This is a genomic window from Mucilaginibacter sp. NFR10 (assembly GCF_900100445.1).
Classification (GTDB): domain Bacteria; phylum Bacteroidota; class Bacteroidia; order Sphingobacteriales; family Sphingobacteriaceae; genus Mucilaginibacter; species Mucilaginibacter rubeus.
Window position 1 is genome coordinate 230,686 of the sequence record NZ_FMTV01000006.1, and the last position, 56,697, is coordinate 287,382.

Genomic DNA, 56,697 nt, shown 5'->3' on the forward strand with positions numbered 1-56,697 from the left:
TGTACCTGCCCTGTTCATTGTGCGAAAACCTTTTGAAGGAATTTGACGACCATTCATACAGGTATAACCCGTAATTGGTACCAATCCACATCCGCTGTCGACTATCTTCGAACAAAGAGAGGACGACAAACGCGCCCGCGTCCTTTTTATCAGGTTCCGGAATCTTAACAGGCGTAATTCTGCCGGTTTTCGCATCAATTATCCGGAGATCTTCATAGGTGCCTACCCATAATTTGCCTTGGTGGTCCTGGCAAATAGCCCTGACTGATATGTCTGAAATTTCTCGCCAGGAACCATCTCCCCTGAAAGGTTCGAACCGATCAAACTTGCGGTTGTAATAAGAAAGCCCCCCTCCGCTGGTACCAACCCATATCCGCCCACTTTTATCTTCAAACATTGACAAGACTTCGTTGGAAGGAATACTATTACCAGATGCGCCATGCCTGTAAATAACGAAATTACTGCCATCGAATTTATTAAGCCCGTTTCCGGTTCCGAACCACATCAATCCAAACCGGTCTTTTATAATGGTATTTACGGTATTCGAGGACAATCCTTCTTTTATTGTAATAGATGTAAAGTTTATAGCAGCCTGTCCATAAATTTGAGATGGGACGCACAAAAAGAGCAGGCATGTCAATATATAACAGCTTTTAAACTTAAGCATGATTAAAATTTGATGAATAGTCACTCGTAGCAACCAATAAAGAATTCAGTAATTTATTTTAATTGGTGTTGTTTTGACAAATATAACCTGATTGATGCAAATATCCTTGTTAATTTATGACTATAGGGTATTTCCAGGCTTATTCTCAAAGGTTTCGTCTTTTTATCAGGCGGCAGCGGGTCTTATTCGCCATCATTTTTGGGACATCCCAGACTGTTTAAAAACGTATGTAAAAAAAGAAAATCCGCCGATTTCGTGCGAAACTCGGCGGATTTTGCGGAAAAGATGTGGAGATCGGATTATTCAGGGCCTCAAAAACAACTCCCAAACACGGTTTTTGGGCTCTGGGAGTAGTTTTTTATTCCCTCATTGTGAATTTGACTGACTTTTGATTGTCTTTACTATCAACACAAAACGGTGCCCTCAAGCGCATGGAACATAATGGCCAAGACCTCCGAAATATCCATATATTTGATCTAATCGAACGCGAAAAACTTTTATTCGATTGCATTTGCATGGATCTGCTTCAACGCTGATAATCAAACTCCGCCGCCAAATTAAGGCAACATGATTTCTGCAACATTGCGTTGGTTATAAAGATTCCAATGCGCTTCTGCCACCTCTGCTGCTGTTATCGTTGGCATTCCATCCGGAAAATCCCCTTTGTGTTTACCCTCACTTACAACCAAAGCACCAATTGACACAATACCAGCAAAAATGCTGTCCTCTTTCAGGTCCATGTTGAGCAACCGCGCATAATTTAATAAAGCGCCTGCGGCAACGCCGAAGCTGGCGGTTCTGTTTACTGGATGCTGGGCGGAGGACGCAGTAGTAAACAAGACGCTACCGTCTTTCCTTTCCAGCATTTGTGGGAGTACAACCTGCACGGCAGTTATTGCAGCGAGTACCTGGTAGTCGAGATGATATTGTTCATTTGCTATATCTATATTCCGGGCAGTCCGCATACTTTCCCAGGTGGGGGTCGGACTGAATTCCAATATATCAATTGCTCCGTAATGGTGGATAACCTCTTGCAGTGCGCGTGTCAACTGTCCCCGGTCTAATATATCGGCCTGGAAAGTTGCAGCCTCAATGCCTTTTTTAACAGATCGTCTTTCAGCGCATTTAGTTTTTCCACATTTCTCGCAAGCAGCGCAACATTGTAGCCTTCAATTCCGAATTTTTCTGCCACGGCAAATCCTACACCTGGACCCGCACCGACAATGGCTATTGTTTTTTTCATCTTTATTCTTTTTTGTTTTTTCATTGATCAGTTAATTTGTACAGTCATTACCGGGCACACAGGTATAACCCCGTCTAACATGGATCAGGCCGGGGTTGTCCTTCTTCCATTCAGTGTAAGCAGTTTGCAGTACTTTAAGAATTTCAGTACCGGGCTGAGCGCCAGCGATGGCATATTTGCGATCTATTACAAAGAAAGGAACCCCTTTTGCCCCCAGCCTGGATGCTTCTGCACCGTCTGCTTCCACCTGATGTTGAAAAACAGGATTGGTGAGGGCTTCTTTCACCTCTGTAGCCGTCAGGCCTATACTAATTCCAAGTTCTGTTAGAACCGCATCATCAGAAAGATTCTTGCCCTCTGTGAAATAGGCATAAAACAGGCGTTCTTCTGCTTTTTCTCCCAGTCCCTTTGTTTTTGCCATTTGGATAATACGATGCGCTTTCAGCGAGTTAGTGACAAGCATTTTATCGAAATTGTATTGCAGTCCCGCATTCTTAGCCATTATTCCTACCTGTCCGTGCATGGCAACCGAGCGCTCATAGCTGATCCCTTTCCTTGCAGCCACAAACTGGTACATGTTTTCCTGATACTGAGGCACTTCCGACATGACAGGGTCAAGCTGGAAACTCTTCCATTCCACCTCCATATTGTCCCTGTCAGGAAATTTTTCCAGGGCAGCTTCAAAGTTCCTTTTGCCGATATAGCAAAACGGGCATATCACATCGCTCCAGATCTCTATTTTCATTTTTTTGTGCTTTCTTTTTTAAACGGCATTACTATTTACAGTTTTGCGGTCACCGGATAGTTTAGTTTTCTGAAATAGTAGTAGGATACACATAGTATGGCAAACGGGATCAGCGGTGCTATACCTTTTGCGGGGCCATCAGCGAGCCAGTGCCCCAGGCTTGCGGAAAGCAGCAATATTCCGAAAGCGACATAAGCCCATTCTTTGAACATAACGGGCACGGCGGGGATGAGGATAATTATGGCGCCAACGATCTTACAGATGTCTAATTCCAGACCAAAGTAAGCCGGGAAGCCAAGTCTGTGTATGGACTCTATTAAATACGCTTTCGGGGCAAAATAGGACGGCAGCACAATCAGCGCCATGGCGATAATGATAACTATCCAATAAATTCTTTTTTCTTTCTGCATGGTTCAAATATTTACGGCACAAAATTATTTTGAAGTAACTTTATAAATGTTATCTGTTACCCTTTGGAAACCGGTTTCCTCTATGAAACTAAGCCGCTAACCATAAATCGACCATCGTAATTTTGCAGTAATATGAATACAAAAAAGCAAGCCCCGGAAATACCTGATTGTAAAGAGCAATTGATTGCGATAAAGGATACGATGATCTTATTATCGGGGAAATGGAAAATTCAGATTATCGGATGGCTTCTGCTATATGGCAAGGTGCGGTTTATGGATCTGCTGCGTGGAATAGATGGTATTGCTGCCAAAATGCTTTCTAAAGAGTTACAGGAACTGGAGCAAAATCAAATAGTAGCCCGGACCGTGATGCCTACGAAGCCGATAACGGTGGAATATGAGTTAACAGAACATGGTAAGACTTTAAGCGGAGTAATTGAAGCTATTTCGGCCTGGGGAGTTACGCACCGTAAATTCTTGTTTAAAAAATAAGCTAAACAGGAATTCTATTACGCATACTGACGCCAACTAAGTTGAAACTCTTAGGATCCTTTCCGCTTTGTCGAGCATAAGCCCATTTTGCGGCAAATACCTAAAATACGCAAGACCTCTTCATCTCTATTAATGGTTACAAAGATCAACACCGAAAGTGCTTTGTCGGTTTATCATTTAGACGCATTGATTGATTACCTTGAACAATTGACCTTAAGCGTTCCGGAGCAACCTCTTGCATGCTTTTTTCATGAAGAACTTTTTAGAAAGCTTTATCTAAGCGATTTTAGCCTGTTTTGGTGGTGAATATGACGTAATTTTTGAAAAAAAAATTTCTTGAATAAGCCCCTAAACAATCTGATAAAGCACAAAAAAAGCCACTTACTGTTTTCGTAAGTGGCTGATTATCAAAGTGGAGAATATCGGAGTCGAACCGATGACCTCTTGCATGCCATGCAAGCGCTCTAGCCAGCTGAGCTAATCCCCCGTGGTGGGCTGCAAATATAGAATTTTGTGAATTAAAATGAAATTCTATTGTTATTTATTTTATCCGATCCTGTCTCAGCGCCTTTACCGTCGGCTTGTTTAATTTAAACTTAAAATATACCTGCACCTGGTTTGCCCTAAATTGCTTCACGGGCGGGAACAAAAGCCTATAAAAAAGTAAAGCCCCTGATGGGCAGGGGCCTTTACTAACCAATTATAAACCTAAATTATGAGAAGACTACTTTATGTATTGCGTTATTTTTAACACGGTGTAAAAGTAACACTAAGTTTTGATATTCGGAAAATATATTTTGTAATTGTTTTGTAAGTTTTATCAGTTACATTGCCATCCGGTATCTTATTGTCAAAAATAAGAATAAAACATTATTAAATTACTAATTTTTTCAAATTATTTTATAATAATTACCGCTTCGTTCATTTTCATCAAAAAAAGACGCGGTTTTATTTATAAAGTTTACAAAAATTTAATTTTAAATGATTTTTAAAGTAAAATTAGAATCTAAATCCCTATTAAAATTAAATTTCAAAGCATATCGTATGCTTAAAGCAAAACAATCGCCAATTTTTCTTTAAAAAACTCCAAAATACCACATTTTTTTTGCCTTAATACTGCTTTTAGCTCTTTAAAGAACGATTGCCTGCTAAAACAATTTATGTTCTAAACGCAGTTACATAATAAAAATTACTTTACAAAGGCTTTTTTTTAAAGATGCTTTAACACTTTTGCAGCAAAAATATACTGCCTTTTAAAATATGTCATCAACACATACCGCAAAACAACACCCGCATCTTACGCCATTAACTTTATGGATCATGACCATAGCTACCGGTTTGGTGGTAGCCAACATATATTATAACCAACCATTACTGGCCGATATGGCGAATACTTTTGGCGTAAGCGATAAAAAAGCGCAGCAAATATCGCTTTTTACGCAAATTGGCTACGCTACGGGTTTATTATTTATAGTGCCATTGGCGGATATGCTTAAGCGTAAGCGTCTTATTTTAATTGATTTTGTGCTCATGATCATATCGTTAATAGCCAGCGCCATGGCGCCTTCCGTAACTATACTTATGATAGCGGGTTTTTTGGTGGGCGTATCATCGATTATTCCGCAATTGCTGATCCCAATGGCGGCCCACTTAGCCAGGCCACATGAGCGGGGTAAGAAGATTGGCTTTGTAATGAGCGGCTTATTAATCGGCATTTTGCTGTCACGCACATTAAGCGGCTTTATAGGCGAGCATTTCGGCTGGCGAAGCATGTTTTATATAGCCGCCGGGTTAATGTTGCTCATCTGGGTTATGATATTTTTGTTTTTGCCCGAAATTGAACCCGATTATAAAGGCAATTACGGTAAATTGATGAAATCATTGATCCATTTAGTAAAAACCCAACCTAAATTAAGATTGGCAGCATTCAGAGGGGCTTTATGTTTTGCCGGTTTCAGCGCATTTTGGACAACGCTGGTATTCCTGTTAAAACAGCCTCAGTTTAATGAGGGCAGCGCCGCTGCGGGTATGTTTGGCCTTGTTGGCGCTTTCGGTGCGGTAGCCGTTGGCTTTATGGGCCGCCTGAGTGATAAAATGGATGCATACAAATTATCAATTTATACACTTTCGCTCATCCTGATCTCTTTTATTGTATTCTATTTTTCGAGCCATAGTATAATAGGGCTCATCATCGGGGTTATTCTGCTTGATATGGGTGTGCAGGCTACTCATATCTCTAACCAGTCTATTATTTTTGCATTGATCCCGGAAGCCCGCAATCGTATCAATACAGTGTACATGGTGTCTTATTTTATAGGCGGGGCTTTAGGCACGTTCTTCGCCAGCTTAGTTTGGAAAAACTATGAGTGGAACGGAGTGTGTGCTATTGGAACTGCCTTATCAGTAATAGTGATCATAGTGCATTTGTTAAACTACAAAAAATCGTCCGCTACTGCTACTGATGTTCGGTAACGTATGCCTGTTTATCTGCTTTGAATAGTTGCCGGTATTGAATTGATCAAAAAAAGTAAAAATTTCTTCTAAAAAAATATCGCTGTATTACAGTCATTTACATCGTATTGTAAAATAAATCTGAATTTTTAATGACTTTTTTTGCTCTCCGATAAAAGTTTGGCATTGATTTAGATTAGTACTTATCAAACGCAGTTGTTATGAAAACAAAAGACAAAGCGGTTAAACCTGAAGAAGAGAAAGAGTGGGAAAACCCAGTAGAACCGACAAAAACTTCAGACCCACGCGATGAGGAACAAATATTAAGGCAGTATAAAGAAGCAAAACGCCGCCACGATAACCTCACCGAAAACGGGAACGAAAAAAAGAAAGACTAAAACGAAGACATTAAAATATTAAAACATTCAAAACCTACAACATGAAAACGCAAAAACAAACATCAACCACCAAACTAATAGCAAGCTTTGATAATGCACTTAAAAACATCATCATGAGCGATTTGAAAGCTATCAAAACTAAAACGCCCTATTTAACGCCGGCAGCTTAAACTAAATATAAAAAACATCACCTACACTACATCTACCTATGAAAGCATATAAACCAACACCCGCAATAACTAAATTACTTGCACGCTTTGATGCCGAATTATTGGAGCTGTTGAGGGAAGATCTGAAAAACTACAGGGCCAAAACCCAATTCATGAGCAACAACAAGCAGGTAGCAGCACAGCAAACGCTGTCTGCCGCTTGATCAACATATATATATCTACCTATCGAGTACTAACATCACCTATGAAAACGTGGAGCCCTGCAAAAACAGGGCTCTATTTTTTTTAGTAAAGCCGGGCAAGCTTAATGCTATCTTTGTATAATATTAAATAACAATATATTAACACTTTAGTCACCTAAAGGAAATGCCTGAAACGGTTATTTGGATAAAGCGGCGGGCGAATGACCTATGCAGTTAAACACCATATTGCACCATCTATTTACGCGTGGTACCGTTAACCAGGTGATGAACAAATCGGTTACGGTCAATTGATCCTGCACGAGCAGGAGCTAAAGACTGATTGTCTGTATGGTGTATTGCTATCTGTGAAATTACATACTCTACATAAATACAAACATTATGGACCAGGTTAATTATCCCATAGTAACAATTGTAGTTATTGCTGTTATTATTTTGCTGGTTTGGATCATCAGGCGAAACCAGAAAGATGAAAAAAAGCTGGAACAGGATATCATCCAATCCGAACTAAAACCAGAAGAAAATAATGATAAGGAAATAGAATCCTGAGAAGTTGGAGTGTCATTGGTAGTCCATCGAAGCATGGTGAGTTGAGCCTCTGAGCGCGACCCTTCGACATACTCAGCATGATAGCCGTTTTCTACTTGTTGTCGATAGCGTATTTAACAATCAACCTGGCTGTTTTGGCTGATGCCCCCGGTTGTCCCATTCGCAAGTCAAGTTCGTCATAGTTATTAAGCATTTCCCGACGATATTCTGTATTACTGATCAGTTGATGAAGCTCATTGCCTATCCTTTCAGCCGTACACTCTTCCTGGATCAACTCCTTCACTACCGCTTTATCCATGATCAGGTTAACCAGCGATATAAATTTGAGTTTAACCAGCATGCGCGCTATGGCGATAGTTAATTTCCCGCCTTTATACACCACTACCTGCGGCACGTTAAACAGCGCGGTTTCAAGTGTTGCGGTGCCGGAAGCTACAATAGCTGCATGGGCATGGTTCAGCAGATCATAAGTGCCGTTAAATACAACGGGAATCTCTTCGCCGTTTAAGTACGGCGCATAATAATCAGCCTGAAAAGCCGGTGCCCCGGCAATTACACGCTGGTATTCAGGAAAGTTGGCCGAAGCCCGGATCATATCGGGCAGCAGCCTGCTGATTTCCTGTTTGCGGCTGCCGGGTAACAGTGCTATAATTTTTTTTACGCCAAGTTTATTTTTTTGCAGGAAAGCAGGGTCAGGATCAAATGCCGAAACCGCATCAAGCAAAGGGTTGCCTACGTAATCAACATCCATTCCCCACTCTTTGTAAAATGCCACCTCAAAAGGCAATATGCAAAACAGGTGGTCAACAATGCGTTTGATCTTTAACACCCGCTTCTGGTTCCAGGCCCAAACTTTGGGCGAAATATAGTAGTTAACCGGTATGCCGTTAGCTTTGGCGTATTCGGCTATTTTGAGGTTAAAGCCGGGAAAATCTATCAGGATCAATACGTCGGGGTGGTAAGCAGAGATATCCCGCTTGCACGATCGCATGTTTTTAAGAATGGTTTGCAGGTTGGCAACCACTTCAACAAAGCCCATAAAAGCCATATCGGCATAATGCTTTACCAGTGTGCCGCCCTCGGCCTGCATCAGGTCGCCGCCAAAAAAACGGAAATCAGCATCAGGGTCAAGCGATTTGAGTGCTTTCATCAAATTAGCCCCGTGCAAATCGCCCGAAGCTTCGCCGGCTACCAGGTAATATTTCATTATAAGGATTGCAATTTAAAAATGAATATGGCCAGCATAAACAAAAGCGAGATCATAGCGATACCGTTTCCCGTTTTATCGGCCCCTTTTCCATAAAAATAACGGATGATAAACAAATTGATAGCAAAAGCTACAAAGTAGGGAATGCCCGGCTTATGCATGAAAACCAGTTGATTTTTAAGCAGAAATCCAAAAACAAACAGACTAACACCTGGCAGTATGGCGCCAATGAGCAGGCCTAAGGATACGTCGTTTTTGTTTAGCATAATTACAGGTTGAATTTCCAGTTGTTTAAGTAGGGGATAACGTGGTGTGCGGTCATATCAAACTGCACCGGCACAACCGAAGCATAACCCTGTTCCAAAGCCCACACATCGGTATCCTCGCCGCCATCATTTAATTGAAAAACGCCGGTAAGCCAGTAATAAGGCCTTTTATGCGGATCTATGCGTTCATCAAATTCTTCGGCCCATTTGGCAGCCGCCTGCCTGCATATTTTAATGCCTTTAATGTGTTTGGTCCCAGGAAAGTTTACATTTAACAAACTGGCTTGTGGTAAACCATGGGCTAAAACCTGTAAAGCAAGTTCTTTTACAAACTTGATACAAGGCTCAAAATCGGCTTGCAAAGTATAATCATCTAACGAAAAACCTATCGACGGGATACCCTCAATGGCTCCCTCAACCGCTGCCGACATCGTGCCCGAATACAGCACATTGATAGAGTTATTAAGGCCATGGTTAATGCCCGAAACACAAAGATCAGGCTTTTTACCTTTAAAGATCTTGTTAACAGCCAGCTTTACGCAATCAACCGGAGTGCCCGAGCAGCGGTACATTTCAATGCCCTCGTAAATGTCAACCTGGTCAAGCCGTAAAGGTTTGCCGATGGTAATGGCATGCCCCATACCCGATTGCGGGCTATCCGGGGCAACAACTACAACACGGCCAATTTCGGCCATAGCATCCATCAGGGCTTTGATACCCGGAGCGGTAATGCCATCGTCATTTACAACAAGTATGGTGGGTTTGGTAACTTTCATTGGGCAAAGTTAACAATCCTCAACAATGTAACCCGGTCAGGCTTATTCTACTTTTAATTTAACCGAGTTTACCCAAATGGCATCCCTGTCAAAACTGGCTTTGAAATTCCGAAGCATAAAGTTTTTGTCCGCTTGTATTTTGCCTCTGAAAACCTGTTTGCCGTTTATGTTTACAACAACCGGTTGCTCCAGGTTTACCATTAGTGGGCTAATCATTATCTCTGTTTCTTTTACACCCGATGTTTCAAGGTTGAATATATTATTGAAAAATGTCCCTTTAACGGCGGCGCTTTTGTTCAGGCCCTGATACTGTCGGTACCTGGTATCAATTTCTTTTTTGATCTTATCATAATTAGGAAAAGTAAGTGACTGATGCCAGGCAGCACGATTAAGCCCGGTATCGTTACCCGTTAGTTTTATCCATGCGTACGAATTATAAATTTTATCGCTGTAGCATTCCCAATATATTTTGTTTTTGAATAAGTTACGGCTCACACTATTTATAAATACGGGTGTATAAGGAAGGTCGGTGTTTAAATGCTTATCGTAATGTTGGTAGCCGATGTATTCTTTGTAAATCAGATGATCATGCCTATCTTTTAACCAATCCATAATAATGCGGGTTTGTTGGATGGGGCGCAGATCGTCGAGGTCAGAATGTACCACGTATAGCGGACTGTTTATAATGTTTCTGATATAAAAGTCGCGGGCAAAGATATTGTCGAACATTGAATTATACCCCATAAAGCCGGCGAATTGATTTGGCGTGTAAAGACCCAAACCAATTGCGCCGTCCGAACCATCTGAATGACCCAAAGCAAATATTTTACTGTCGTTGATGTTAACTTGCTTTTTTACCGAAATTAATATATTGGCCAGTGTTTGATAGGTAAAATTTGGCACATCGCGATCGCGAAAAGCTTTTTTATTTAATACCCAGTTGAAGAACTTTTTAGGGTCACCAATCGGCCTGATAATGATGTTGTCCTGCTTTTTAAGGATGGCAAAAATGATATCATCGTCAAATTTTTGAATGCTGTCTGCGTCGGCGAAACTACTTTGGCCAACGGCACCATGAAGTAATAGTATACAAGTGGTTTTACGTGTGTTACTATAAGAAACAGGCACAAACACCCTGAACGGCACTTTACCAAACAGCGAATCAGTATAGTAGAAAAGATAGTCTTTGCCACCTTTTATATCCGGGTAATCATGCCAGTTGCTAAGCAGTTTAAAGGTTGAATCGGCGTCGATCTTATTGTTAACCCGGATCTGGCTGATCCTTTTCTCGGCGTTGGATGCGGCTTTTTCTAAAGCGTTTTCCTGTGCAGATAATGTAGATGAGAATGTAAAAAATAAAATAAATAAGATTAGATGGTTGAGGTTTAGTTTCATGTTTTGTAGTTATAAGTACTTATATGACACGCCCGCATCGGAATAGTTGCATATATAATATTTAATAATATTGGGTTTATTTACAGGGCGGCTATATTGGTAACAAAATGAATTTTAGTTATATTTGATTTATGCTGACGGCTGATAAGAAAAAATACACCATTGATGATTATTTGATGCTTGAGGAAGGTGCTCCTTTTCAGTTGATTAACTATGATTTAATTATGTCGCCTTCACCTATTCCTGCCCACCAACAGTTATCTGCTAAAATTATACAGCTATTGTCTAACTTTTTAGATAGCATAAATGATAATGGCTTTCTTGTAAGCGCACCAATGGATGTAAAATTTGATGATGGAAATGTACTTCAGCCCGATATACTTTATATAAAAGAAGGCAGGGTTGCCGACCTTGTAAAAGACAGGATAGAAGGAGCCCCAGATTTAATCATCGAAATCCTTTCTCCTTCTACTGCTTACTATGATTTAAGGCAAAAAAAGGATGTTTATGAAAAATACGGCGTAGCAGAATATATCATTATAGATCCGGTACAGGAAAATGCCGATATGTATAAGCTAACTCATGAAGGTTATAGTTTAGAGCAGAAAGCGCTTAAAACAGAAAACCTAACTTCAATAGTAATTCCAGGTTTTAAACTGGAGCTTTCAAAGCTATTTAAATAGTGAAAGCCCCGTTACTGAGGCTTTCAATTTTATAAACTGTTTATCCACTTCACCAGCTCATCGCGGGTTTTGCCCGTTTTTTGCTGGAGCTTGCCAAGTGTTTCATCGTCTTTACCTTCCTGCCAGGCAAGGTCATCGTCGGTAAGGTCGCCGTAGGCTTGTTTTATTTTGCCTTTCAGCTCGTTCCATCCGCCTTTTATTTCTAATTTATCCATAATGTTTTTTTATTTAGATGTATCAGGATAACGGTTGAAAGACAAGGATGGTTTGAGGAATGTTAGAGTTGTATGAAAGCCAAAGGCAGAATGCCGAAAGCTAAAAGCTCTTTAAAAACGCAACCCCAATCCTGCATCGTCATTCAGTATATATTTCCCATCATTAAATTCAGGCATCAGATACGGGTTATTGCTTACTAAAAAGGGACCGTCAAGGTCAACCCAATCTGCCTGTGGTGCAAGGGCTAAACCTGCAAGGGCAGCACAACTGGTTTCGGTCATACAGCCTATCATTATTTTCAAATCAAGCTCGCGGGCTTTGTCGATCATTCTTTTCGCTTCATATAAACCTGCAGATTTCATGAGTTTAATATTGATACCAGTATAAACACCTTTGGCCTTTTCCACATCCTCAAAACGCTGAACGGATTCATCGCCTATAATGGGAATAGGACTGCGCTCGGTAAGCCAGGCATTACTATCGGGATCAGTTTTGAGCATGGGCTGCTCTATCAATTGTACGTCTTGTCCGTGCAGCCAATAGGTCATATCAAGGCTTTGCTGCAGATCTGTCCAGCCCTGGTTAGCATCTACATAAAGCGGCACATCGGTAACCGAACGGATAGTAGTAATCAATTCTTTATCGGTATCGCGGCCAAGTTTAACCTTAATCACCTTAAATCCCTCGGCCTCTTTTACTTTTTTGATGATCATTTCGGGCGTATCAATACCTATGGTGAAACTGGTAACAGGCATGAGCGCTGGGTTGCTACCTAACAGCTGCCAGCAGGGCTGGTTTTTCAATTTTCCATCCAGGTCATGCAGGGCAATGTCAATAGCCGCTTTAATGGCGGGATTGCTGGGAGCAATGCTATCAAGGTAATTGACGACCGCTCCAAAATCAAACGGGTAGCTAAACTGGCGGATATCTACCTTACTTAAAAAGTCCGTAGCGCTTTGATGGCTTTCGCCCATATAAGGCACCATGGATGCCTCGCCGTAACCGGTTTTGCCTTCATGGCTGATCTGCACCAGCATAACCGGGGTAGAGGTACGCGAAAATTTGGCTATCGTAAAAGCATGCTTCAGCTGAAGCTCGTAGGGTTGATATGTCAGTTCCATGTTAAAAACCAAAGCTAAAATTTTAGTACGAAAATCGTGCTTATCTTTGCGGCCATGCCGGCACAAATTTATTCACCGTTCACCAATTTCAATTTCAGCAACAATAAATGTTTCCTTACGGGGCAAAACCTTAATTCGCCCGAGGAACAGATCCAGGTATTTCCACAATGGCTCATGAGCCGTTACGAACTGGAAGACAAGCCCTTTAAGTTGCTCGACGAAAGCATGGCTACTTATAAAGACCTGAAACTGCCCTGCACAGCCGAAGTTAACGAACGCTATCTTGAACCGCTCGAAAACGAAATTGCTGCTGCTTTTGATAGCGGTTATGAAGCTGTAAAGGCACTTGATGAGGATAAACTGTTTCTGTGGGCGGGCAAATTGCTGTACGGAATTATTTTTAACGAGATTCAGGCCGGCATCAAACTCCAGCACTCGCAGGGCGAGGAGTTTAACATATCGCAATCCATTATCCACAAGTTCAATAACCTGCACATGATGCTGCAAAGCCTCAATCTGCCGGTTGAGTTTGATGGTTTTAAGCCGTACAGCCTGGTATTGTTTAAGGTTGATAATGCAGAGAACGTTTTTGGCTATCGCGATGAGATCAATACGCTTACCTTTTCATTGAGGATAAAAGATTTTGGCCTGATCCTTTGCCTGCAGGATAACGGCGCCAACGCCCGCTATCATAAAGAAGCTTTGGATAAAATTGCAGATCACACTCTGCATCCTATCCAGTTTGAAGAGTTGAACGCCCGCTTCTTTTATTCGGCTTATTTATTTAACCGGCTGCCCGAGTACGATATTTTCCATATTGGTGACACCATATCCTTAGAAGCCCTGCCCCTGCGCGGTACCAGCAGCAAACCCCTGTTTGATGACTGGATGAACAAAACCTACGGACAGGTACTGGAAAACTTTTGGAAAAATTGGGGGTTCCTGCTGTTAGAGATCATCAAGAACCCCGAAAAACCTATGAGCTTTTTATTTAATGCTGATGGGGAGTTTATCAATGGCCAAGATTTGAAACTGCCGTTGTGATCTGCTGCCAAAAATCGGGCAAAATTTCATGGTGAAATATAATGGTGATCATCAAGCCGCTCAGTGCGCCATAAAAGTGGGCATCGTGGTTGATCTGATCGCGCGAATACTTTGAGGCATAATGGCAATATACCAAATATAACACACCAAATATTACTGCCGGGATAGGAATTGGTATGGGCAATATCACCATCCGGGCCAGCGGATTATATAGTATAGCACTAAAAATAACCGCGCTTACCGCACCCGACGCACCCAAACTATAATAACTGTAATGGTCTTTATGCTTAAGCACCGTTGGCATATCGCTTAAAATTAAGCTTACAGTATACAATATGGCAAATTGAACGTGGCCCAATAATGGCTCCAACCCGAACGCGAAAAAATAAAACGACAGCATATTGAAAAGCAAATGCATCCAGTCGCGATGAATAAGCCCGCTGGTGATGATGGTGTGAATATCCTTACCGCGCGAAACGGTATAGGGGTGCAGCATCATGCGGCCATAAAGGTTATTATTTGAAAAAGCTAAAAGCGAAGTAATAATTGTTATTGCGAAAATAGCACAGGCCACCGGGGCCGTTTGTAAGTATTCCATTTATTTAAGGTCGAGTTTAGTATTTGTTAAAAGCCTGCCTACCGGGTAGCGCATAAAAGTTTTTTCAAAGTAAGGCGAATTGCGGTAAACAAAGAACAATTGCGCACCGGCATTATTGGCCAGCTGTGGGTCTTTCGCTTTGGCATCGTCCAGTTTTTGTCTAATCGATGGATCCTTTTTCAGCAGATCGGCGGCTATATCTTCAAAAACATAGTCCGAAAAATACTCTTTTTCGCCCAGCACCGAATCAAAAAAGTTCCATGCAAAAAATGAGTCGACACCCTGTGGTTCCAGCGTTTCCACGATATAACGGTTTATTGGTTGATTAGTATACACCACGTAATCGCCGGTATAGAATTTAACCGGCATATCCACCGGGTTTAGTTTTACGCCGGTATGCAGGTAATGGCCCTCAAATGGCCGGGCCGGTGTTTTCAGATCGGCTATGTAATACATCTGCAGGTTAAGCGTGGTATCATGCGCCAGTTGCTTCATCTGTACCCCGTTCAGCTTAAACAGGTCAATCACCTTACCCCATGCCTGCGGAATTACGTAAGCTACCGGTTTATCGGCAGTGGCGGTAACTTTATAGGTATTGTAATATTTTATGGTTTTGGTATAGGGCTTATTGCGGTCATAATACAGCCTTTGCAGTCCGCTCACTTCACTGTTTTTGTAGCCGGCCTCATATCCTTTAAAGGTGATGGTATCAACCTTGCTGTTATCAACCGCCCAGCTTAAAGCAAAGTTTTTTTGCTGTGTTACTTCTTCATCGGCCTTGCGTTTCAACTCGCCTATCAGTTTAGCATCGCGCTGGTTGATTTCAATCAGGTGCTGCATAAAATCATAAGTGGCGTACACACGCTTGTCAAAAGGCTTCAGCATGTGTGTTTCGGTAATATAGCTGATGATATTATGCTGAGCAGTAAAGCCGGTGGCAAAGCGTGGGGTTTCTAAAAAACTAACGATACCCGAATCAGGAAGCCCTTCTTCGCCTGCACCGTAAGGGATCATCTCGTACCCGCTCTTTTTCATTTTGCTGTACAGGTACGGCGTAAGTGTTTTGGTAGTATAGTCGGCCAGGATGGGGTTTTGTTTTTCTTTTTGTGTTTCAATGAGCGTCATCACATACTGATAATCGGCGCCATCGCTGGTATGGTTATCTAAAAAGATTTCGGGTTTCCAGGTAGTGAGGATCTGTGTAAAGGCTAAAGCATTGCGGCTATCGACCTTAATAAAATCGCGGTTTAAATCAAGATTGCGATAGTTACCCCTGAAACCATAAGCCGATGGGCCGTTCTGGCTTACACGGCTCAGGCCGCGGTTAAGATTACCGTCGATATTATACAGCGCTATAAGGCAGATCACCACATCTTTTGGCAACGTGTTGTTTTTAAGCAGATCACGCACCAGCATCATACTGGCATCGATACCTTCCGGTTCGCCAGGGTGAATGCCGTTGTTAATGAGCAATACCCTTTTGTTTTGTTTTTTGATAACAGCCGGGTCAAATAACTTATCTTTTGAAAGAACAACGAGTGTCAGGGGTTTGCCCACATCGGTTGTGCCGTAATTGATAAGTTTCATTTGCTGCGGGTATAGCTTGTTAAGCTTTTGATAGTAATCAATTACCTGGGCGTAGGTGGCGGTATAATTTTTATCCTTACTTAGCTCAAAGGGAGTAAGCTGGGCTTTAGCAGATAAGGCAACGAAACAGGCAATCAGGGCGGCAAAAACTATCTTCATGAGTAAATACGTTGCTCAAATATAGTTTAAGAATGCCAATTAGATGTGCGGCACACAATAATATTACTGATCGGGCATGGTACCCCAGCCGTCGAACTCACAATCAAATTTATAACCAAGGCTACACATCTGCCTAATCCATGAAGCTACAACTGCATCTTGCATTTTTACTTTAGCAGACCAGCCGGTAATAATGAATAGATTTTTAGCCCCTTCAGAAACGCCATATTTTACCTGGTAATTTAAATTGGATAGCTCCTGCGCAAATGCCCCGGCCTTTTGATAGGTATTGGTGTAAAAGAAAAACTCAAGCATCAGTTCCCTTTCCTCGTCAACATTTAACTCCCTGAGCTTTTCCATAAGTACCGGCAGCATGTTGAGCTGTATTGCCGATTTTTCCTCAAACGCCTTTGCCGATACAAATTGTCCGCTGTCCTTTTTACCGAAAAAACTGAATAGCCCCATGAGTATAATATGAATTTGCTTATAATACAGCTATCTCCGCCTGCACTTTCTTAGGCAGGCTTTTAACCACTTCATTGTATGAGTGGTCAATCATTTCGCAGAGTTGTTTACGGCTGAGGGAACCGTTCATTTGCACGGTGTTCCACATTTTTTTATTCATGTGGTAACCGGGCTGCACTTCGGGGTGGCGTTCACGGAGTTCAACAGCCCATTCAGGATCGCATTTAACATTGAACCTGTCGCCGGTTTGTAAACCGGTTAACAGAAATATCTTTTCGGCAATTTTAAAAACCAGGGTATCCTCACCAAAAGGAAAGCCTTCCGTTGCACCCGGCTTTTGCAAACAATAATCACGTAGTTCCTCTATATTCATCGTCTGAAGTTTCTGACCAGCTTGGTATAGGATACCGTATTGCCAAAATTATATTTAAAACCGATGCTATATTGAACAAACTGGTCGGCCGCGTTGTTTTTGAAAATCTGAGGGTTGTCATTGTATCCGTCAAGCCCTTCGCCAAAAGTATAGCTATGTTGTATTCCTAATGTTATGGTGTAACCTACCTGATCATAGTCATCGTAAATCTTAAATTCATAACCAAACCTTATCGGTATCATCAGGTTAGTACTTTTATCTTTCCCCTCGAAACCTCTTGTTTCGCCAACCGGCCCATGATTTTCATATCCTGGCGGGTTTGAACGCTGCACAAAAGCCATTTTGTTTTTTATCGCACCGATGCCCGATCCTATATAAAAGTTTTTAAGTACGTTTAAAACACCGCTGTTATCGTAATCAATAATTTCTCCCATCTGCAAATCAGCACGAAGGGCAAGCGCCAGGAAATTATTCTTTGATTTACGGCCAAATTGATCCGTTGCTGGAGTAAGTCCCCCGCCTTCAATGGTCCCAAAATGAAAATCGAGGGCTATCGGTACATACGGGCTGTAGTTATAGGTTAAGTTAAGCGTGCCGCCCGGGTGCCAAACCTGCTTTTTAAGGTCATCGAACCCACGAGCGTAATTGACACCTCCGCCAAAACCCCATTCATAATAGTTGTAACCACTTTGGGCTTCAGCCATAAACGTGACGAAAGCCAAAACAAAAAGTAGAAAATATTTTTTCAATGTATAATTTTAATCAATATTTACAACTGGAGATGGCATTAACCACCGCCTAAATTTCTCCTAATATAAAAGCTTTATATGAATTTTAGCTCATTCATTAAGTTCACAGTAGCCGAACGCTTCTTGCGCTACGTTACCATTGATACGCAATCAGACCCTTCTTCGGTTTCATTTCCATCAACAGAAAAGCAAAAAGATCTTGGCCGGCTGCTGGTTAATGAACTGTTGGCTATGGGTATAGCCGACGCTCACTTGGATAAGTACGGTTATGTTTATGCTACTATTCCGTCAAATACTGATAAAAAGGTACCCGTAATTTGCTTTTGCTCGCATATGGATACCGCGCCCGATTGCAGCGGAAAAGATGTAAAACCAATTGTACATAAAAATTACCAGGGCCAGGATTTAATATTGCCTGATGATAATACCCAGGTGATCCGAATGGCCGAGCATACCGATCTGAAGAACCAGTTGGGTAACGATGTTATTACAGCCAGCGGTACCACGCTGCTCGGCGCCGATAATAAAGCCGGTGTGGCCGAAATAATGGATGCCTGCTACCAGCTCATCAGCCATCCCGAAATAAAACATGGTGATATCAGGATCCTGTTTACGCCCGACGAAGAAGTTGGCCATGGTGTAGATCATGTGGATATTGCCAAATTGGGTGCCTTTGCTGCTTATACTATGGATGGAGAAAGCGCGGGTAATATGGAGAATGAAACCTTTTCGGCAGATGGGGCCAGGCTTACCATTAATGGCGTAAGCTCCCATCCGGGATTTGCAAAAGGCAAAATGGAGAGCGCCATTAAAATTGCCGGGCAAATTATTGCCGCCCTGCCTGATGAACTTTCGCCGGAGTATACCGAAGACATGCAGGGGTTTGTGCATCCGGTAGGTATAGAAGGCCATGTGGAAACCGCCGCTATCGATTTTATAATCCGGGATTTTGATGAAGCCAAACTTGCAGATCATGTTGATGTTATCCGCCAAACTGCTGATAATGTATTAAAGAAATTTCCGGGCTCAACGTTTGATATTGCCGTGAGCCAGCAATACCGCAATATGAAAGGTGTGCTCGACCAGCATCCGCAAATTGTTGATTATGCCATGGAGGCCATTAACCGTACCGGCTTAACCGCCAAATTGCGCAGTATCCGGGGTGGTACTGATGGTTCACGACTTTCATTCATGGGCTTGCCTTGTCCTAACATTTTTGCAGGCGAACATGCTTTTCACAGCAGGCACGAATGGGTATCAATTCAGGATATGCAAAAAGCGGTTGAAACCATTTTGCACCTGTGCATGATCTGGGAAGAAAGAAGTTAGTACCGGGCATTTCTTTATTAACATAAAATTAAATTTGAAGATGTATACAATACGTAAAGCCACTATAAATGATGTGGAAACTATCCGTGATATTGCCGATAAAACATGGTGGGTAACCTACAGCCCCATTCTTGAGCGCGAACAGATATCCTTTATGCTTGGCGAGATTTACTCGACAGAGAAAATAACCAAACAGGTTAAAGAAAATCAGCAAACTTACCTGTTACTGGAGGAAGAAGGCAATCCGGTGGCATTTGCAGCCTACTCGCCCCGCGAAGAGGATCCGGAGATCTACAAATTGCATAAACTTTACTGCCTGCCCGAAACGCAGGGCAAAGGCTACGGAAAAGTATTGATTAACGAGGTGGCCCAAAAAACTAAAGATGCTGGTAAGAAAACGCTGGAACTTAACGTCAACAGGTACAATAACGCCAAATCATTCTATGAAAAAATGGGGTTTACCATAGCCTATGAAGAGGATATAGCCATTGGTAAATACTGGATGAACGATTATGTAATGCGAAAGGAACTATAGCTGATTGCTATTTGGCGGGAAGGGTTTTTAAAAGCTCTTTTGCGGGTACAGCTTTGAAACTGCCGTCTTTATCACCGATAATGAGGCTTTCATCATTGGCTGCGGCAGTTTCAACCAGTTTGCGGTTTGCCCGCTTCATGCCTTCAAGCACTTTCGCCTCTAACTCATCCATGCCCATTTTTTGTGCTTTAGTTGTCATTTGCCTGATCTAAAATTACTTTCCAAACGTCGGATTTTATTATTGTTTCTTCTAACGATCCGAAACCTCTTGCCACCACCAGGGAGCCTGTATTTATATTATTTATTACAAACCATTTATCACAAAGAGGTATATACAAAGATACCAAATTTCTTATTCCTCGATAATATCTCCGCTCTATTACATCAGCCGGGATATTATGGCCACCTTTGCTTACGCGTTTAGCTACTCGTTCCTTTGCCATTTCAGGAGAGCTCAACCAAAAAAACAATAAAGTAACTTCGTATCCTGTTTGCTGGGCTCTTTTAACCAAGGATACATAACTCCGGGTTGAAAGCGTTGTTTCAAAGGCAAAGTCAACTTCCCGGTTCAGCAACTCATCAATCCGCTGCAGCATGATCCGGCCGGCTTCGAATGCAACACTTTCCGGATCGAAGGGAGATAGTCCCGCCGCGATGTTATCTGCATTTACAAACTCATTACAGTTAAGCAATTCGGGTAAAACTGTATAACTTGCCGTGGTTTTACCGGCACCATTACAACCTGCTATAATATACAAATTAGGCATCCTGTGAATTTAGTTGTTAATCCTTAAAAATAGCATACATATATTTATCCATCACCTCGCCATTTTTAATAATTGACCTTCGTAGTACGGCCTCTTGAATATAGCCTGCTTTTTCGAGCACCCGTATGGATGCCGTGTTTCTATTATACACACCGGCTTCTAAGCGCAATAGCGAAAAATGTTCAAAAGCATAAGTGGTTACCAGTTTTACAGCCTCGGTTGCTAAGCCCTTTCCCCAATGTTCTTCACCAAGCCAATAGCCTATTTCGGCGGTTATGCGGCTTTCGTCGGTAAAAAGTTCAACACCAATGCCGCCGCAGGCTTCACCGTTAACTACTATGGCAAAGTTGGTTAAAGGTTGCTGATTTTGGGCCAGGTTTACCCAAAATAGCGCATCCTCCATAGTATAAGGATACGGGAACCTGTCGCGCAAAAAAGCCGATACTTTAGGGTTATCCGCATGCTTTTGAAGTGATGCTTCATCGCCCTGTTGCCACGCCCTCAATAAAAATCCGTTGCCCTGTAATTCCATTTTGTAACAATAAAATGCTTAAAAATAACAATCATTAGCCAAACTGTTAAATTGCATGCTTTATTGAGATATGAAAAAACTGTTAGGCTTATTGTTCCTGATCCCGGCAACGGGCGCCTTTGCCCAAAAGCTGGATACCCTTAGCATCGAAAAAATTATGCGCGACCCTAAATGGATCGGGGTTTCACCCTCCAATATCCGTTGGGCTAACGATAATAAAAAGATCTATTTTAAATGGGATGATGATGCTTCGGGCAATACCCGGTTATATTCAGTTAGCCCCGGCGACAACAAGGTACAAAAAGTTAGCATTGCCGAGCAGCGCGATCTGGCAGCCGGTTACGGCGAATGGAACAAAAAGCATAGCCAAAAGGTATTCAGTAAAAACGGCGATTTATTTTTATACGATGTAAAAGCCAACAAAACCACCCGGCTAACAAATACCGTAGCGCAGGAAGACAGCCCTGTTTTCAGCGGTGATGAAACAAAGATCATTTACAAAGAAGATAATAATCTCTTTGCCCTGAACCTGAATGGCGGCACCCTGGTACAGCTCACCAATTTTGTACGGACAGCAAGCGATAAAAAAAGTAAGGATAAACCCGGCGAGCAGGAACAATGGCTCAAAAAACAACAGCTTGAGTTGTTTGAGATCATCAAAAAGGAAGCAAAAGACGATAAAAAAGATTCAACAGAAACAGCATTGCTTAAGCCCGACAAGCTGAAAGAGATTGCCTATGGCGATAAAAGACTGAGCGCTGTACAGATCAGTCCGGATGGCAGGTTTATCACCTATCGCCTTACCAAACGCGCCGATGGCGTTCAAAACGCGATTGTACCTAATTATGTTACCGCATCGGGTTTCACCGAGGATATTCCGAACCGTTCAAAGGTAGGCCGGCCATCGTCAACATCAGAGACTTTTATTTACGATAAACGCCGGGAAGCAGTTTACCCGGTTATTACATCAGAGATCCCCGGCATTAAAGACCTGCCCGACTATTTAAAAGATTATCCCGATGAATTAAAAGCCCGTCAAAAGGAAAACGCCGACAGGCAGGTAAATATCGATGGCGTTTTATGGAATCAAAGCGGCGGCAATGCCGTGGTCATTATCTCAGCACAGGATAATAAAGACTGCTGGATCATGCGCTTAGACCCGGTAAGCGGTAAACTAAGCCTGCTTGACCGTCAGCGGGATGAGGCCTGGATTGGCGGCCCCGGCATTGATGATCCCGGAAATGCAGGTTTTATTGATGATAACCATTTTTATTACCAGAGCGAAGCAAGCGGTTACTCGCATATTTATGTGGTTGATGTAACCAGCGGCGCCAAAAAACAACTCACCAGCGGCAAATGGGAAGTGCAGACTTTGCAGCTAAGCCAGGATAAAAAGACGTTTTATTTTACCGCCAATATCGATCACCCGGGCATTATCCATTTTTACAGGATCCCGGTTAGCGGCGGCATCCCCGTTAAAATTACCGGCATGAAGGGCGGCAACGAGGTAACACTTTCGCCTGATGAAAAGTGGCTGGCTATTCGCTACTCTTATTCAAACAGGCCCTGGGAATTATATATCCAGGCCAATAAACCCGGTGCAAAGGCGGTAAAAATAACCAACTCCGTTTCGGCCGAATACCTGTCGTACCCCTGGCGCGACCCGGAGATCATCACTTTTAAAAACCGTTATGGCGCTGATGTTTACGCACGCCTGTATCAGCCTAAAAAGCAAGATCCTGCAAAACCCGCTGTGGTTTTTGTCCACGGAGCGGGATACCTGCAAAACGTTACCTATTCATGGAGTTACTATTTCCGCGAATTTATGTTTAACAATATGCTGGCCGATAACGGATACACCGTTTTAGATATCGACTATACCGCAAGCGCGGGTTATGGCCGGGATTTCCGAACAGGGATCTATCGCCATATGGGCGGCAAGGACCTCACCGACCAGGTTGATGGCGTAAAATTGCTGGTTGAAAAATATGGCGTTAACCCGAAGCATGTCGGTTTATACGGCGGCTCATACGGTGGCTTCATTACGCTTATGGGTATGTTTACCGAACCGGATGTTTTTGCTGCAGGCGGCGCCATACGCTCCGTTACCGACTGGGCGCATTATAACCATGAATATACTTCAAATATCCTCAATGAACCTTTCACCGATGAACAGGCTTACCGTAAAAGTTCGCCTATTTATTTTGCCAACGGCTTAAAAGGCAACCTGCTGATGCTCCATGGCATGATAGATCAGAATGTGAACTACCAGGATATCATTCGCCTAACTCAAAAACTGATAGAGCTGCACAAAGAAAATTGGGAGCTTGCCTCGTACCCCGTAGAAGACCACGGCTTTGAACAACCCAGCAGTTGGGCCGACGAGTATAAACGCATTTATAAGTTATTTGAGAGCACGTTGAAAAAGTAGGGTAATTAAGAAGAGCTGCAAAGGGGGACAAGCGAGGGAGGTGACGCGCCAATCGGATCCTGTACCGGGCGGTTATATATCCAAACGCCGCAAGTTAAGCCAAGTTATAAGCTAAAAAATCAATCATTTATGAAAAAGGCATCCATTTTACTCGCACTGTTTCTTTTTTCCTGTTCACAGCCAATACAAAAACAATCAAAATTGGTAAAAACACCAACTTTGTATCCAGCGAAAAACTATTCAAGCAAACTTTATGATGAGCCTTTTTTTAAAGAAGAACATTTCAACTATGTAATTAGCAGGCAAACGAAAGATACAACAAAACGTAATTACACATCAGAAACGACAGTTATTGAAGGTAAAGTCAGGCAATATTTCAGAAATTGCGAAGTGACGCTCGATAAAAATGCTCTTGTTTTTCAATTGACGGACACTCCTTTTTCTGATGGCCGCTATGAATTGAAATTTGTTAAATCACCAGGTGTATTTGAAGCCAAATACAATCAAACTTTTTCAATTACTGATAGCTCATACAAAAAACCTGTTTTTAAAGTGATAGATAAAAACGTTGTTCTTGATAAAGACACCTACGTAAAGGGTGAGCTTTTGAGGGGCAAGTTTTCTTTTCAGATCGCCGCGTCGCATTTGTTGGAAAGCAAATACTCCGATACAATATCTATGTACGGATTTGTAAAAACTATTATAAAGTAGCCTTATTCTGCATTCGTCTGAAAACAAGTACAATACAATAAATAACCTAAATTCATTATAAGTATAATGGGGTTACAAGATGAGCATTTACAACAAACTGATAAAAGAGCATTATATATCAAATTGGGGAAGCAATTATGAAGAGAAGATATGGACAACGGGGCCTATCAATGAACTTGATAATCCGCTTACAATTTTAGAATTTAAACCAACTGTCAAGAGGAAAATGTGGACTTACGCAACATGTGGCATGTCTACATTTTCGCATGAAAAACCTGTCGAACTACATTTATTTTCCGCCATTCAGGATAGTTCTATTTTAGAATTGTTAACAAGTGTAGTTTATTTCCATAATGTTAATCAAAATCTCAATTTAGGGCATACGGTTAATTTTGGAAGGCCATGGCAGGAAAATTCAGAGTGCAGCTACGGTTTAATTTCTTTACCTTATTTAGATGGACCTGATCTTGAATTGTTTGATCCTGGCAATAACCATAAAACAATATTTTTTTATTGGCTTATCCCTATAACATTACGAGAACGGAACTATAAAATGCAAAATGGGCTGGACGCTTTAGAAGAAAAATTAGAAGAAAGCCAGTTTAATTATATTGACAGTGAAAGGAGGAGTGTAATTTAACCCCGCGACCGTGTCCCTCGGTCGCAAATTATGTTATTGTATATCCACATCAACACATGCTTCTTTTGTTTCTTCAACAAAGCATCCACAATTTTCATGGTATTATTTGATATAGCCGGACAGCCCCAGCCTTCTGGTGTCCCTTTAGGGTAAACTTCCGTTTCGGCTACCTGTTCCCACGAATGAAAAACAATCTGCCTTGCTAAAGCGTTATTATTGGTTGCTTCCAATCCGGTGAGGTAATACTTTACGTGGATTCCCCAGGCGCTGTAGGCCCGTCCATCTATTTGGTACTTACCGGGGGCAGTACAGTGGCTGCCATCCAGGTTACTGAACGCCGGTTTGTCTTTCGACCATTCACCACTCCAGGGGTTACGGCCGCAGCCATGGCTCACCAGTCCGGAAACCAGCACATCGTTTTTCCTGAAATCCCATACCATAAAACGTTTAATACCCGATGGCAGGGCCATATCAATTAAAATACAATAGCGGGTGTTGTAACCACGCTGCCGGCAAAATAAAAGGCTTTGTTTAGCTTTTGTTTTAACGCGGTTGAGGTTCATACGGGGCACGTCGGCATTAACTTTAACACAGCAAAAAGATATTAAGAAAAGCAGGAATAAAGGTTTCAATTGTGTCAGGTTTTGTGTTGTAAACAGAAATATCCGCTTTTTATTACAATAAACCTATCTTGCCAAATGAAAAAACTTTTTCCTTTATTACTTCCGCTAATGTTTTTAATCAGTTGTACAGAAACATCGACCAAAACACTGGTAACCATTAAGACAGTTAATAACGGGAAAGCATTGCAGATAACCGGTTTCGATCCAGCCATCATTAACGAGATCAGCCGTGATTCATCTGCCAAAGCCTGGGAAACGCTCATGGCCGTTTACCGCATGCCTGCCGATACCAGCATGCGAAACCTGCAGCCCACACAGCCGGGTAGTTACACCGTTAAAGATAATGTTGTTATTTTTACGCCGGATACAGCCTTTAGTACACAGCAAACGTATTTTTTTCGTTACTATGATTTCAGTGCCGGTGGTACGCTGACCGATTTGATAAAAAGCCGCAGCAAACCCGGAACCTTGCACTATACAGATTTGATTTTTAAGCAATAAACTACCTATATGCTTGAAAATTTAATATTTTTGATTATATTTGCAACCGTTAATAAAAGAGGGGGCAATTAGTCCCCTCTTTTATTTTATCAATCAAAATTATTCTGTCAAAAACACCGGTGGGTAATGAATATTGAAAAAAGGGTAAAAGAACTGGTAGAAGAGAAGATAGCAGATAAACCAAACCTGTTTATAGTGGACATTAAAATGCACCCGAACGGTAAATTGGTGATCCTGCTTGATGGCGATAACGGTATCGGTATTGATGAATGTGCACAGGTAAGCAGGCACGTAGGTTTCCATCTGGAAGAGGAAAACGTGATTGAAACCGCTTATAACCTGGAGGTTTCATCGCCCGGCATTGATTATCCGCTGTCGTCGCCAAGGCAATACGCCAAAAATGTTGGCCGTAGCCTGGGCATTAAAATGAAAGATGGCGCTAAACGCGAAGGCACATTAACCGGCCTTACAGAGGATGCCATCACCATTGAAGAAAAAGTAAAAGAAAAAGGGAAAAAAGCGCAGGTTATAGAAAGCGTTATCCCAATGGACCAAATAACAGAAACAAAGGTTTTAATATCATTTAAGTAAAAAATGAGCAATATTAATTTAATTGATTCTTTTCAGGAATTTAAAGATTTCAAGAACATTGACCGCCCTACCATGATGAGCGTACTGGAAGACGTTTTCAGGAGCATGATCAGGAAAAAGTACGGTACGGACGAAAATTGCGACGTAATTGTGAACACCGACAATGGTGACTTAGAGATCTGGCGTACACGTAAAGTTATGGAAGATGGCTTTAGCGAAGATGATGACCTGGAGATAGAACTTGCCGAAGCACACCTGTATGACGCCGACCTTGAAGTTGGTGATGACTATATTGAACAGATCACTTTAGAAAGCTTTGGCCGCCGTGCTATTTTAGCCGCCCGCCAAACGCTGGTATCAAAAATTCTGGAATTAGAGAAAGACGAGATCTTCAAAAAATATAAAGACCGCGTAGGTGAAATTGTTACAGGCGAGGTTTACCAGGTTTGGAAAAAAGAAACTTTGGTTCTTGATGATGAAGGCAACGAGCTGTTACTGCCAAAAACAGAGCAGATCCCGGCAGACTACTTTAAAAAGGGCGATAGCGTTAAAGCTGTTGTATCAAAGGTAGATATGCTGAACAGTAACCCTAAGATCATCATTTCACGTACAGCGCCTGAGTTTTTACAGCGCTTGTTTGAGCTTGAAGTGCCGGAAATTTTTGATGGCTTAATTACCATCAAGAAGATTGTACGCGAACCGGGCGAACGTGCTAAAGTTGCCGTTGAATCATATGACGACCGTATCGATCCGGTTGGTGCCTGCGTAGGTATGAAAGGTTCTCGGATCCACGGTATAGTACGTGAGTTAAAAAATGAAAATATCGACGTTATTAACTTTACCAACAACGTTCAGCTATATATTCAACGTGCATTGTCGCCTGCCAAAATCACTTCTATTAAATTAGATGATGAGAAAAAAACAGCTGCTGTGTATTTAAAACCCGACCAGGTATCATTAGCTATCGGTCGTGGCGGGCACAACATTAAGCTGGCAGGAAAATTGACAGGCTACGAAATTGATGTTTACCGTGAGGCTGATGAGCATGACGAGGATGTGGACATTGAAGAATTTTCTGACGAGATTGAAGGCTGGATCATTGATGAATTTAAACGTATTGGTTTAGATACGGCAAAATCAGTACTGGCCTTAACCGTTGGTGAATTGGTAAAACGTACCGATTTAGAGGAAGAAACAGTAAAAGAAGTGCTATCAATATTGAATGCGGAGTTTGAATAAGCGGAATAAGCAAATTAAAATCGTATTTTTGCACTAAATAAGCAGAGAAAGTAATATTAAATGTCAGAAGACAAATCCATAAAATTAATTAAAGCAGTAAAAGAACTGAACATTGGCATGGGTACCCTTGTCGATTATTTAGCTACCAAAGGATACAAGGTTGACAAGCATCCTATGGCCAAGCTGGATAATGACATGTACAATGCCCTGTTAAAGGAATTTGCTGTTGACAAAAGTATTAAGGAGGAAGCTAAGCAGATCAGTATCGGAAAGATAAGGAAAGAAGAGCCTGCTGCACAGTTTCCTGAAAAGCCGGTTGAGAACCGCCGTTCGCGCGATTTTGAGAACGAAGAGATACTGATCAAGAATACAGGGCACTTTGCACAGCCGCAGGTTGAAAAACCAAAACCGGCCGAGCCTGCTCCGGCAGCGCAAGCTCCTGCACGTTCTGATGAGCGCAATGACGTATTACCTGGTGTTAAGGTGGTTGGAAAAATTGACCTTAACAACCTGAATGCTAAGCCACAGGCGGAGAAGCCTGCGGAAAAACCAGCGGAAGTAGTTGTTAAACAACCCGAGCCAGTTGCACAGGCACCTGCGCCAACACCGGCTCCGGCACCTGCCGAGCCAAAAGTTGAAGCGCCACAGCCGGTAGCCCCGGTTGTGCCCGAACCACCAAAGGTTGAAACGCCAAAACCGGCAGCTCCGGTTGCCGAAGCACCCAAAGCTGAAGAGCCTAAAGCGCCTGTTGCTGAAAAAGCACCGGTTGCAACACCTCCGGCTGCTCCCGAAACTCCGGCTGCACCAGTAGCTGATGACAGCCAGGAGCCAGACGTGATCCGGGCTAAAGCCGAGCGTTTAACAGGGCCAAACATTATTGGTAAGATCCAGTTGCCGGTTAACGCGCCAAAACGCAACCCGGTAGCTTCATCATCAAATTCAAATAATAACTCGGCCGATCACAAACGCAAACGTAAGCGTAAAGATAACCAGGGCAACCCGCAGCAAGGCGGCGGTAACCATCCGCATGGCCAGCAGGGCGGTGGTGGCAATCACCCGCAACAAGGTCAACAGCCCAGCGGTGGTGGTACCATTAATCCTAACCGCCCGGATTTCAGGAACCGTACACATGGAGCACCCGGAAACAGCGGGCCAGGTCAGGGCCAGGGAGGTCATGGCGGTGGTAACCGCCCGGATTTCAGGAACAACCGCAATAATCCGCCTCAACATACAGGACCGAAGGAAGAACCTTCAGAAAAAGACATACAAGACCAGATCAAGGCTACACTTGCACGCTTAAGTGGAGCAGGTAAGTCGGGCAAGTTTGCACAGCGCGCTAAATTCCGTCGTCAAAAACGTGATGACGTTGCTGCAAGTGCCGAAGAACTGGCAATGGAACAGGAACTCCAATCAAAAGTATTGAAGGTTACCGAGTTCGTAACGGCAAATGAGCTGGCAAGCATGATGGATGTATCTGTAACCCAGATCATATCTACCTGTATGAGCCTAGGTATGTTTGTTTCCATTAACCAAAGGCTTGATGCCGAAACACTTTCAATTGTGGCCGATGAGTTTGGCTACCAGGTTGAATTTGTTAAACCGCAGGATGAGGAAGCCAACCTTGACCAGCCTGATGATCCGGCCGACCTGGTGACTCGTGCACCAATCGTAACCATCATGGGCCACGTTGACCACGGTAAAACCTCATTGCTCGACTTTATACGCAAAACCAACGTAATAGGCGGCGAAGCGGGTGGTATAACCCAGCACATTGGTGCTTACGAAGTAACATTGCCTGATAACAAAGGAAAGATCACCTTCCTGGATACGCCGGGTCACGAAGCGTTTACCGCGATGCGTGCAAGGGGTGCGCAGGTTACAGATATTGTAATTATAGTGATAGCTGCCGATGACAGCGTGATGCCGCAAACCCGCGAGGCCATAAACCACGCGCAGGCTGCAGGTGCACCAATCATCTTCGCCTTTAACAAAATTGACAAGCCGGGTGCCAATGCCGATAAGGTAAGGGAACAATTATCGGCCATGAATATTTTGGTTGAAGAGTGGGGCGGTAAATACCAGTCGCAGGAAATTTCGGCCAAAACCGGCTTAAATGTTGACTTGTTATTGGAAAAAGTATTGCTTGAGGCCGAATTGCTTGAACTGAAAGCTAACCCTAACAAACGTGCCGTAGGTACTGTTATTGAAGCAGCTTTAGATAAAGGCCGTGGTATTGTTACCACCATCCTGGTACAGGCAGGCCGCTTAAAAGTAGGTGATCCGATACTGGCAGGCTGCTACAGCGGTCGTGTTAAAGCGTTAACCAACGAGCGTGGCCAGCGTGTAGATTCAGCGGGACCATCAACACCGGTACAGGTATTGGGTATGCAGGGCGCACCAACCGCGGGCGATAAGTTCAATGCGCTTGAAAGCGAAGTTGAGGCACGTGAAATTGCCAACAAACGCCTGCAGTTACAACGTGAGCAGGGCTTACGTACACAAAAACACATCACCCTTGATGAGATCGGCCGTCGTTTAGCAGTGGGTAACTTCAAGGAGCTTAACATCATCGTTAAAGGTGACGTGGATGGTTCTATCGAGGCCTTGTCAGATTCATTGCTGAAACTGTCTACCGAGCAGATCCAGGTGAACATCATCTCGAAAGCGGTAGGTCAGATCTCCGAATCAGACGTATTGCTGGCATCAGCATCCGACGCGATCATCATCGGTTTCCAGGTACGCCCTTCAGGCGGTGCCCGTAAACTGGCCGAAGCTGAACAGATCGATATCAGGCTGTACTCTATCATCTACGATGCGATCAACGAGATCAAAGCGGCGATGGAAGGTATGCTTGCACCAACCTTTGAAGAGAAGATTGTGGCTAACGTTGAGATCCGCGAAACCTTCAAGATCAGCAAAGTGGGTACTATTGCAGGTTGTATGGTATTGGATGGTAAAATTAACCGTAACAGCAAGATCCGCATCATCCGCGATGGCGTGGTGATCTACACTGGCGAACTGGCTTCACTAAAACGTTATAAAGACGATGTGAAAGAGGTAAGTGCCGGTTACGAGTGCGGTTTGAACATCGCCAACTTTAACAACATTGAAGTAGGCGATATTGTTGAAGCGTACGAAAATGTGGAAGTAAAACGCAAGCTGTAATTGAATAATCAGCTTTATAATATTGAAGGGCTTATCTGTAACGGATAAGCCCTTTTTTGTTGGGGCTTTCTCACAAAGCGGAGACTTACGAAGTTTTTGAAACTTCGTAAGTCTGTATTCTCAGAGGAGGACTCCGGGACTGGTCGAGTTTTGGCTGTCCTTGAGCCTCGATCCGTTAATAAATTATCGACAATTGGCATTTGATGTCATAATAATATTTCCTAAGCTATCGGTTTTGAACGTAGCGGAGAAAGCCCCTCTATCATAGCCCATATGTTTACGTAGTTTATAAGCGCATTTTGGCTTGAGTTTTAAATCAAAATCATTAATGACCTCTCCATTAAAGTCCATTTGAGCAGCAAGTCCAAGATTCTTTTTATTGAAGTATATAACAGATTCGGAACTCCGTAGCGTTACACTGCTTGAATCATCTTCCAGTGACATCTCATTTAAGCTCTCCCCATTGCATGAAACTATAGCATCTTTTTTAACGTCAATATAAAAACCACTTGACTTTGCACAGGAAGCAAGTGAGAGAGTCGTATATAAAGCACAGCCAAGCATTACTTTACAACTTCTTCCTTTTATCATAATTATTTCTTTGGTGGGGAATCAATTATTTATAATCACTTAAGTTACTAAAACTTTCGTCATAAATTTAACCATTAACTGAAGATTAACTTGGACCAGCTAACTTAATCCCCGTGTAACAACTTTGTTAACACAATATATTCCCAATTTTAATTTATAATAAATAGGTTTGTTATTAACTGATCTTATTATTTATTGTATATGAAATTAAAACTACTCTTTTCGTGTTTAATTACGGCAGGTATTGCAGTACCGTCGTTTGCACAGGAACCTGTTGATGCGGCAATGGTTCAAAAAATAAGGGAAGAAGGCCTTAACCATTCAAAGGTAATGGAAACGGCTTTTTATCTTACAGATGTTTCGGGCCCAAGGCTTGCCAATTCTCCGGGCTTAAAGCGCGCCCAAAACTGGGCTGTTAATCAGCTTAAAACCTGGGGCATGGCCAACTCTAAGTTGGAAGCCTGGGGTAAATTTGGCAAAGGCTGGGAGGTTCAAAAAAACTATGCAGCTATCACGGTTCCTTACTATCATGCAATTATCGCCATCCCTAAAGCATGGACACCGGGTACAAATGGCTTGATCAAAGGCGAAGTGATGATAATCAAAGCCGATTCGGCAGCAGAGCTTGAGCAATACAAAGGTAAGCTGGCCGGCAAAATCGTGATATTTGATACTAAAGCACCAACAGAACGTACCTGGAAAGTGGATGCCGCCCGTTATACCGATGAGGAACTTACCGAAATGGCCAACGCGAAAGCTACGCCGGCCGGCCCGCGCAGGAACGCTGTAGACCCCAACGCCGCCCAAATGGCTGCATTCCGTAAATTACGTGCATTCAGGACTGCATTAAGCCAATTTTTGGTTGATGAAAAAGCTGGCTTGGTGTTAAGCCAGGCCCGCGGTACTGATGGTACTGTGTTTACCACCAACGGCGCTTCATACGCCGATACCGCAAAAGCGGTAGCACCCGAGCTTGAAACCAGCAGCGAAGATTACCAGCGCATTTTGCGCCTTATAAAAGGTGGCCAGCCGGTACAACTGGAAGCTGATATTAAAACCCAATTCATTACCGACGACCTGCAGGGCTATGATGTAGTCGCTGAAATTCCAGGAACGGACAAAAAGCTGAAAGACCAGGTAGTAATGCTTGGCGGCCACCTTGATTCATGGCATGCCGCTACCGGTGCTACCGATAATGCAGCGGGCAGCGCGGTAATGCTGGAGGCCATGCGTATTTTAAAAGCGATTAACTTTAAACCCAAACGCACCATTCGCATCGCCTTATGGAGTTCGGAAGAGCAGGGCTTATTTGGTTCGCGCGGATATGTGGCCAATCATTTTGGCGATCCTAAAACGATGGAGCTTAAACCCGAACAAGCAAAGCTTTCGGCCTATTACAACCTTGATAATGGAACCGGCAAGATCCGTGGAGTGTATTTACAGGGAGATTCGGCCGCAGCACCTATCTTTAAGGCCTGGCTTGACCCTTTTAAAGATCTTGGCGCCAGCACGCTTACCATTCGTAATACCGGCGGCACCGATCACCTTTCATTTGATGCCGTTGGTATTCCGGGCTTCCAGTTTATCCAGGATGCTATTGATTACGGTTCACGCACCCATCATAGTAATCAGGACACTTACGATCGTCTTATTGAAGACGACCTGAAACAAGCCGCTACCATTGTTGCTTCATTTGTTTACCATACGGCTCAACGTGCCGAAATGATCCCGCGCAAAGAGCTGCCAAAGCCACAACCTGCAAGGTAAAACTGTTACGATATTTATAGAAAAGCGATGCTTCCGGCATCGCTTTTTTTGTTTAAACTTTATGCTATTGTCCTTTCAGTCGGGACTTAGTGTATTCATGGTTTATAACAGAAATGAACCAACACCTATGAAAAAAAACTGGTTATTAGCTTATTTTCCTTAAATAGAGCTGTCTGCAGGCGGTTAATTTCCATAAACCATTTTAATAAATTAATTTTGTATGTTTAATGAGCCTATTTATAAAACCCCAAAAACCAGGGAAATCAACAGACGAAGAACTACTTAGTGATTATCGCGCAAGCGGTAACCTAACAGTTTTGGGCAGCTTATATGAAAGATATATGCCCCTTGTTTATGGCGTTTGCCTTAAATATCTGAAAGATGAAGAACTGGCCAAAGACGCGGTAATGGGCATTTTTGAGGAGCTGGTTGATAAGGTTAAAAAGCATGAGATTAACCAGTTCAGGAATTGGGTGTATGTACTTGGGCGCAATTATTGCTTGATGCAGTTAAGAAGCGGTAAAAAGATGGAGTTGGTTAATTTAGATGAAGTTGTGGAATTTACCCCCTTTTTGCATCCTGAGGATAATAACAGGGAAGAGGCTTTGAAAGCTTTGGAGCACTGCATAGCAGGGTTAACCGGCGGACAAAAACAAAGTATCCACCTGTTTTATTTAAAAGAGAAGTGTTATAAAGAAATTGCCGGGATAACAGGATATACTTTAAATGAGGTAAAGAGTTATATCCAAAACGGTAAGAGGAATTTGAAAATTTGCCTCGAACGGAACAGTGCATAGTAAAAAGGCAAATATATTGCAAATACAGAAGTATCTCAACGGAGAGCTTGACGCCCGTGCTATGCATAAACTGGAGATGGAGGCACTAAACGACCCTTTTTTGATGGATGCATTGGAAGGATATGAAAACATGGGGACAAGTCAACAATTAAACCTTGCTGACCTTAGCTCAAGACTGCGGCAGCGTACCGGAGAAAATAAAGGCCGTGTAATGCCGTGGACCGTTTGGCCCATAGCGGCTTCGGTTTTAATAGCATTAAGTTTGGGAGGCCTTTATCTTAACAGATCTCCTAAAGCTGAACTGCAAAGTAATAACATTGCAGGAAATAAAAATTCCATTCCGCCCATGGCAGCTGCCGCCGATACCGTAAAGACCGGCGATACAGTTAAAAAAGCGAGTGCCAATACGCCCATACAGGCCCCATCAGTTGCAGTAAATAAAAAATCAAGACGGGCAAAGCAATCGGCTAATGCGCTTTATCAGCAGGAAATCTCCGCTGGCGACAATAAAACAGCTTCGAATGATGTTCCGCCTCCTGTGGGCAGCAATCCTTTAGCAGAACCGGCAACTCCGCCCGCTGCTGCTAAAGATAAAGTTGTTTTGAAAGAAGGAGGCAATTTAAGTGAGCGGATAGTAGCAGGATACACAGCTCCAATTGCAAAAAAAGATACAGTAAGCCAGGATGTGATAGCATTAAGAGCGAATACTACTGTAGCTAAATCAAAAGCCCCGCTGCAATTTAAATTACCCGGAAAGGTTGACGGCGTTACATCTTCGCCAGCAACTATTTTTGGCAGCAATAAAGCGGCGGCACAATCATTATACATTGCCGGTACTATTATTTCGAGAGATGACGGTTCGCCTTTAATTGGTGCGGCTATCAGGATCAAAGGCACCAACCGGAGCACGGTAACTGACGTTAACGGAAAATTCGCACTTAGTTCGCCGGGAGATAAGGCGACGCTTGATGTGGTTTATATTGGTTATGAGCCGAGGCAGGTTAACGCCACACGCGGCGATAGCATTAAAGTAGCGCTTAAGCCCGATTCCAGGGCCCTTAGCGAGGTGGTTGTAACTAAAAAAGACGATGACAACGGTGAGGTAAGTGTCACCGCGGCACATCCGCAACTGGGCTGGGGCAGCCTGAAAAAATATTTACAAACTAATGCCGTACTGCCTGATGGTACTGCCGGCACCGTGACCGTAACATTTACGATATTCCCGAGCGGCATCACAGATGAGTTTAGCATTAAAAAAAGCCTGAGTGAAGCGGCCGATCAAAAGGCCATCGAGCTTATAAAGAATGGCCCCTCATGGGTTGGCAGTACTAACAACAAACCCGAAGTTGTTACTGTAAAGGTTAAATTCCAAAAGCAAAAATAATATGCCCAATAAAAAAGCTGCGTTGAATAACATCGACGCAGCCCATTTTGTATCTCTTTCTTTTATCTATTTATTGTCCTGCAGTTTTTTTCCTATCAGCAAAAGCGAATACTTTTTGCAATAAAGGCGTTGTACGAGCCCCAAGATTTTGACGAATATTAAGCTCTTCTTTGGCTATCTCCACAAATAAGCCATCGATAGCCTTTTGGGTCACATAATCGCTGATATCAGGATTAAGCTTTGATACAAACGGAACCTTATTGTAGGCCTGGGCGGCATCAGTATAGTATTTGGTAGCATTCACTTTATTTAAGCTTCCCTGGATAACGGGTTTGAATTGCAGGCTTAGCTTCGCGGTAGTGGTACGTTTAAAATATTGTGTTGCCGCATCCTGGCTGCCCAATAAAATATTGGTAACATCCTGCAGGGTCATTTGTTTAATAGCATCAACAAAAATAGGTTTTGCCTGTTTTGCGGCGTCTTCGGCTGCGCGGTTAAGCGAAAGGATCACATTATCACAAAGGCTGTTCAGGCCAAGCCCGCGTAAGGTTCTCTCAGCTTTTTGCGCTTCGGGCGGAAAAAGGATCTTGATAGCGGCATTGCCAAAAAATCCGTTAACTGCCGATAGTTGATCCGAGCTTTTACCTGTGCCTATTTCAAGGGCCTGTTTTAAACCGTTGCCTATTTCAAGCGACGTTGGTGTTCCCTGGTTTTGAATAGTGGCATTAGCTACCTGGTTTAGCGTATCACAGCTGGTAAATGTAATTAAAGCTATTAAGACGGGGATAATGAGTAGTCTTGTTTTCATAGTAGTAAAACTAACAAAATTACTACCGGTTTGTTTAGGCAAAGAAATGTAATAATGCAAATACACCGGCGGCAATCAGTGCCGAAATAGGTATGGTAATGATCCAGGCCCAAACCAGGTTAATGGTTACGCCCCAGCGCACGGCCGATACTCGTTTAGTTAAACCCACACCTATAATTGAGCCGGTGATAGTATGTGTTGTTGAAACCGGGATCCCAAAACGCTCGGTAATAAACAGGGTGATAGCACCAGCAGTTTCGGCACTTACACCTTCAAGCGGGGTAACCTTGGTTATTTTTGAGCCCATGGTTTTAACGATCTTCCAACCACCCGACATGGTGCCTGCAGCAATAGCTGAGTAACAAGCTAAAGGGATCCACTCCGGCATTACTGAGCCTGGCTTTATCACTTTTGAAGCAATAAGGCTTACGTACAGGATCCCCATAACTTTTTGTGCATCGTTACCACCGTGAGCAAAACTCAGAGCTGCCGACGATACTAACTGCATGCGTTTAAACCAGCGCTCGGCAGTGGCAGGCCTTGCAGCTTTGCACAGGTGTAATATTAAAATGGTTACCACATAAGCTATAATTAAACCAATAAACGGGGCAAGTACGATATAGGCAACGATTTTAAGCACATATTGCATTTCAACAGCATGCAGGGCGTTGGCACCCATATAAAGCGCGTTAGTCATACCGGCACCGGCAAAGCCCCCAATAAGGGTGTGCGACGAGCTTGAAGGGATTCCGAACCACCATGTAAACAAGTTCCAGGTGATGGCGGCTACCAAACCGGCCAGGATCACATGCAGGGTAACATAGTGCTCCAATACAATTTTAGATACGGTATTAGCAACCTTATGATCTTTTATAAAAAAGTAAGCTGCAAAGTTGAATACCGCGGCCATTAACACTGCCTGAAACGGTGTTAATACTTTGGTAGATACAATGGTAGCTATAGAGTTTGCGGCATCATGGAAGCCATTGGTGTAATCAAACAACAGGGCGAGTACAACAATAACTACAAGTAGGGAAGTAACCATTTAGCTGGGGATAAGATTTACTTAAGCGTTTTTAACTAAGATTGACTCCATAACATTAGCTGCGTCTTCGCACATATCGGTAGCGGTTTCAAGAGCGGCTAATATTTCTTTGTATTTGATAAGGCGGATAGCATCTTTTTCATACAGGAACAAGTCGGCTACAGCGCGGTCAAAAACATAATCAGCCTGGTTTTCAACGCTGTTTATCCTGATGCATGAATCGGCTATATTACGTACATTCCTAAGGTCTTTCAGTTCTTTTACAGCTTTTTCCAAATCAACACTGGCCTGCAGTATCAGGTCAGATAGCTTACGGATATGCTCATTCAAATCATCTATCCTGTACAGGCTCATGCGGTTTGCCGCGCCCTGTATATAGTCGGCCACATCATCAATAGCTGTTGCAAGGGCGTGGATATCTTCACGATCAAAAGGCGTAATGAAGTTTTTGCCAAGCTCCAGGTAAATCTGGTGGGTGTATTCGTCGCCTTTGTTTTCAAGCTTGTCAATCTGTTTATATAGATCCTCACGGGTTGCAGGGTTGTTTGAGTTAACTGCTTCAACCAGTATGGTAGCCATGGCTACAACATTGGCCGCGGCTTGTTCAAACAGCGGGAAGAATATTTTTTTATCCTTGGGTACAAAATACTGGAATATACTGTTTAGCGACATAGTGATTTGAAATTGGTGTAAAGGTACAGTTAGTATGTTAAATTATTGTTAACTTTTTAACACAGGTAAATTCGGGAAAGGAATGGTTTGCTTAGCCCTTGCCAAGGTAAAACCAAACGTTGAACCAAGCCCTTCTGTACTGCGCACATTGATAGTTTGCTGGTGGGCTTCAATGATATGCTTTACAATAGCAAGCCCCAGCCCGGAGCCTCCAATTTGCCTTGAACGGCTGCTGTCTGTACGGAAAAAACGCTCAAACAGTCTTGGCAAAAACTTTTCTTCAATACCAATGCCGTCATCGGTAACTTCAACCAAAACCTGGTCGTGCAGTACAAAAAGGCTTACCGAAGTGCTGCCTTCTTCTTTACCGTACTTAAACGAATTATCTATCAGGTTCACGAGCACCTGTCTTATTTTTTCCCTGTCGGCATTCACCACAATAGGCTCATCATACTTTTGCTTAAATATAAGTTTGATGTGGTACTGCTTGCCTTTAATCTCCAATGATTCAAAAACCTCTTTGATCAGGTCGTTGATCTTGAATTTAGTGTAATTGATAGGCATCTCACCCGATTCGAGTTTGGAGATTTCATCAAGGTCTTTAATCAGATAACTTAGGCGGTCTACATTTTTCGAGGCCTTCTCCAAAAATTGTCGGGCCATTTCCCTGTCTTCCAGATCATCGTCCTGCAGGGCTTCTATGTAACCCTGGATAGCAAAAAGCGGGGTTTTAAACTCGTGTGAAATATTGGACAGAAAATCCCGGCGGAACTTTTCCTGCTTACGCAATTCGTCTATCTCGGTCTTTTTCTGTTTGGCCCATTCCTTTACCTCCTGTTCTACATCGGCAATGGGGTTGGCGCTTACGTGTTCGCCAAGGGCGTCCCTAAGATCGCGGCCTAATTTCAGGTTATGGATCAGTTTATAAATTAACTTGATACGGGAGTAAATATATTTTTCGATAAGGTAGTAGAAAACGAAGTAACTTACACCAAGGGCCACCGAAAAAGTAACCATTACATCGTACCATTTATGCTGAAAATAAAAGTTAACTGCCGAGAGCGTAATTGCCACGCCAAGCGAGGTTGTTAAAACCAGTACACGCAAATTCATAGCGTAAAGCTACGATTTATAGATGATTAACTCCCATCTGAAAGGCCAGCGCCATGTTAATTTAAAGTTATCAATTTGTGCTTTTTTTAATAATGCCAACAATTCGTGCCTTTTAAAACCACGCTTAACCGAAAGGGGGCCATCATTTTGTGCCATGGCATTACTGGTAAAAACACGGGTTATTAACACTATGGCATGGTATAAAAGCCAGTGCCGGTGCAGGTCGGTAATGATAATTCCTTTTTGTGCCGAGGCTTGCATGTTTTTGATGAGCTTAATCCAGCGCTCATCATCAAAATGGTGCGTGAACAGGCTGCAAATGATCACATCAGCCGGTTTAATGAGATATGCTTCGTCAATAACATCGGCTTGGATAAAATTAATATTGCTATAATCCTTCGCCTGTTTTCGGGCATAATTAACAGCAGCCCGTGCTGCGTCAACGCCGTTTAAGTTAAGATCGATTTGTTTGCTTTCGGCCCATTTAGCAATAGCTATCAGGGTGTCCCCTCCGCCACAGCCCCAATCACTAACAGAATAGCCCGTACTTACAGATAATTTATTCAATAAGTTGATAATGTTTTTATGGCCGCCAAATAACGCGTTCATCTTCCCCAGGCCTTCAAGCACCGGAGCTACTTCGGCAGAGGGGAGATTAAAATCGTCCATGATCTCCAGTGTATCTGTACGGTAACTTAAATCAGGCATATATTATAGCATCAAATGTACAAAGCCAAGAGCTGGCAATTAATTATTAAAACCAATTATCAACTTTGGGTTAAATTTCTATAATATATACGCTTGAACTATACAAATGGTTGGCCGTGAGTTTTACTTATCAGGTATTGTGCAACAGAAGGCAGGTGATTGAGCGTATTTAAAGTAAAGGCTGTCATATTATCGTTACCAAACAAACGCTGTAACTGCCTGCCAACCCAAAGCCTTTGCGCAAACTGTTTGTTCCAGCTTTGGGTATAATCCTGCTCAAGGTTAGCGCGCTTTTCAGCATTAAAGCTACCCGGCTTATAGTGTGTAATAATTTTTTCGGAAAGGATTTTAGCCGAATGAATGGCCATAGTCATGCCGTTGCCACAAAGTGGGGCTATCATCCCGGCGGTGTCTCCGCTCATCAGGATGTGGTTATCAACAGGCGCCTTCCTCTCAAATGAGATCTCATTGATCACTTCAGGCTTATCCAGTAAAAATTTAGCGTTACGAAAGATCTCATCCAGGTAAGGGTTTTTGCGGATCACGTTCTCTTCCAGAGCCTGTAAAGTACCATACTTTCGGAGCTCATCGCGGTGGGCCATATAGCACATGCAATACCTGTCGCCATCTGTTTTGCTTACCCCACAATAGCCGTCTTTATAATTATTAAGCTGGATGAGGTCCTGTGGGAAATCCATCTGCAAATGGAATTTTACGGCCAGGTATGGGCTGCGTTTATAAAAGAACGGTCGTTTAAGTTTTTGATCGAGGTTGGATCGTTTACCAAACGAGCCGATAGCCAACGGGGCTGTTAATGTTTCGCCGGGAGTTACCACTTCAAATTTTTCGCCAGCAAAACGAATATCCTCCACCCGTGTGCCTGTTAAAATATCAACTCCTTCGGCGAGGGCTTTTTGGTACAGAAAATTATCGAAAGTAAACCTGCTTAAACCAAAACCGCCCAGGTCAAGCTTTTGCGAAAGTTTGGTACCAGATGCTGCTGTTACCTCCAGCCTGTTGATCCGGGCAACGTTTAGTTCATCAAGGTCGATGCCCAACGAAGACAAAAAAGGGATCACCTCGTTCGAGATATATTCACCACAAACGCGGTGCATGGGGTAAGTCTTTTTTTCAATAACTGTAACCTTCAGACCGGCACCGTTCAACAATATGGCGTTAAACAACCCGGCCAGGCCCCCGCCAATTACAATTACATCGCTCATGATGGCTTAATGCATTTCAAGTATCATCCCTTCAACGGTTAACCCCGGACCGAAGGCAAAACTCAGGATCTTTTGATCGACCAGGTTACCTGCCTTCAGCATTTTATCCAGTACAAACAAAATTGTGGCCGACGACATATTACCGTACTCCTGCAAAACCTGGTAAGCAAAGGCGTTGCTTTCTTCAGGTAATTCCAGGGCGTCTTCCACTGCTTCTAAAATGGTGCGCCCGCCGGGGTGAACAGCATAAGCAGTAATATCATCCATCTTAGTTTTGGCCTTTTGCAAAAAGCGCTGGGTAAGTGATTTGATATGTTTCTTAATTTGCTTGGATACCTTGGAGGTGAGTTTCATTTCAAAACCTGTGTTGCCCACATACCAACCCATCTCATTACGTGCTTCAGTAACAAATTCTGAATAGAAGTTTTTGAGTAAAAAGTAATTGCCGCTGCCTAAACGATTGGCCGTATTTTCGACCAAAACGGCAGCAGCCCCATCTGAAAATAGCGAATTAGCAACCCAGTTATCCAGCGTATTCACTTTTTGAAAATGAAGCGTACAAAGCTCTACACTAACAACAAGCACTTTGGCACCGGCATCGGCGCGGCAGATATAGTCGGCTACTTTGAGCCCGTTTATGGCACCGTAGCAGCCCATAAAGTTGATGCAGGTACGTTCGGTATCGCAGTTTAGCTGCAGCCGGTCCACAAGTTCGATATCAATCCCAGGTGCGTGCATACCCGTACAGCTAATGGTTACCAGGTGTGTAATGCTGCCGGTAATGTCATCTCCAAATTTTTGAAGACAGCTTTTTGCGGCATTTACAGCTATGGCGATAGCTTCCTTTTCGTAAAGCTTTAACCTTTTCTGTGTGTCAGGGAATGGTTCGAGCCCTGCCGACTGTTCAAAAAAGGTGAAATCTGCCGCATCCCGATAGCCAAAATCAGGAATTACCGAATAGCGGTAATCAATTCCGGAATGGTCATAAATCCCCTTTAATCTTGCTGCATTGGTTGCATCCAGCCCAAAGGCGTTAGCCATGAAATGGTAAATATCCTGCTGGGCAATCCGATTGGCGGGATTTGCTATCCCGATAGCACTAATGCAACTCTCCATTAAAAATGATTAAGCGTTTTATTTGCTGATCTCCGCCTCAACCGAAACATTGGCCTCATTTGAAAGGATCAGGTTTTTGCCGCCTATGCCAAAATCTGTCCTCAAAATCATAAAGTTTCCTTTCAGTTGTGCTGTATTACCTGATTCCGTATACGTAAAAGGTACTTCAATCAACTTTGTTTTATCTCTTATAGTTACGTTAAAATTACCGGTATAGTTGCTCCCGCTTTTACGTTTAAAGGAAACTGACTTTAGCGTGATCTTTGGATATTTAATTACGTCAAAATAATCTTCGCTTTTAAGATGCCTATCGCGGCTTTCGTTATCGGTATTAACAGTGCTGGATAACACTGACGCTTCAATAGAGCTGCCCTCCAGGTCATTAGGCTTAAACTTAATATCGGCCTGCAAACCGCCGAAGGTACCCCCAACATTAAAACCAAGGTTTTTAATCTTAAAGCTGATATCTGATTTAGATACCGTTTGCGCGAAGCCCGCTGTCGTCGCGAAAATTAAAAGTACAACTATATAAATTTTCTTATTCATGTTACATTAACGCTGTTTCAAACATAATAATTTATACTGAAGGAATTTTGTACTTAAGGTTGTATGTTTATAACCATAATCAGGCAACCTGATGTTGCCTCCGGCAGTAATTATAATGTAAAAACACGCCATGAAGTTTAAACAATTTATCCCTACCCGGTCGGCATTTGCGCATTTAAGGTTTGTGTTTTCTGTTTTTTTGCTGCCGGTGTACCTGTTTGCCTTTAGCCAGGCCGATGTGGTGAAAGCTTCAACAGCCGTACTTGTATTTTTTATATGGCATTTCCTTGCTTTCCCGGCCAGCAATGGCTATAACAGTTATTTTGATAAGGATGAAGATAGCATTGCCCTGTTAGCCAAACCGCCCGAAGTGGATCTCAGCCTGTATTATTTTTCCATTCTGCTGGAGGTTATTGCGTTTTTGCTTGGCTTTATCATTAGCTGGGAGTTTGCCTTTGCGGTGCTCATTTATGGCATTATGTCAAAATTATACAGCCATCCTGCTACCCGGTTAAAAAAATATCCGATTATCAGTTTTTTAACGGTGTTTATTTTCCAGGGATGTTTTATTTATTACACCACCTATACCGCTTTGACCGGTACGAGCCTGTTTGGTCATTGGGATTTAGGCCTGATTATTCCGGGGGCTATCAGCTCCTGCCTCATTGGGGCATCATACCCCTTAACCCAGGTTTATCAGCATGAAGAAGACAGCAGGCGGGGCGATAAAACGCTTAGTATCGTTTTAGGCTACAAAGGCTCCTTTATTTTTTCGGGCGTATTGTTTGCCGCGGGGATAGCCCTTTCTTACTGGTATTGGCACCTGGCTGGGATGATGCTTAACTTTTATTTCTTTATAGTATGCGCCGCGCCAATATTTTTCTTTTTTAATTATTGGTTTTATAAAGTAGGGCGATCGACAGCCAACGCTAATTTTAAAAACGCCATGCGTATGAATTTCATCAGCTCGGGTTGTATGCTGGTTTATTTCGGAGTGCTGGCGGTGTTTAGTTGAAATAACCTTAATTTATAAAAAACGTCATTGCGAGGCACGAAGCAATCGCGAACTGTACAGAGTGGCTCTGCCTATCGGGGGTTGCTTCGTTCCTCGCAATGACGCGCTTAAATTATTATTCTCCCTTACTTCTTCGCAGCCCAGGCATCCATTTTAGCCTCAAAAACCGCCATTGGCATGGCGCCATCTTTTAACACCTGGTCATGAAATTCGGCGATATTAAATTTACTGCCTAACTGTTTTTCATATTTGGTGCGTAGCTCACGGATTTTCAACGCGCCTATTTTATAGCTCAAGGCCTGACCCGGGATGGCCATATAACGCTCAATCTCTGCGGTTGCACCCTGCTCGCTGATGGCTTCATTATCCATCATATATTTAATAGCCTGCTCGCGGGTCATGCCTTTGGTGTGGATAGCCACATCGACAACCAAACGGATAGCCCGGTGAATCTCATCGCCTAACGCGCCCATATACTGGTACGGATCGGTGTATAAGCCAAGCTCTTTACCTAATGATTCGCAATACAGCGCCCAGCCTTCTACATAGGCTGTTTCCCCGCCATCAAAGCGACGGAATTTTGGCAATGAAGCGTTTTCCTGGGTTAACGAAATCTGATAATGGTGACCAGGAATTGCTTCATGCAAAAACAACGATTCCATGCCCGATGTGGTGTTAAACTTAGTGGCATCTAATATCGGCACGTAAAAAATACCGGGACGGGTACCATCTGCCGAACCCTGGTTATATTCGGCACTGGCCGATGCCGCGCGGAAGGCTTCGGTTTGCCTGATCTCGAAAGGGGTTTTAGGCACATGGTTAAACATTTTTTTCAGGTTTGGCTCCATGCGTTTGTGAATGTTTTCAAAAGCATCAAGTACATCCTTCGGGGTTTTGTAAGGAGTAAACTTAGGGTCGGTTTTCATGTATTCAAAAAACGCCTTCAAATCGCCCTTAAAGCCAACACTGGTTTTGATGCTATCCATTAAGCCACGGATCCGGGCAACTTCTTTCAAACCCAATTGGTAAATTTCTTCCGGAGTTTTATCGGTAGTAGTTTGTTGTTTAACTAAATAGGTGTATTTAGCAGTACCATCCGGCAGGGATGAAAAACCCGAGGTTGCACGTGCGTGGGGCAGGTATTGATTTTTCAGGTAATCGGCCAGTTTTTGGTAGGTTGGGTTAACTATGGTAGTTATCGCTTTTTTATAAGCCTCCGTCAGCTGTTTTTTATCAGCGTCCGAAAAATCCTTCGGCATATTCTTAACAGGTCCGTAGAACAGGCTTTTTTCTACATCTTTTGATACCAGGTCTTGCATTTCGGGAATCATTTTAACAACTAACGATTTTGGCAGTACTACGCCTGTTTTGATGCCTTTGTTAAAATTGGAGATGGCGGTATCCGCCCAGATCTGGAAAGCAGATAAACGTTTCAGCCAGTCGTTATAATCAACAACCGTTTTAAAGGGCTGCGCGCCAGAGCCCGAGCCCAGCTGCCCCATGGTAATTGGCAGGGCATAAAACTGGTTAAAAGGCATGTACTCAAAATGATACTTGAAATTATCAAGGGCCAGTTGCACCTCGTAGGTAAATATATCGTATGATAGCCTATCGTCTTCGTTCAGTTCTGCGCGGTCAAAGTTTTTCACTTTCGACAAGTAAACCGAGTTATAATCATGCGCCTTTTTCAAAAACTCAGCAGAGCCATCGTTAGGTAGCAAGTCATTATAGCGCCTGTCGCCAATGTAGGTTGCATTAAGCGGGTAAAGTTTTAAGCCGTCCTGAAAATAATCTTCAAAAACTTTGGCGAGATCCTTATTGGCTGGAATGCCGCTGGCGGTGTCTGTTGATTTAGGTTGATTACAGGCTGCAAACGAACCTGCTATGAATAGCATGAGTAGTATTTTTTTCATGAGGGTGTTGTTTAAACGATAAAGCTACGGAAAGGGAAAATATAATCAATAATGATATCTGCATTGCAGAATAAATATCGCGTCTGCTTCTACTCTGTAAATTAGCCTGTGTTCGAGATTTATCCGGCGCGACCACCAGCCAGCTAAATTATGTTTTAAAGGTTCGGGCTTTCCACTTCCTTCATATGGAGTTCGTTCTATTTCTTTGATAAGAGAGTTGATCTTCTTTAAAATAGATTTATCTGTCGTTTGCCAATAAAGGTAATCTTCCCATGCAGGGTTTTGGAAAATTATCTTCACTCTTCAAGTAGCTTTCTTTCCTTGCCTAAACCTTTTTCATATTCCTGGATACCATGAAGTAATCTTTCTGCATTTTTAGGGCTTTTTAAAAGATAGAAAGTTTCCTCCATGCTTTCGTAATCAGCTTTCGATATCACAACAATATCTTCGGCATTGGCACTTGTCACTACCAAAGGCTTATGATCATTCCGCACCTTATCTAAAAAAGATTTTAGTTGCTGCCTGAAGGCAGTGTAAGTTGTGATCTCCATTCAAATTAGTTTTTATAAAGGTATAAAACCAAAACAACATGTACAAGTTTCTGTACATGTTGTTTTGGTTTTACGTTAAGAGATAAACTTATGAAGTTTTGATTAATGCTTATAACCCCATTTCTTTTTTCAAAAACTTACCTGTAAAACTGTTCTTTACTTTGCACAAACCTTCAGGCGTGCCCGAGAACAGGATATTACCGCCGCCCGAACCGCCCTCCGGGCCAAGGTCAATTACGTGGTCGGCCACTTTAATAACATCAAGATTATGTTCAATTACCAAAACAGTATTGCCTTTATCAACCAATTGGTTAAGTACACCTAACAATACGTTGATATCTTCAAAGTGTAAACCTGTAGTAGGTTCATCCAATATATAAAAGGTGTTTCCTGTGTCTTTTTTAGATAGCTCGGTAGCCAGTTTAACACGCTGTGCTTCGCCGCCGGATAGCGTGGTTGAGGCCTGGCCTAAGGTGATATACCCCAAACCTACATCGTTCAGCGTTTTTACTTTACGATAGATAGATGGAATGTGTTCAAAGAATGGCGTAGCGTCCTCAATGCTCATATCCAGCACATCGCTGATGGACTTGCCCCGGTAACGCACTTCCAGCGTTTCGCGGTTGTAACGCCTGCCGCCGCACTCTTCGCAAGGTACCTGCACATCGGGCAAAAAGTTCATTTCAATTACCTTCATGCCTGCACCCTGGCAGGTTTCGCAACGGCCGCCCTTTACGTTAAACGAGAAACGACCTGGTTTATATCCCCTGATCCTTGATTCCGGTAGTGCCACGAACAGATTGCGGATGTCCGAAAACACCCCGGTATAAGTGGCAGGGTTTGAGCGCGGTGTACGGCCGATTGGTGTTTGATCTATCTCAATTACTTTATCAATATGCTCTAACCCCTCAATTTTTTCATAAGGCAGCGGTTGTTTCTTCGCCCTAAAAAAATGATGGTTTAATATAGGGTATAAAGTTTCGGTGATCAGGCTTGATTTGCCGCTGCCCGATACACCGGTTATGCCGATTAGTTTACCTAAAGGGAAATCAACCGATACTTTTTTAAGATTATGACCGGTAGCTTTTTTCAGGCTCAGGGTTTTTCCATTTCCTTCGCGACGTTTTTTGGGCACCGCAATCTCCCGCTCGCCATTGATATATGAAGTGGTAAGCGTATGCTTTTCCATTAGCTGCGCCGGAGTACCTTCGGCAACAACCTGGCCACCATGTACACCGGCTGCCGGGCCCATGTCAATTACGTGGTCGGCTTCCAGGATCATGTCTTTATCGTGCTCAACAACCAGTACTGTGTTTCCTAAATCACGCAGATTTTTAAGGGCGTTGATCAAACGTTCGTTATCGCGTTGGTGCAAACCGATACTTGGCTCATCCAAAATGTACATCACATTCATCAACTGTGAACCAATTTGTGTAGCCAGCCTGATCCGTTGTGCTTCACCGCCCGATAGGGTTTTAGCAGTACGATCAAGCGTTAAATAACTCAAACCCACATCCAGTAAAAACACTATACGTGCGCGGATCTCTTTCAGGATCTCTTTAGCAATCACATTCTGGCGCTCGTTAAGGCGGTCTTCCAGGCCATCAAACCATTCCTGCAGGTGATTGATATCCATACAGGCCAGCTCGAAAATATTTTTACCATCTACCTTAAAATGCAGCGACTCTTTTTTGAGCCTTGCACCTTCGCAAACCGGGCAGGTACGGAGTACACGATAGTTCTCCATATCGTCCATTCCTTCATCGTTGCGGCGTTCCTGCTGTTCCTCCAGCATGCGGATAATCCCTTCAAAAGTGATCTGGTAGCTTTGAACATTCCATTTGTTATATTCTACAGCAACGCTCAATGTTTCAGGGGCGCCGTTCAGGATCATATCCAACTGATCGCGGTTCAGCTTTTCGATAGGGGTTGAGAGCGAGAATTCATACTTTTTAGCCAGCGATTTCAACACCTGGAAAATCCATGTTTCGCGGTATTCACCAATAGGGGCTAAACCGCCGTTCATGATGCTCAGTTTCGGATTAGGGATTACCGAAGCTTCATCCACTTCAAAAATATAGCCCAAGCCATTACATTTTTCACAAGCGCCATAAGGTGAGTTAAACGAAAATGTATTTGGCTGGGGCTCATCATACGAGATACCCGAAACCGGGTCCATCAGGTATTTACTATAATAGGATACGTTATTATCCTTATCGGCAATACGGATAATGCCCTTGGCAATTTTCAAAGCCTGCTGAACGGAAGTATATAAACGTTTGCTGTCTTTTTCACTCACTACCAAACGGTCAACCACAATATCAATATCGTGGATCTTGTACCGGTCAACCTGCATTTTGGGTTCAACATCGGCAATGGCGCCATCTACCCAAACTTTTAAAAATCCTTGCTTGCGGATGGATTCGAACAATTCGCGGTAGTGGCCTTTACGTGCCTTTACCACCGGAGCCAGGATATTAACTGGCTGCCCGTCAAATTTTTCGCTGATAGTTTTGAGGATCTGGTCTTCGCTCATGCGCTCCATCTTTTCACCGGTGGTGTAAGAATAAGCATCGCCGGCACGGGCGAAGAGCAAGCGCATGAAATCATAGATTTCGGTAATAGTACCTACGGTGGAACGCGGGTTTTTGCTGGTGGTTTTTTGCTCTATAGCAATAACAGGGCTCAGGCCCGACACCTTATCCACATCCGGCCGCTCCATCCCGCCCATAAACTGGCGTGAGTAGGCCGAAAATGTTTCCATATAACGGCGCTGGCCTTCGGCGTAAATAGTATCAAACGCCAGTGATGATTTACCGCTGCCGCTTAAGCCGGTAATTACCACCAGTTGGTTGCGAGGAAAGGAAACATCTATATTTTTCAGGTTATGTACCCGGGCACCATAAACTTCAACTTCACTTTGCTCGCCCAGGTCAACAAGAGGTTTTGTACTCATACTTTATTAATATGGATTTATTGACATTGTTTGAAGCTAATTATTATAGTTACCAGTTTTTTACAAAACCTGCTTTCCTAAAATTTTTGGCTTAAACCATCAACAGTTTGCTACAAATATAAGCAAAAAAGGCCGATCATCCACTGTGGATGACCAGCCTCAAAGTGCTCCGTAATGTAATCTTTTAATTAATTTACAGTATGATTACCTGCTGTTAATTAATTGCCAGCAACTGTGATGCAGGCGGGATGACAAAGTAATTATCATACCCGTGCTCTTTTGGCTGCTCAATAACTGCTTTCATGGCAATAAGCTTATAAACATATGAACCGGTTTCGCGGTTCAGCTTCATGCGAAAATAGTTATCTTCTTTTTGCCTGTTAATGGCGCGCGCTAATTTGATCGAGCCATTGTTGTAAGCGGCAGCCGCCAGTGTCCAGCTGTTAAATTCATCGTATAGTTCTTTGATATACTTGCAGGCTGCAATAGTTGATTTGCGAAGGTTTTTCCGCTCATCAACACCATGGCCTACTCTAAGTCCGTAGGTACGTGCAGTACCCGGCATAAATTGCCAAAAACCCGACGCTCCTTTAGATGATGTACCTGATTTAAGGCCTGACTCGACCAACGGTACATACTTAAAATCTTCGGGGATACCATAAAACTTCAAAATTGGTTCGATAATGGGGAACCATAGCTCGGCTTTGCGGTGCAATATATTGCTTTGCACGCTTTTATAGTCGTGCTGCCTGAGCGATTTGTTGAGTTTACGCGTAACCCTTGCGTCATTAACTGGTAAAGCCTCATTGGCAAAGTTGTAAGCAACTGCCTTTGAGCTTTTGAGAAAAATAAAATCTGAGGTTCGGGCGCTTAAAGTTGCCGCTTTTGCAGCCTTTTCGATGATCGTTGTACCGAAAATATTAAGCTCTGAAATGAGAACCAGCACCAGTGTTACGGAGCACGTAAGTAAGTGTTTTTTAATCATTTCTTTTCCTATCATTTAACTATACATTTGGTAGAATGTGCTGCAAAGGTAGGCTATACAGATCACATAATCAAATACTTACCGTTTTGCTAACTTTTTTAGAGTTGGTTTTTGGTTCAAAAACGGCGTTTAAAACCGTTTAAACGGCGATTTTCCAAGCGGATATTTTTTTGATCTTTTTAGATAAAAATTGGCAAAAAAGCGTAACTTTGACCCTCACGCTGCGAAAGCGCTAAACAAAAAATTATGGTATTTAAGAGACCAGCAGGTAGTCGCGACGACAAACCCGGAAAGTCGTCATCAAGGAGTTCAAGATCCGACGACCGACCAAAAAAATCAGCATCAACCCCAAAAGGTAAAGCTACTCCAAACGGAGAGAAAAAAATACTTTCCAGGCCGGAAAAAACATTCCAAAGCAACAGGTTCAGTGACGATAAGCCCAAAAGCAATTTTAGGGGCGGGGAATCATCTGGCGCTAAAAGATCAGGCGCTAAGCCAAGGCCTTACTCTGGCAGGCCTGCTTCCGACAGCGACGACAGGCCAAAAAGAAATTTTGGCGGCGACAGCGCAGGCGAAAGGAAGTCATTTAGTGGCGGCCCGCGTAAACCTTACAGCGGCAGGCCAACAACCGGTGATAACGACAGGCCGAAAAGAAGTTTCGGCGGCGAAGCACAAGGCGAAAAAAAACCTTACTCATCTCCACGTACCCGTTCATCAGCAAGTTTTGAGGGCAAGCCTAAAAGAAGCTTTGGCGGTGATGCAGGGGGCGAACGTAAATTTGCACCAAGAGGAACCGAGGGCAGCTTCAAAAAACGCGAAGGCGGTTTTAAAGAGAAATCACCATTTGGCGAAAGGCCGGCACACAGACCGCATGATAGGGAAAACCAACAGGATGCCCCTAAAACCATGCGCAGTCGTAAAAATTCTCCTGCAAAAAAATCAGAAGACGATGGGCTGATCCGCCTGAACCGTTACATATCAAACGCGGGTATTTGCTCACGCCGTAAGGCCGATGAGCTGATTACCGCGGGCGTGGTATCCGTAAACGGCGAAGTGGTAACAGAATTAGGTACCAAAGTTGATCCGTTTAAGGATACTATTAAATATAACGGCGAAACGCTGAAACGCGAGAAAATGGTTTATGTATTGTTAAATAAGCCAAAGGATTATATCACAACTACAGATGATCCGCAGGAGCGCCGTACCGTAATGCACCTGGTTGAAAAGGCAAGCCGCGAGCGTATTTACCCCGTTGGCCGTCTTGACCGTAACACCACCGGTTTATTATTAATGACCAACGATGGTGATTTGGCCGATAAGCTATCGCACCCGCGTAACAGCATTACTAAATTATACCAGGTTGAACTGAGCAAAAGCTTAACCCAGGGCGACCTGAATAAATTAACTTTCGGCCTTGAGCTGGAAGATGGCGTAATTAAGCCCGACGCGGTATCATATGTAGCCGGCGGATCAAAACGTGAAATTGGGATCCAGATCCACAGCGGCAAAAACCGTATTGTGCGCCGCATGTTTGAGCACCTGGGATACGAAGTGGTAAAACTGGACAGGGTGGTTTATGCCAACCTAACCAAAAAAGACCTTCCACGGGGGCGCTGGCGTTACCTTGATGAAAAAGAGGTGATACAGTTAAAACACCTGATGAAATAATAAAACGCCCCGTTAAACAGCGGGGCATTTTTTTTGTCTATTTTGTTATCTTGCACAGCAATAATTGTAAGGCTAAGCTGAATGCATAAAGCTTAAAGCTATATGATTGTCAGTATTTTTGCTATTTGTGAATTAATTAAATAGACCTTATATAATCGACCATGAAAAAATTTCTTTTGATCATAGCTATGCTTTCACCGGCGCTAACATTTGCACAAAATAAAAAAACAGGGCCTAAAACTTTCGACCTGGTGGTTGGTACTTATACCACCGGCAAAAGTAAAGGTATTGTGGTATACCGTTTTTATGCCGAAACCGGCAAACTGGCTTATCTCAGTGAGATTGATGGCGTAAATAATCCGTCGTATTTAACGTTGAGCGCCAATAATAAATTTATTTACGCGGTTAACGAACTGCCTAAAGGCGAGGTAAGCGCATTTTCGTTTGAGCCCAAAACGGGCAAAATGACTTTTATCAACAAGCAATCAACACTGGGCGCCGACCCATGTCACATATCTGTTGACAAAGCACAAAAAAACCTGATCATAGCTAACTACTCAAGCGGCAACGTTGCGGTAATGCCTTTGAATAAAGATGGTTCAATAGCTAACGGAATTCAAACGGTACATGATGATGGCCATAGCATAAACAAGGAAAGGCAGGAATCTGCACACGCGCATATGGCGGTCCTGACACCCGATGAAAAATATGTATTGTATAATGACCTTGGCACCGATAAAATGAATGTTTACCGCTACCGCCCTTCAAAAGAGCCCCGTATTGTACCCGCAACACCGGCCTTTGTAAGTGTTACCGCAGGAGAAGGCCCGAGGCACCTGGAGTTTTCGGCTGATAAAAAAACTGTTTACCTGGTAACTGAAATGGGATCGAACGTAATCGCGTTTGATTACAATAACGGCAAGCTGAAACAGAAACAATCCATTACCATGCTGCCAGATGGCTTTACCGGCCAAACTGCAGGTGCCGCTATTCATCTGTCGCCTGATGGCCGTTTTCTGTATGCTTCAAATCGTTTAGAAACCAACGAGATCAATATTTATGCTGTTAACCAGGAAACAGGCTTGCTTACTTTTGTAGCGCGCCAGTCCACCTATGGCAAAAACCCACGCGATTTTGCTATCGACCCAACAGGTAATTTCCTGATAGTAGCTAATCAGAACAGCGATAACATGTGGGTGTTCAAAATAGATCAAAACACCGGCAAACTTGCCCAAACAGGTATCAGAGTTGATATCGGCAACCCGGTATGCTTAAAATTTGCACCAGCCGAGTAAGAAGGTGAAAGGATAAAGGTAAAAGGTGAAAGGTTTGGCCTCGCGCTGAAAATGAAAAAGGCGAAGTTTGAGATATTCCGAACTTCGCCTTTTTCATTTTATCAGCTGGAAAGGAAACCTTTAACCTTTCGCCTTTTAGCTTTAACCTCAATTAAGGGTTTTTAGTAAACGAATATACAATGTATCCGGTGGTATTGCCTACGGTAACAGGCGATTTCAAGGTCATGGTTGAGCCATCGTTGCTGGCAATATCCAAACGATATCCTTCGGATACGTTTTTGGCTTTATCGCCTTCAAAAAGTTTTTTGAACTGGAATTGTGTACCGGTTGTACCACCGTTATAAACCGACCAGAAAATGGTTTGCGATGTTCCGTTGGTTAAAGTGTAGATACCGTTACCACTGTTGGTGAGCTTCCATGTGCTGCCAATAAAGGCTTCGGGGGGAGCCTGATCAAATACGCTCTGTACTGCATTTTGTACAAGGCCGTCGTAACTTACATTATTGCAGGTCCAGGTACCAACAAATTTACCGCGCGATACATTAGACGTAGTTGTGCTTTTGGTTGACGAGCAGGCCGAAATGACCAAAACAAGTGAAAAGATTGCGATTGAGGTCTGAATTAACTTTTTCATGACAGTATATTTTATGCATAAATAGCATAAATCCTGCCAAAGTGTGTAATTATAAATTCACCGCCTGCTGGCGGGTGCGTTTTTCTAATTCAGTTAACCTTTTATTGATTGATTCGGCAATCTGGTCGGCTTCCCGAACTTTTTTAAGGCTATTAATAAACTTAGGGTTGGTATCCCTTTCCGATAAAATTTTACCGATTTGCTTAATAATGTTCATAGGTTATTCCTTATAGCTCTATTTTACGGGGCTTACACCACTAAGGTTTCGTTTCTTCCTGCTAATATCGAATAAATTTAGTTAAACGTTTTACCATTAGAAAAAAAGCACCTTTATTATTTATAAATAACTGTTATTGTAACGCGCTAAGTTGAGGCTGAGTGTACTAAAATGATTATTCACCAGCTTCATTTAAAAATGCGATCAACTTTTCCATTGCTTTTGCACGGTGGCTAATGCTATTTTTTTTGTCCATACTCATTTCGGCAAAAGTAATGTCGTAACCTTCCGGTTCAAAAATAGGATCATAGCCAAAACCGCCATTACCACTCGGCTCTTGCCGGATGGTGCCTTCAACCGTTCCTTCAAAAAAGTACTCTTCGCCGTTCCAGATCAGGGAAATTACGGTACGGAAGCGGGCCTTTCGGTTTGCTTCACCTTTTAAATTATCAAGTACTTTACTAATGTTGGCGGCGTGGTTACCGTGGGTACCTGCATACCTGGCCGAGTATACACCCGGCTCTCCGTTCAGGGCGTCAATTTCCAGCCCACTGTCATCGCCAAAGCAGTTAAGCTTATATTCGGCATACACATGGTGACTTTTGATAGAGGCATTAGCTTTAAAAGTTGTACCTGTTTCCTCAATATCATCATGATAACCAATGTCGTTCAGGGTTAGTAACTGGATAGCGCCATTGAGCTTGGCCGAAACCTCATCAAGCTTATGGCGGTTATTGGTAGCAAAAACTAATTGCATATATCTTAGTGGCGTGTTTTATTTATAATGTTTTAACCAACTCCCAAAAGGTTTTTTTATACTCCACATTATCCATCATCTCATCAAATGAATAACTGTAAAGCACAGTGATCCCGTTTGAGGTTACCGGTTTATTTGGTTTAAGCACCTTTATGTCCTGTGGCAGGGCATCCCCTCCCAAAACCAGTACCTTGGTTGGTTTAAAAAATGTTTTCAACTGGCTAAATTTGGTTTCACTGTAATTTGCCAGATTGAATATCGCCACGTCGTCGGGGCTAAGTTCTTTACGCTTCAAGATATTTTCAAGGGCGGTTAAATGTTCGGCTATTATAAACCCGGCATTTTTATACCATGTTAGCACCAAAAAATTCTTTAAGTTTTTACCCAAATACTTAAATTCATCAACCGGCGTTTTTATTACTACCTGAGGTTCAGGAGTTAAAGATGGGATAATGGTTACCGGGGCCGGTTTGGCATTTTCAGTTACAGGAGGTAGTGGTACCGCCGCGGCAGGTTCTGATTCAGTAATTTTATCATACAACATTTTATCTGCATTGAGCAGGTAAAGTTCATCCTCTAACAAAAAACGAAACGCGGCAGGGTTCTCAACTTTCACTTTAACAAATTTTAACCAAAAGTAGTTAAACGGTTTCAAGCTTTATAGGCATATTAGCACAATTATAGCCGGTTGGTTTTGCAGAAAATATTTGTTCGGTTATAATTAATAAATTTTACCGAAATTCGTAGTTTTTAACGGGTTAACTATCCCGTTTTATTTAGTATAACAGCGTTACATGAGAAAGTTAGGAGTATTAGTACTAAGTTTTATTTTAACAATAACATTTGCAAAGGCACAGGTAGCATCAGATACAGCAGCAAAAAAACTGGTTAAAGCCGATTCGGTTATTGCCCCCACACCCGGCAAAACGCTTGATAAAATTGCAGCGGTAGTTGGTAACAGCCCAATATTGCTATCAGACATTGAACTGTCATACGCTAACTTCCTGGTACAGGGAAACCAACCTGACCCATCTGTTAAAGCCCGAATTTTACAAACTTTGTTAACCCAAAAACTGCTTGCCCAGCAAGCCGCAATTGATAGTATTGAAGTAAAGGAAGAAGATGTTGACGCCAACGTTGACCGCCGTATGCGCGAAATGACACAGCGCGCGGGCGGGCAGGAAAAACTGGAAGCATTTTTAGGGCGTTCGGTTATCCAGTACAAAGATGAGATCAGGCCCGACCTGAAAGAGCAGATGGTTGCTCAAAAAATGCAGCAGCACATTACCGAGAAGCTGAATGTTACCCCTCAGGATGTTAAAAAATATTACGATGGAATCCCTAAGGACAGCTTGCCTTCATTTAATAAAGAAGTTGAAGTTGGTGAGATTGTTTTTCAGCCTAAGTTAACTAAAGAAGAAAAAGACCTTTACAAAGCTAAGGCCGAAGAGTTAAGGCAGCGTGTTAAAAAGGGCGAAGACTTTGGTACACTGGCCAGGCTTTATTCGCAGGATCCGGGTTCGGCACCTGAAGGAGGCGACCTTGGGTTTGCCGACCGTACCACTTTTGTGAAGGAATTTACCGCAAACGCTTTCAAGTTAAAAGCAGGTGAAATTTCCCCGGTATTTGAAACGGATTTTGGTTTCCACTTTTTACAGGTGATTGAGCGTCGCGGCGAACAGGTTCACGTGAGGCATATCCTCATTACACCTGTTGTTACCCAGGCCAGTTTGGATAGGGCAAAAGCAAAAGCCGATAGTATTTATAACTTACTTATAAAAGATAAAAATGTAGGTGTCGATTTTTCAAGCGCTGCAGCCTATTACTCAGACAATAAAGACACTAAATACAACGGTGGTATGATCCTTAATGCCGAAGACGTACAAAGCCGTTCAACATTTATCCCTA

60 protein-coding genes, 1 tRNA gene and 1 pseudogene (2 of these 62 cut by a window edge) are annotated in these 56,697 nt (G+C 42.9%); 24 read left to right on the top strand and 38 right to left on the bottom strand.

Translation table 11 applies throughout. The features are described from left to right. The 4 genes and pseudogenes from BLP33_RS20060 to BLP33_RS20080 form a co-directional block, all read right to left on the bottom strand. A protein-coding gene (locus tag BLP33_RS20060; protein WP_175490071.1) for a hybrid sensor histidine kinase/response regulator transcription factor crosses the window boundary here: on the bottom strand, positions 1–553 show its start. The gene continues 3,476 nt to the left of window position 1, outside the view; only the first 553 of its 4,029 coding nucleotides appear in the window; it begins with the start codon at positions 551–553; its stop codon lies beyond the left edge, outside the window. A 671-nt stretch (positions 554–1,224) separates the two neighbouring features. Next, positions 1,225–1,934, bottom strand: a pseudogene (locus BLP33_RS20065) (SDR family NAD(P)-dependent oxidoreductase). Between the two features lie 7 nt (positions 1,935–1,941). Next, on the bottom strand, positions 1,942–2,655 hold the full coding sequence (locus BLP33_RS20075) for a DsbA family oxidoreductase (protein ID WP_090532463.1): 714 nt from the start codon (positions 2,653–2,655) through the stop codon (positions 1,942–1,944). Between the two features lie 35 nt (positions 2,656–2,690). Next, the gene (locus BLP33_RS20080) at positions 2,691–3,065 is read right to left on the bottom strand and encodes a DoxX family protein (protein ID WP_090532466.1); all 375 of its coding nucleotides are present in this window, start codon (positions 3,063–3,065) and stop codon (positions 2,691–2,693) included. Positions 3,066–3,197: 132 nt separating this feature from the next. Here BLP33_RS20080 and BLP33_RS20085 point away from each other — a divergent pair, with 132 nt between their 5' ends. Beyond that, a complete protein-coding gene (locus BLP33_RS20085; protein ID WP_090532468.1) occupies positions 3,198–3,557 on the top strand; it encodes a winged helix-turn-helix transcriptional regulator in 360 nt (119 codons plus the stop codon). Positions 3,558–3,970: 413 nt separating this feature from the next. Here the strand turns inward: BLP33_RS20085 and BLP33_RS20090 are convergent. Next, positions 3,971–4,044 (bottom strand) — tRNA-Ala (locus BLP33_RS20090). Between the two features lie 773 nt (positions 4,045–4,817). Between BLP33_RS20090 and BLP33_RS20095 the strand changes: the two genes are divergently transcribed. The 5 genes from BLP33_RS20095 to BLP33_RS27520 all read left to right on the top strand — a co-directional run bounded on the left by BLP33_RS20095 (position 4,818) and on the right by BLP33_RS27520 (position 7,325). Beyond that, positions 4,818–6,029 carry an MFS transporter gene (locus tag BLP33_RS20095; RefSeq protein ID WP_217633196.1) on the top strand — a complete coding sequence of 404 codons (1,212 nt, stop codon included), beginning with the start codon at positions 4,818–4,820 and terminating at the stop codon, positions 6,027–6,029. 200 nt (positions 6,030–6,229) lie between these two features. Beyond that, a complete protein-coding gene (locus BLP33_RS27510; RefSeq protein ID WP_175490072.1) occupies positions 6,230–6,406 on the top strand; it encodes a hypothetical protein in 177 nt (58 codons plus the stop codon). Positions 6,407–6,447: 41 nt separating this feature from the next. Continuing rightward, positions 6,448–6,576, top strand: coding sequence for a hypothetical protein (locus tag BLP33_RS27800; RefSeq protein WP_255485329.1), 129 nt, complete (start codon positions 6,448–6,450; stop codon positions 6,574–6,576). A gap of 38 nt (positions 6,577–6,614) precedes the next feature. Beyond that, a complete protein-coding gene (locus BLP33_RS27515) occupies positions 6,615–6,779 on the top strand; it encodes a hypothetical protein (RefSeq protein WP_158604167.1) in 165 nt (54 codons plus the stop codon). Positions 6,780–7,157: 378 nt separating this feature from the next. After that, complete coding sequence (locus BLP33_RS27520; protein ID WP_167516292.1) at positions 7,158–7,325, top strand: hypothetical protein; 168 nt, start codon at positions 7,158–7,160, stop codon at positions 7,323–7,325. Positions 7,326–7,416: 91 nt separating this feature from the next. On the opposite strand, the gene lpxB is transcribed toward BLP33_RS27520, so the two are convergent. The 4 genes from lpxB to BLP33_RS20115 are packed head-to-tail and all read right to left on the bottom strand — an operon-like array spanning position 7,417 to position 10,969. Beyond that, positions 7,417–8,532, bottom strand: coding sequence for a lipid-A-disaccharide synthase (lpxB, locus tag BLP33_RS20100; RefSeq protein WP_090532470.1), 1,116 nt, complete (start codon positions 8,530–8,532; stop codon positions 7,417–7,419). Continuing rightward, the gene (locus BLP33_RS20105) at positions 8,532–8,798 is read right to left on the bottom strand and encodes a hypothetical protein (protein WP_090532473.1); all 267 of its coding nucleotides are present in this window, start codon (positions 8,796–8,798) and stop codon (positions 8,532–8,534) included. The genes lpxB and BLP33_RS20105 overlap by 1 nt, the downstream gene beginning before the upstream one ends. 2 nt (positions 8,799–8,800) lie before the next feature. Further along, the gene (surE, locus tag BLP33_RS20110) at positions 8,801–9,574 is read right to left on the bottom strand and encodes a 5'/3'-nucleotidase SurE (protein ID WP_090532475.1); all 774 of its coding nucleotides are present in this window, start codon (positions 9,572–9,574) and stop codon (positions 8,801–8,803) included. Between the two features lie 42 nt (positions 9,575–9,616). Continuing rightward, on the bottom strand, positions 9,617–10,969 hold the full coding sequence (locus BLP33_RS20115) for a hypothetical protein (protein ID WP_090532477.1): 1,353 nt from the start codon (positions 10,967–10,969) through the stop codon (positions 9,617–9,619). Positions 10,970–11,100: 131 nt separating this feature from the next. Here BLP33_RS20115 and BLP33_RS20120 point away from each other — a divergent pair, with 131 nt between their 5' ends. Next, a complete protein-coding gene (locus BLP33_RS20120) occupies positions 11,101–11,652 on the top strand; it encodes a Uma2 family endonuclease (RefSeq protein ID WP_090532479.1) in 552 nt (183 codons plus the stop codon). 29 nt (positions 11,653–11,681) lie between these two features. Here the strand turns inward: BLP33_RS20120 and BLP33_RS20125 are convergent, their stop codons facing one another. Both BLP33_RS20125 and BLP33_RS20130 read right to left on the bottom strand, forming a co-directional pair. Then, positions 11,682–11,867, bottom strand: coding sequence for a CsbD family protein (locus BLP33_RS20125; protein WP_090532481.1), 186 nt, complete (start codon positions 11,865–11,867; stop codon positions 11,682–11,684). 111 nt (positions 11,868–11,978) lie between these two features. Continuing rightward, positions 11,979–12,989 (bottom strand): dipeptide epimerase, encoded by a 1,011-nt coding sequence (locus BLP33_RS20130; RefSeq protein WP_090532484.1) that lies wholly within the window; start codon positions 12,987–12,989, stop codon positions 11,979–11,981. A 54-nt stretch (positions 12,990–13,043) separates the two neighbouring features. On the opposite strand from BLP33_RS20130, the gene BLP33_RS20135 reads away from it, so the two are divergent. Beyond that, positions 13,044–14,033 (top strand): hypothetical protein, encoded by a 990-nt coding sequence (locus BLP33_RS20135; RefSeq protein ID WP_090532486.1) that lies wholly within the window; start codon positions 13,044–13,046, stop codon positions 14,031–14,033. Here BLP33_RS20135 and BLP33_RS20140 read toward each other — a convergent pair. The 5 genes from BLP33_RS20140 to BLP33_RS20160 form a co-directional block, all read right to left on the bottom strand. Further along, positions 14,002–14,631 carry a rhomboid family intramembrane serine protease gene (locus tag BLP33_RS20140; RefSeq protein WP_090532488.1) on the bottom strand — a complete coding sequence of 210 codons (630 nt, stop codon included), beginning with the start codon at positions 14,629–14,631 and terminating at the stop codon, positions 14,002–14,004. The genes BLP33_RS20135 and BLP33_RS20140 overlap by 32 nt on opposite strands. After that, positions 14,632–16,377 (bottom strand): M14 family zinc carboxypeptidase, encoded by a 1,746-nt coding sequence (locus BLP33_RS20145; protein ID WP_090532489.1) that lies wholly within the window; start codon positions 16,375–16,377, stop codon positions 14,632–14,634. Positions 16,378–16,440: 63 nt separating this feature from the next. After that, a complete protein-coding gene (locus tag BLP33_RS20150) occupies positions 16,441–16,842 on the bottom strand; it encodes a ribonuclease E inhibitor RraB (protein ID WP_090532491.1) in 402 nt (133 codons plus the stop codon). Between the two features lie 19 nt (positions 16,843–16,861). Next, positions 16,862–17,215 carry an MmcQ/YjbR family DNA-binding protein gene (locus tag BLP33_RS20155; RefSeq protein WP_090532493.1) on the bottom strand — a complete coding sequence of 118 codons (354 nt, stop codon included), beginning with the start codon at positions 17,213–17,215 and terminating at the stop codon, positions 16,862–16,864. After that, the gene (locus BLP33_RS20160; RefSeq protein WP_139160029.1) at positions 17,212–17,964 is read right to left on the bottom strand and encodes a hypothetical protein; all 753 of its coding nucleotides are present in this window, start codon (positions 17,962–17,964) and stop codon (positions 17,212–17,214) included. Before BLP33_RS20160 ends, BLP33_RS20155 begins: the two co-directional genes overlap by 4 nt. Before the next feature lie 78 nt (positions 17,965–18,042). Between BLP33_RS20160 and pepT the strand changes: the two genes are divergently transcribed. Both pepT and BLP33_RS20170 read left to right on the top strand, forming a co-directional pair. Then, complete coding sequence (gene pepT, locus BLP33_RS20165) at positions 18,043–19,293, top strand: peptidase T (protein ID WP_090532497.1); 1,251 nt, start codon at positions 18,043–18,045, stop codon at positions 19,291–19,293. 40 nt (positions 19,294–19,333) lie between these two features. After that, the gene (locus tag BLP33_RS20170; protein ID WP_090532499.1) at positions 19,334–19,828 is read left to right on the top strand and encodes a GNAT family N-acetyltransferase; all 495 of its coding nucleotides are present in this window, start codon (positions 19,334–19,336) and stop codon (positions 19,826–19,828) included. Between the two features lie 7 nt (positions 19,829–19,835). On the opposite strand, the gene BLP33_RS20175 is transcribed toward BLP33_RS20170, so the two are convergent. From BLP33_RS20175 to BLP33_RS20185, 3 genes are read right to left on the bottom strand one after another with little or no spacing between them, the layout of a single operon-like run. After that, complete coding sequence (locus tag BLP33_RS20175) at positions 19,836–20,027, bottom strand: hypothetical protein (protein ID WP_090532501.1); 192 nt, start codon at positions 20,025–20,027, stop codon at positions 19,836–19,838. Next, a complete protein-coding gene (locus BLP33_RS20180; protein ID WP_090532502.1) occupies positions 20,017–20,595 on the bottom strand; it encodes a zeta toxin family protein in 579 nt (192 codons plus the stop codon). Before BLP33_RS20180 ends, BLP33_RS20175 begins: the two co-directional genes overlap by 11 nt. A 16-nt stretch (positions 20,596–20,611) precedes the next feature. Then, entirely contained in the window at positions 20,612–21,127 is a 516-nt protein-coding gene (locus BLP33_RS20185) for a GNAT family N-acetyltransferase (protein WP_090532504.1), read from the bottom strand. A 70-nt stretch (positions 21,128–21,197) separates the two neighbouring features. Between BLP33_RS20185 and BLP33_RS20190 the strand changes: the two genes are divergently transcribed. The 3 genes from BLP33_RS20190 to BLP33_RS20200 all read left to right on the top strand — a co-directional run bounded on the left by BLP33_RS20190 (position 21,198) and on the right by BLP33_RS20200 (position 24,909). Then, positions 21,198–23,558, top strand: coding sequence for a prolyl oligopeptidase family serine peptidase (locus BLP33_RS20190; protein ID WP_090532505.1), 2,361 nt, complete (start codon positions 21,198–21,200; stop codon positions 23,556–23,558). Between the two features lie 129 nt (positions 23,559–23,687). Then, positions 23,688–24,269, top strand: coding sequence for a hypothetical protein (locus BLP33_RS20195; RefSeq protein WP_090532507.1), 582 nt, complete (start codon positions 23,688–23,690; stop codon positions 24,267–24,269). 79 nt (positions 24,270–24,348) lie between these two features. Then, a complete protein-coding gene (locus tag BLP33_RS20200) occupies positions 24,349–24,909 on the top strand; it encodes a suppressor of fused domain protein (protein WP_090532508.1) in 561 nt (186 codons plus the stop codon). On the opposite strand, the gene BLP33_RS20205 is transcribed toward BLP33_RS20200, so the two are convergent. After that, on the bottom strand, positions 24,906–25,541 hold the full coding sequence (locus BLP33_RS20205; protein ID WP_254780204.1) for a murein L,D-transpeptidase catalytic domain-containing protein: 636 nt from the start codon (positions 25,539–25,541) through the stop codon (positions 24,906–24,908). The two genes, BLP33_RS20200 and BLP33_RS20205, sit on opposite strands and share 4 nt — an antisense overlap. Before the next feature lie 66 nt (positions 25,542–25,607). Between BLP33_RS20205 and BLP33_RS20210 the strand changes: the two genes are divergently transcribed. From BLP33_RS20210 to infB, 4 genes are all read left to right on the top strand, one after another. Continuing rightward, positions 25,608–26,033: a hypothetical protein gene (locus BLP33_RS20210; protein WP_090532511.1), complete on the top strand. Its 426-nt coding sequence runs from the start codon at positions 25,608–25,610 to the stop codon at positions 26,031–26,033. Between the two features lie 126 nt (positions 26,034–26,159). Next, positions 26,160–26,624, top strand: a complete 465-nt coding sequence (gene rimP, locus BLP33_RS20215) for a ribosome assembly cofactor RimP (protein WP_090532513.1) — start codon at positions 26,160–26,162, stop codon at positions 26,622–26,624. 3 nt (positions 26,625–26,627) lie between these two features. Continuing rightward, the gene (gene nusA, locus BLP33_RS20220; protein ID WP_090532515.1) at positions 26,628–27,863 is read left to right on the top strand and encodes a transcription termination factor NusA; all 1,236 of its coding nucleotides are present in this window, start codon (positions 26,628–26,630) and stop codon (positions 27,861–27,863) included. Between the two features lie 60 nt (positions 27,864–27,923). After that, on the top strand, positions 27,924–31,028 hold the full coding sequence (gene infB, locus BLP33_RS20225; protein ID WP_090532518.1) for a translation initiation factor IF-2: 3,105 nt from the start codon (positions 27,924–27,926) through the stop codon (positions 31,026–31,028). A gap of 183 nt (positions 31,029–31,211) precedes the next feature. Here infB and BLP33_RS20230 read toward each other — a convergent pair whose 3' ends face one another. Next, positions 31,212–31,619 (bottom strand): hypothetical protein, encoded by a 408-nt coding sequence (locus BLP33_RS20230; RefSeq protein ID WP_090532520.1) that lies wholly within the window; start codon positions 31,617–31,619, stop codon positions 31,212–31,214. A 201-nt stretch (positions 31,620–31,820) separates the two neighbouring features. On the opposite strand from BLP33_RS20230, the gene BLP33_RS20235 reads away from it, so the two are divergent. From BLP33_RS20235 to BLP33_RS20245, 3 genes are all read left to right on the top strand, one after another. After that, positions 31,821–33,386: a M28 family metallopeptidase gene (locus BLP33_RS20235; RefSeq protein ID WP_090532522.1), complete on the top strand. Its 1,566-nt coding sequence runs from the start codon at positions 31,821–31,823 to the stop codon at positions 33,384–33,386. Between the two features lie 227 nt (positions 33,387–33,613). Beyond that, a complete protein-coding gene (locus BLP33_RS20240; RefSeq protein WP_090532524.1) occupies positions 33,614–34,183 on the top strand; it encodes an RNA polymerase sigma factor in 570 nt (189 codons plus the stop codon). 16 nt (positions 34,184–34,199) lie between these two features. Then, complete coding sequence (locus tag BLP33_RS20245) at positions 34,200–35,567, top strand: carboxypeptidase-like regulatory domain-containing protein (protein WP_139160030.1); 1,368 nt, start codon at positions 34,200–34,202, stop codon at positions 35,565–35,567. A gap of 70 nt (positions 35,568–35,637) precedes the next feature. Here the strand turns inward: BLP33_RS20245 and BLP33_RS20250 are convergent, their stop codons facing one another. The 8 genes from BLP33_RS20250 to BLP33_RS20285 form a co-directional block, all read right to left on the bottom strand. Beyond that, complete coding sequence (locus BLP33_RS20250; RefSeq protein ID WP_090532853.1) at positions 35,638–36,375, bottom strand: DUF4197 domain-containing protein; 738 nt, start codon at positions 36,373–36,375, stop codon at positions 35,638–35,640. Between the two features lie 34 nt (positions 36,376–36,409). Next, complete coding sequence (locus tag BLP33_RS20255) at positions 36,410–37,420, bottom strand: inorganic phosphate transporter (RefSeq protein WP_090532528.1); 1,011 nt, start codon at positions 37,418–37,420, stop codon at positions 36,410–36,412. Between the two features lie 21 nt (positions 37,421–37,441). Next, positions 37,442–38,092 carry a DUF47 domain-containing protein gene (locus tag BLP33_RS20260; protein WP_090532530.1) on the bottom strand — a complete coding sequence of 217 codons (651 nt, stop codon included), beginning with the start codon at positions 38,090–38,092 and terminating at the stop codon, positions 37,442–37,444. Between the two features lie 48 nt (positions 38,093–38,140). Beyond that, positions 38,141–39,205: a sensor histidine kinase gene (locus BLP33_RS20265; RefSeq protein ID WP_090532532.1), complete on the bottom strand. Its 1,065-nt coding sequence runs from the start codon at positions 39,203–39,205 to the stop codon at positions 38,141–38,143. 9 nt (positions 39,206–39,214) lie between these two features. Next, positions 39,215–39,913 carry a methyltransferase domain-containing protein gene (locus BLP33_RS20270; protein ID WP_090532534.1) on the bottom strand — a complete coding sequence of 233 codons (699 nt, stop codon included), beginning with the start codon at positions 39,911–39,913 and terminating at the stop codon, positions 39,215–39,217. 98 nt (positions 39,914–40,011) lie between these two features. Further along, entirely contained in the window at positions 40,012–41,136 is a 1,125-nt protein-coding gene (locus tag BLP33_RS20275; RefSeq protein WP_090532536.1) for an NAD(P)/FAD-dependent oxidoreductase, read from the bottom strand. 6 nt (positions 41,137–41,142) lie between these two features. Next, a complete protein-coding gene (locus BLP33_RS20280) occupies positions 41,143–42,252 on the bottom strand; it encodes a type III polyketide synthase (protein WP_090532538.1) in 1,110 nt (369 codons plus the stop codon). 18 nt (positions 42,253–42,270) lie between these two features. Beyond that, entirely contained in the window at positions 42,271–42,798 is a 528-nt protein-coding gene (locus BLP33_RS20285; protein ID WP_090532541.1) for a YceI family protein, read from the bottom strand. A gap of 130 nt (positions 42,799–42,928) precedes the next feature. Here BLP33_RS20285 and BLP33_RS20290 point away from each other — a divergent pair, with 130 nt between their 5' ends. Continuing rightward, positions 42,929–43,813: a UbiA family prenyltransferase gene (locus BLP33_RS20290; RefSeq protein ID WP_090532542.1), complete on the top strand. Its 885-nt coding sequence runs from the start codon at positions 42,929–42,931 to the stop codon at positions 43,811–43,813. 125 nt (positions 43,814–43,938) lie between these two features. Here the strand turns inward: BLP33_RS20290 and BLP33_RS20295 are convergent, their stop codons facing one another. The 5 genes from BLP33_RS20295 to BLP33_RS20315 all read right to left on the bottom strand — a co-directional run bounded on the left by BLP33_RS20295 (position 43,939) and on the right by BLP33_RS20315 (position 50,218). Then, positions 43,939–45,726, bottom strand: coding sequence for a DUF885 domain-containing protein (locus BLP33_RS20295; RefSeq protein WP_090532544.1), 1,788 nt, complete (start codon positions 45,724–45,726; stop codon positions 43,939–43,941). Positions 45,727–45,771: 45 nt separating this feature from the next. Next, entirely contained in the window at positions 45,772–46,026 is a 255-nt protein-coding gene (locus BLP33_RS20300; protein WP_090532546.1) for a Txe/YoeB family addiction module toxin, read from the bottom strand. Beyond that, a complete protein-coding gene (locus BLP33_RS20305) occupies positions 46,023–46,277 on the bottom strand; it encodes a type II toxin-antitoxin system Phd/YefM family antitoxin (RefSeq protein ID WP_090532548.1) in 255 nt (84 codons plus the stop codon). Before BLP33_RS20305 ends, BLP33_RS20300 begins: the two co-directional genes overlap by 4 nt. Positions 46,278–46,386: 109 nt before the next feature. Beyond that, positions 46,387–49,233, bottom strand: coding sequence for an excinuclease ABC subunit UvrA (uvrA, locus tag BLP33_RS20310; protein ID WP_090532550.1), 2,847 nt, complete (start codon positions 49,231–49,233; stop codon positions 46,387–46,389). Between the two features lie 214 nt (positions 49,234–49,447). Next, the gene (locus tag BLP33_RS20315) at positions 49,448–50,218 is read right to left on the bottom strand and encodes a lytic transglycosylase domain-containing protein (protein ID WP_090532855.1); all 771 of its coding nucleotides are present in this window, start codon (positions 50,216–50,218) and stop codon (positions 49,448–49,450) included. Positions 50,219–50,464: 246 nt separating this feature from the next. Here BLP33_RS20315 and BLP33_RS20320 point away from each other — a divergent pair, with 246 nt between their 5' ends. Then, positions 50,465–51,886, top strand: coding sequence for a pseudouridine synthase (locus BLP33_RS20320; protein ID WP_090532552.1), 1,422 nt, complete (start codon positions 50,465–50,467; stop codon positions 51,884–51,886). A gap of 161 nt (positions 51,887–52,047) precedes the next feature. Next, positions 52,048–53,181 carry a lactonase family protein gene (locus BLP33_RS20325; RefSeq protein ID WP_090532553.1) on the top strand — a complete coding sequence of 378 codons (1,134 nt, stop codon included), beginning with the start codon at positions 52,048–52,050 and terminating at the stop codon, positions 53,179–53,181. A 151-nt stretch (positions 53,182–53,332) separates the two neighbouring features. On the opposite strand, the gene BLP33_RS20330 is transcribed toward BLP33_RS20325, so the two are convergent. The 4 genes from BLP33_RS20330 to BLP33_RS20340 all read right to left on the bottom strand — a co-directional run bounded on the left by BLP33_RS20330 (position 53,333) and on the right by BLP33_RS20340 (position 55,405). Beyond that, positions 53,333–53,815, bottom strand: a complete 483-nt coding sequence (locus BLP33_RS20330; protein WP_090532554.1) for a hypothetical protein — start codon at positions 53,813–53,815, stop codon at positions 53,333–53,335. A gap of 49 nt (positions 53,816–53,864) precedes the next feature. After that, positions 53,865–54,032, bottom strand: coding sequence for a hypothetical protein (locus BLP33_RS27525; RefSeq protein WP_175490073.1), 168 nt, complete (start codon positions 54,030–54,032; stop codon positions 53,865–53,867). Positions 54,033–54,207: 175 nt separating this feature from the next. Continuing rightward, positions 54,208–54,789, bottom strand: a complete 582-nt coding sequence (locus BLP33_RS20335) for a non-canonical purine NTP diphosphatase (RefSeq protein ID WP_090532556.1) — start codon at positions 54,787–54,789, stop codon at positions 54,208–54,210. A gap of 22 nt (positions 54,790–54,811) precedes the next feature. Continuing rightward, positions 54,812–55,405, bottom strand: coding sequence for a hypothetical protein (locus BLP33_RS20340; protein ID WP_139160031.1), 594 nt, complete (start codon positions 55,403–55,405; stop codon positions 54,812–54,814). Positions 55,406–55,583: 178 nt separating this feature from the next. On the opposite strand from BLP33_RS20340, the gene BLP33_RS20345 reads away from it, so the two are divergent. Beyond that, on the top strand, positions 55,584–56,697 hold the 5' portion of the coding sequence (locus tag BLP33_RS20345) for a peptidylprolyl isomerase (RefSeq protein WP_090532560.1). The gene runs 356 nt beyond the window's last position; the window shows 1,114 of its 1,470 coding nt (coding positions 1–1,114); the start codon lies at positions 55,584–55,586; the stop codon falls past the right edge of the window.

Excerpts from the sequence above, each read along its gene's own strand:
- BLP33_RS20075 (WP_090532463.1), bottom strand. The coding sequence starts at position 2,655 with ATGAAAATAGAGATCTGGAGCGATGTGATATGCCCGTTTTGCTATATC.
- BLP33_RS20080 (WP_090532466.1), bottom strand. The coding sequence starts at position 3,065 with ATGCAGAAAGAAAAAAGAATTTATTGGATAGTTATCATTATCGCCATG.
- BLP33_RS20085 (WP_090532468.1), top strand. The coding sequence starts at position 3,198 with ATGAATACAAAAAAGCAAGCCCCGGAAATACCTGATTGTAAAGAGCAA.
- BLP33_RS20095 (WP_217633196.1), top strand. The coding sequence starts at position 4,818 with ATGTCATCAACACATACCGCAAAACAACACCCGCATCTTACGCCATTA.
- BLP33_RS27510 (WP_175490072.1), top strand. The coding sequence starts at position 6,230 with ATGAAAACAAAAGACAAAGCGGTTAAACCTGAAGAAGAGAAAGAGTGG.
- BLP33_RS27800 (WP_255485329.1), top strand. The coding sequence starts at position 6,448 with ATGAAAACGCAAAAACAAACATCAACCACCAAACTAATAGCAAGCTTT.
- BLP33_RS27515 (WP_158604167.1), top strand. The coding sequence starts at position 6,615 with ATGAAAGCATATAAACCAACACCCGCAATAACTAAATTACTTGCACGC.
- BLP33_RS27520 (WP_167516292.1), top strand. The coding sequence starts at position 7,158 with ATGGACCAGGTTAATTATCCCATAGTAACAATTGTAGTTATTGCTGTT.
- lpxB (WP_090532470.1), bottom strand. The coding sequence starts at position 8,532 with ATGAAATATTACCTGGTAGCCGGCGAAGCTTCGGGCGATTTGCACGGG.
- BLP33_RS20105 (WP_090532473.1), bottom strand. The coding sequence starts at position 8,798 with ATGCTAAACAAAAACGACGTATCCTTAGGCCTGCTCATTGGCGCCATA.
- surE (WP_090532475.1), bottom strand. The coding sequence starts at position 9,574 with ATGAAAGTTACCAAACCCACCATACTTGTTGTAAATGACGATGGCATT.
- BLP33_RS20115 (WP_090532477.1), bottom strand. The coding sequence starts at position 10,969 with ATGAAACTAAACCTCAACCATCTAATCTTATTTATTTTATTTTTTACA.
- BLP33_RS20120 (WP_090532479.1), top strand. The coding sequence starts at position 11,101 with ATGCTGACGGCTGATAAGAAAAAATACACCATTGATGATTATTTGATG.
- BLP33_RS20125 (WP_090532481.1), bottom strand. The coding sequence starts at position 11,867 with ATGGATAAATTAGAAATAAAAGGCGGATGGAACGAGCTGAAAGGCAAA.
- BLP33_RS20130 (WP_090532484.1), bottom strand. The coding sequence starts at position 12,989 with ATGGAACTGACATATCAACCCTACGAGCTTCAGCTGAAGCATGCTTTT.
- BLP33_RS20135 (WP_090532486.1), top strand. The coding sequence starts at position 13,044 with ATGCCGGCACAAATTTATTCACCGTTCACCAATTTCAATTTCAGCAAC.
- BLP33_RS20140 (WP_090532488.1), bottom strand. The coding sequence starts at position 14,631 with ATGGAATACTTACAAACGGCCCCGGTGGCCTGTGCTATTTTCGCAATA.
- BLP33_RS20145 (WP_090532489.1), bottom strand. The coding sequence starts at position 16,377 with ATGAAGATAGTTTTTGCCGCCCTGATTGCCTGTTTCGTTGCCTTATCT.
- BLP33_RS20150 (WP_090532491.1), bottom strand. The coding sequence starts at position 16,842 with ATGGGGCTATTCAGTTTTTTCGGTAAAAAGGACAGCGGACAATTTGTA.
- BLP33_RS20155 (WP_090532493.1), bottom strand. The coding sequence starts at position 17,215 with ATGAATATAGAGGAACTACGTGATTATTGTTTGCAAAAGCCGGGTGCA.
- pepT (WP_090532497.1), top strand. The coding sequence starts at position 18,043 with ATGAATTTTAGCTCATTCATTAAGTTCACAGTAGCCGAACGCTTCTTG.
- BLP33_RS20170 (WP_090532499.1), top strand. The coding sequence starts at position 19,334 with ATGTATACAATACGTAAAGCCACTATAAATGATGTGGAAACTATCCGT.
- BLP33_RS20175 (WP_090532501.1), bottom strand. The coding sequence starts at position 20,027 with ATGACAACTAAAGCACAAAAAATGGGCATGGATGAGTTAGAGGCGAAA.
- BLP33_RS20180 (WP_090532502.1), bottom strand. The coding sequence starts at position 20,595 with ATGCCTAATTTGTATATTATAGCAGGTTGTAATGGTGCCGGTAAAACC.
- BLP33_RS20185 (WP_090532504.1), bottom strand. The coding sequence starts at position 21,127 with ATGGAATTACAGGGCAACGGATTTTTATTGAGGGCGTGGCAACAGGGC.
- BLP33_RS20190 (WP_090532505.1), top strand. The coding sequence starts at position 21,198 with ATGAAAAAACTGTTAGGCTTATTGTTCCTGATCCCGGCAACGGGCGCC.
- BLP33_RS20195 (WP_090532507.1), top strand. The coding sequence starts at position 23,688 with ATGAAAAAGGCATCCATTTTACTCGCACTGTTTCTTTTTTCCTGTTCA.
- BLP33_RS20200 (WP_090532508.1), top strand. The coding sequence starts at position 24,349 with ATGAGCATTTACAACAAACTGATAAAAGAGCATTATATATCAAATTGG.
- BLP33_RS20210 (WP_090532511.1), top strand. The coding sequence starts at position 25,608 with ATGAAAAAACTTTTTCCTTTATTACTTCCGCTAATGTTTTTAATCAGT.
- rimP (WP_090532513.1), top strand. The coding sequence starts at position 26,160 with ATGAATATTGAAAAAAGGGTAAAAGAACTGGTAGAAGAGAAGATAGCA.
- nusA (WP_090532515.1), top strand. The coding sequence starts at position 26,628 with ATGAGCAATATTAATTTAATTGATTCTTTTCAGGAATTTAAAGATTTC.
- infB (WP_090532518.1), top strand. The coding sequence starts at position 27,924 with ATGTCAGAAGACAAATCCATAAAATTAATTAAAGCAGTAAAAGAACTG.
- BLP33_RS20230 (WP_090532520.1), bottom strand. The coding sequence starts at position 31,619 with ATGATAAAAGGAAGAAGTTGTAAAGTAATGCTTGGCTGTGCTTTATAT.
- BLP33_RS20235 (WP_090532522.1), top strand. The coding sequence starts at position 31,821 with ATGAAATTAAAACTACTCTTTTCGTGTTTAATTACGGCAGGTATTGCA.
- BLP33_RS20240 (WP_090532524.1), top strand. The coding sequence starts at position 33,614 with ATGAGCCTATTTATAAAACCCCAAAAACCAGGGAAATCAACAGACGAA.
- BLP33_RS20250 (WP_090532853.1), bottom strand. The coding sequence starts at position 36,375 with ATGAAAACAAGACTACTCATTATCCCCGTCTTAATAGCTTTAATTACA.
- BLP33_RS20255 (WP_090532528.1), bottom strand. The coding sequence starts at position 37,420 with ATGGTTACTTCCCTACTTGTAGTTATTGTTGTACTCGCCCTGTTGTTT.
- BLP33_RS20260 (WP_090532530.1), bottom strand. The coding sequence starts at position 38,092 with ATGTCGCTAAACAGTATATTCCAGTATTTTGTACCCAAGGATAAAAAA.
- BLP33_RS20265 (WP_090532532.1), bottom strand. The coding sequence starts at position 39,205 with ATGAATTTGCGTGTACTGGTTTTAACAACCTCGCTTGGCGTGGCAATT.
- BLP33_RS20270 (WP_090532534.1), bottom strand. The coding sequence starts at position 39,913 with ATGCCTGATTTAAGTTACCGTACAGATACACTGGAGATCATGGACGAT.
- BLP33_RS20275 (WP_090532536.1), bottom strand. The coding sequence starts at position 41,136 with ATGAGCGATGTAATTGTAATTGGCGGGGGCCTGGCCGGGTTGTTTAAC.
- BLP33_RS20280 (WP_090532538.1), bottom strand. The coding sequence starts at position 42,252 with ATGGAGAGTTGCATTAGTGCTATCGGGATAGCAAATCCCGCCAATCGG.
- BLP33_RS20285 (WP_090532541.1), bottom strand. The coding sequence starts at position 42,798 with ATGAATAAGAAAATTTATATAGTTGTACTTTTAATTTTCGCGACGACA.
- BLP33_RS20290 (WP_090532542.1), top strand. The coding sequence starts at position 42,929 with ATGAAGTTTAAACAATTTATCCCTACCCGGTCGGCATTTGCGCATTTA.
- BLP33_RS20295 (WP_090532544.1), bottom strand. The coding sequence starts at position 45,726 with ATGAAAAAAATACTACTCATGCTATTCATAGCAGGTTCGTTTGCAGCC.
- BLP33_RS20305 (WP_090532548.1), bottom strand. The coding sequence starts at position 46,277 with ATGGAGATCACAACTTACACTGCCTTCAGGCAGCAACTAAAATCTTTT.
- uvrA (WP_090532550.1), bottom strand. The coding sequence starts at position 49,233 with ATGAGTACAAAACCTCTTGTTGACCTGGGCGAGCAAAGTGAAGTTGAA.
- BLP33_RS20315 (WP_090532855.1), bottom strand. The coding sequence starts at position 50,218 with ATGATTAAAAAACACTTACTTACGTGCTCCGTAACACTGGTGCTGGTT.
- BLP33_RS20320 (WP_090532552.1), top strand. The coding sequence starts at position 50,465 with ATGGTATTTAAGAGACCAGCAGGTAGTCGCGACGACAAACCCGGAAAG.
- BLP33_RS20325 (WP_090532553.1), top strand. The coding sequence starts at position 52,048 with ATGAAAAAATTTCTTTTGATCATAGCTATGCTTTCACCGGCGCTAACA.
- BLP33_RS20330 (WP_090532554.1), bottom strand. The coding sequence starts at position 53,815 with ATGAAAAAGTTAATTCAGACCTCAATCGCAATCTTTTCACTTGTTTTG.
- BLP33_RS27525 (WP_175490073.1), bottom strand. The coding sequence starts at position 54,032 with ATGAACATTATTAAGCAAATCGGTAAAATTTTATCGGAAAGGGATACC.
- BLP33_RS20335 (WP_090532556.1), bottom strand. The coding sequence starts at position 54,789 with ATGCAATTAGTTTTTGCTACCAATAACCGCCATAAGCTTGATGAGGTT.